We start from the raw sequence: 57,671 nt of genomic DNA on the forward strand, positions 1-57,671 counted from the left end.
GACACTGAACTTTCAAACAATCTCATGATTGCCAGAAACGCACTCAGAAAGGCTCAGGTTAACTACGACAACGCCTCAGCCACCTACCGGAGGAACAAACTTATTTTCGACAAGGGAGCAGTATCCAGCCAGTACCTTGAAACACTGGCTGCCCTTCCGCTTGCTTTTATAGGTGCCCTGCTCGGACTTATTCTGTGTCACAGCAATTTCAGCATGATATCCGGCATAGGAATACTTCTGCTGATGGGACTGGTTACCAAAAATGCAATTCTGCTGATAGATTTTGCAAAAAAGAGAATTGAGGAGGGAGAAGACTGCTACGAAGCTCTGGTTGATGCGGGAAAGAGCCGTTTCAGACCAATCATGATGACAACTTTTGCCATGATGTTCGCCATGCTCCCTATAGCCGTCGGTCTTGGGGACGGCGGTGAGGCAAGAGCTCCTATGGCACACGCCATACTCGGAGGTCTGACCACCTCAACACTACTTACGCTTGTTGTTATTCCTTGTCTTTATGCGATAATTAAAGGAAAATTAACAACTGACGGAAAATCAACGGAACAGCAGTCCCGGTAAAGCATATTTGGAGAATACAATGGCTTTTGACAGAGAAGAACTTTTGGAAAAACTCGCAAGGGCAATGCTCCCTAATCCGGGTATAACCATGAACGAACTTGCTTCAAGCACGGGAATCAGCAAGGCAAGTCTTCACCGTATCTACTCTACCAGAGAACATCTGCAGAAAATAATACTGGAAAAAATCATGTGGGTGTTCGACGAGGTGCGCAAGATCACCGGCAGAAACTCAGATGATTTCGGACAGCAGCTACAGGAACTCATAAAATTCCATTGTGACAACAGTACCTACGTGCTTTTTCTCGGGCGTGACGATTTTTTTGAAATGTTCGGAGACGACAGATTCGACTCATACTATGATGAACTGGAACAGTTCTTCAGAGAAGGTCAGAAACGCGGATACATAACTCTCGATCTTGACGCAGGAACCGTTGCGGATGTTTTCATAAGCATGGTAACTGGTATTCTTGAATCATCACTGTGGGGACACATCTCCACCAGAAACATGGAAAAGATTATTCTGAGAGCCCTTCTCGGCGGCATAAAAAACAACTCTTAAAAATCTCTTAAATCCGGCTGTCTTCTGCAGAAGCAGCCGAATGTCTGACATGAAATAACCGTACTGAATAAGTAATTATCAGTTTCATTTTATATCCCGATCTGTAAAAAATTAATAATCAGCTCTCATACAAAATCCATAATGCAAATTAAACCTATGTCAGATATGATAAAATATCTGCGTTTCATTCAGAGAAGGTAACCGGTTGTATATGTTTTTTATATAATTTTTCTAAAAACATCACCGGCTCTGAATAATCTGAACTGTTTAAATAGATGGTAACAAAATGAGTTTTTGGAAATTTCTGGATTTAATTGGGGGCATAATCACGTATGTCCGCAATTTCGTAATAAATGCGTTTTTTCTGCTGTTTATTTTTTTATTTTTCATAATCATTATGGCCGGACTGGCAACCACATCAGATGACTCCGTTCCGGAAACCAACAAGATTGTATTCGTGGATGTTCATTCAACCATTTATGATGCTCCGAGAATGGAATCAAGAATAGAGGTTCTTTTAAATACCATAAACGGAATACATGAAGAACATATTTACACTGAACAGCTTAAAAGAATTTTTGATTATGCAAGCACTGACGATGAGGTGGAAGCAGTGGTTATGGATCTGTCCCACACAGAATCAGTAAGACTTGACGTAATCAAATCACTCGAACCTGCGATTGAAAAATTCCAGAAGGCAGGTAAGAGAATATACGTTTACGCTGACTCATACAGCCAGTCAACCTATGCTCTGGCAAGCTATGCCGATGAAATCTATCTGCCAAAACTCGGTGAGGTTTCCATCGTCGGCGTAAATGCCAGAAACCTTTACTTCAAGGATTTTCTGGATAATGTCGAGCTGACTGTATTCACACCGAAGGCAGGAACACACAAGAGTGCCGTTGAACCGTTCAACCGCAACGACATGAGCCCTCAGGTAAAGGAAGAAATGGGAATTATCACCTCTGATCTCTGGAACCTTTACGCCGACGTCATCAGAAAAAACAGACCGGACCTCAGGCTTGAAAATCTGCTATTCGGTTCCGATAATCTTATCGCTCTTGAGGAAAAGACACCTTTCGACAAGAATATCTATCAGGAATCAGGTGCCGTAGATAAAATCATGAGCAAAAATGGTTTCTATGAACATATTTCCAAAATGTACAAGGTGAACTTCAAATACAGTTCAGACAAGAACGGTTATGATTTCGACAGTACCGATGCGGAACAGTATTTCAACAGCATTGTCAATAATGAAAGGAGTTTAGGGAAAGGTTCAGATAAGATCGGCGTTATTTACGGTCTCGGGGAAATTGGCTATCAGGATCCTAACGATTCCAACCTTACCACCTTTACTCCGGAACATATTCTTCCTCTGATTCAGAAAGCAACAAAGGATGACTACAAGGCTCTGATTCTCTATCTTAATACTCCTGGCGGCAGTGTCACCGCATCTGAAGATATCCGCAGCGCACTGGTAAACTATAAGAACAAGACTAATGGTAAGATTGTGGTTTACATGTCCGGAATGGCTGCTTCAGGCGGTTACTGGATTTCCACGGTTGCTGATACAATCGTTGCCCAGCCTTCCACCATCACCGGTTCAATCGGTGTATTCGGCATGCTGTTCAACGGCTCTGAATTAACTGAAAAAATCGGTATACACGAAGACGGTATCGGAACAAATCCTGACGCCAATCTGAGCTTTACCGCTCCTATTACCGAAAATCAGAAAAAGCTCATTCAGCTGGAAATAAACAAAACCTACGCCAACTTCATCAGACTGGTTTCAGACAGCAGAAAACTGGAAAGAACCAAAGTTGAAGAACTTGCTCAGGGCCGTATATACACCGGTAATCAGGCTCTTGAAATCAATCTCGTTGATAAGATTGGTTCTTTTGACACTGCTCTTGATGAAGCCAGAAAACTAGCCGAAAGCAAGAATGCCCGCGTGGTTCAGCTTCTGCCTAAAGATGATAACAGGGTCAACGCCGTATCAAACGTTATCGTAAAGGCTGTTGCCCGCTATGACAGACCTATGGCTCTCAAGCTTGTTGATGATTTCGTCAGAGAACATCCTGTCGTCAAGGCTGCTGTAAGCAGAGAATCACAGATTATGATTCAGCCGTACACCATCAGTTACTGATAAACAGACGTAACTGAAACAGAAGAGGCAACCTTATGGTTGCCTCTTTAATTATGGATGAATCCAAATGAAACAGCCGAACGGAATAATCCGGCTGTATTCATATCAGATTACTTATTCTTGTTTGTTCTGGACAGTGAGGAGAGTATCCCCTTAGGAAGAACAATACCGATTTCCTTCTGGTGATCCGCCACGGTACGTGCCACGCATTCAATCATGCGGGTATTTACGGAAACACCGAGTGAACCTGGTAATTCACTTTCATCATTAACGCGAACAGCAGGTGATAACTGCTTGTATGAATACTTCACAAGTTTCTTGTCAACCTGCTTGAGCAGCTTCATGCAGAGAGAACAGCATACAGGAATAAGCCCCTTCTCATCGCCGTAACGATCAGGAATACCGTTTTCTTCAGATGTATCCATGATTACACTCCAGGCCATGTCTTCATCAGCATCAGGAAGATGGAAACAGATATCATAACGGCTGGCATTGAACAGGATAATGTATCTTTCACCGTTTTCTCTGTGTTCACCTATATCCAGCATGAAAGCCTGAGAAACCGGAGATGCCCAGTCTCCGTCTTCAAGAAGAGAACCGTTCGGATGATACCAGTCCACATCATGCTGAACACCGGCCTGATGTCTGAAATTATCTCCCTTGAGCTGCAGATCGGTGAATACCTTGGATCCTGTACGGATTCTGGTCAGCAGACTTACGAAATCACGAAGATTCTTCTGAGACTGATTAAGATCCCAGTGTACGTAGCTGATCTCATTATCCTGACAGTAGGCGTTATTGTTACCGTTCTGAGTTCTTCCGATTTCATCACCTGCGACAAAATGAGGAATACCCTGAGAAAGCATCAGTGAGGCCAGCATGTTACGCTTAACCTGTGCACGCTTTCTTAAGATGGAAGGATTCTTGGTAGGACCTTCTTCACCCCAGTTATAGGAAATATTGTTACTCGTACCGTCTCGATTGTGTTCCCCGTTGGCTTCATTATGACGATCATTGTATGAAACCACGTCTTCAAGAGTAAACCCGTCATGATAGCTGACAAAATTTACTGAGGAATTGATGGAACGAATATTCTTAGGATACAGATCCCTTGAGCCGAGAAGTCTTGTTGCAAAGTCCCCCATCTTTCCCTGATCACCGCGCCAGAACGATCTTACGGTATCTCTGTACCTGTCGTTCTGTTCACTCCACTGAGAAGGGAACTGACCTACACGATAACCGAATCCGCCGATATCCCATGGTTCACCGATAAGAATACACTTGTTGATTACCGGGTCGGCATGACAGGCTTTGAAGAAAGTACCGTGGGTTTCAAATGAATTGAATACATACGGAGTGGTTTCTCTGGCGACGGTAACCGCAAGGTCAAATCTGAAACCGTCGACCTGCATTTCAGTAAGCCAGTAACGCATAGAATCAAGAATTATGCGTAAACCGGGTTCACTTGATGCATTAAAGCTGTTGCCGCATCCGGTTACGTTGGTTGTGGCAAGATAATTTACGCTCTTGTCCTGATTCAGTTCATACACGTAATAGTTACGGCAGTCAAAACCTCTGAAAGAAACATTAGGACCTCCGTGACCGCCTTCAGCAGTGTGATTGTATACAACATCCATAATCACTCCGATGCCTGCACGGTGGAGTTCTCTTACCATGGTCTTGAATTCGGTTACGGCATCATGAAGAGCATAGCTTGGTTCAGGAGCCATGAAGCTTATAGGGTTGTACCCCCAGTAGTTGGAAAGCCCCATGTCAACGAGACGAGACTCACTCATCTTTGCAAATACAGGCATAACCTGAACAGCTGTTATTCCCAGATCCTTGAGATACTTGATAACATTCGGATGACTAAGTCCCAGATATGTTCCACGGAATTCTTCAGGAATATCATCACGTAACTTGGTAAGCCTTTAACGTGAGTTTCGTAAAGAATGGTACGGTCCTTGGTCAGGCCGGGCTTCTTTACTCCCTGCCAGTCAAACGCATTGTCGTCAACAACAACGGACTTGCTGATAAAGCGACCTGAATCATTAAGATACAGATCGTAGTTCCAGTCAACAGGTCTGTTAAGCTTCTTTGCATACGGATCGATCAGAATTTTTGAGGCATCAAAAGACAAACCGTTCTTAGGATCATTAACACCGTCAACACTATAGGCGTATAACTGTCCCGGTCTGACGTTTTTTACAAAACCAAACCAGAGACCATCATGTTTTTCAGGAAGTTCATAACGAACAATTTCCTGTTCATTATCGGTGTACAGAATAAGCGTAACCTTGGTTGCTTCTGGCGCCCATACACTAAAATTACAGCCCCCATCACGGACAAAGGCCCCTAATGGGGCCTCATTTCCGGACATGAGCACAAAATGCTCATTACTCATAAGATAAATTAATCTCCTATACGCTTAATAAAGACAGTAGCAAGTGGAGGGAGATTTAATACGATTGAGTGATACTGACCATGCCATGAAACATCAGATGCTTCAAATTCAAGGCCGCCGAGATCGTAATCACTACCCCAGTAGTACTTACTGTCTGTATTTAAGATAACCTTATATTTACCGGTAGTTGGAACACCCAGACGATACTGTTCATGAGTTGTAGGAGTGAAATTACTTACAACAATAATAGGATTTTCACCGTTGGCATCTCTGCGCATTAAAGCGAAAATACTGTTCTGGTAATCGCTGTGATCCAGCCACATGAAACCACTCTTGTCATAATCAGCGTTATACAGAGCAGGTTCAGACTTATACATAGCGTTTAAGTCCTGGATAAGCTTCTTCTGGCCCTTATGCTTATCGAACTGGAGTAACCACCACTGCAGCTGGCTGTCATGGTTCCATTCTGCTGTCTGTGCAAATTCTGTACCCATGAAGTTAAGCTTCTTACCAGGGTGAGCATACATATAGCCCATATAAGCTCTTAAGTTGGCTGCCTGCTGCCATTCATCACCAGGCATCTTGTAGAGCATAGAAAGCTTACCGTGTACAACTTCATCATGAGAAATTGAAAGGATGAAGTTTTCATCATAAGCATAAATCATGGAGAAGGTCATTTCGCTGTGATGATACTTACGATAGATAGGATCCTTCTTCATGTATTCAATGGTATCGTGCATCCAGCCCATGTTCCACTTGAAGCCGAAACCGAGACCTCCGGTATAGGTAGGACGTGAAACACCAGCGAATGCGGTAGATTCTTCAGCGATGGTCATGCACTGAGGATAGTTCTTGTAAACTTCTTCGTTGAACCATCTTAACAGGCTGATTGCTTCATAGTTGTGGTTACCGCCGTCTACGTTAGGAACCCATTCGCCTGCCTTACGTGAGTAGTCCCAGTAAAGCATTGAAGCTACTGCGTCAACGCGTAAACCATCTACATGGTAGTAATCAAGCCATACGAGAGCACTTGCTACAAGGAACTGACGAACGGTGTCACGACCGAAGTCATAAATGTATGAGTTCCAGTCAGGATGCCAGCCGCGGCGAGGATCTTCGTATTCATATAACGGAGTACCGTCGAAACGTGCAAGACCGTGTGAATCTGAAGGGAAGTGAGCAGGAACCCAGTCAAGAATAACACCGATGCCGTTCTGGTGACACTGATCAACAAAGTACTTGAAATCATCGGCAGTACCGAATCTGCTGGTTGGAGAGAACAGACCTACAGGCTGATAACCCCATGAACCTGAGAACGGATGTTCCATGATAGGAAGGAGTTCGATGTGGGTATACCCCATTTCCTTAACATATGGAATCAGTTCATCAGCCATTTCACGATAGCTTAAGCTGTCACCGTTTTCGTGTCGCTTCCATGATGCAAAATGAAGTTCATAAATACTGATAGCCTGCTTGAGCTTGTCATTCTTCTGACTTTCAACCCATGCTGCGTCATTCCACTTGTAACGGGTCTGATCATAAACAACAGATGCAAATGAAGGATACTGTTCAGCATAGAAACCAACAGGGTCAGCCTTGTGAGGCAGGCGATTACCGAACGGATCCTTGAGCTCATACTTGTAACGTTCACCTTCACCGAGACCTGGAACGAACAGAACCCATTCACCCATTAAGCTTCTCTGCATAGGATGACGACGGCCATCCCAGAAGTTAAAGTCACCGATTACGCTGACGTTACTTGCAGAAGGTGCATAAACAGCGAAACGAACACCCTTGATCTTTACGCCTTCAACTTCGATTTCAACCAGCTGTGCACCCATTGTACGATACAGGTTCGCAGCTTCATTGCGCATGGTAGAAAGACCTGCGTAGGCTTCGTTACGGAACTGATACGGATCAATTACCTGAATCTTTGAATCCTGATACTGAACATCAAACAAATAATTGAATTCCTTGTCTGCGTTAGGGAAGTTCAGCTCAAAAAGACCGTCTTCTTCCACTCTGGCCATAGTACCAAGTTTCTTCTTGCCATCGATTGACTTAACGTCTACGCTGATGGCACCTGGAAGCCAGGTGCGAAGAAAGAAGCCATTCTGACCTTCAGGATTCTTTTGTAAACCAAAAGTTTCAAAAGGTCTTGCCAAGCTGGCATTATTCAAATCATCAATAAGCATTAGTGTTCCTTAGTTTCTTAGCAATATTGCTTTATAGTTTTAAAATCAGATATCAAAAACCCTGCATAATACCAGAGCGGTTTTCCAGTAAAAACCGAAAGACCTGCCGTCGTATTATAAAAATCAGTATTTATAGTATTAATAACCTTTTTCTGATTATTACATTTTTAAAAAAAATTATGTTGTAAATTATCTAATAATGTCGGATAGATCATTTAATTTACAATAATAATTTGAACATTTTTTAATGAAAACGATTTTCAGTTAATCGCATTTAATGCAACATATCCGGACTCGATTAAAAATACGATTTTTACATAAAAAAAACGGGAATGCTTTTACACTCCCGTTTATTTTCATTCAGACTTCAGACAGAATTACATTCTGTTGCTTGCCTTGAGTCTTGCTTCAGTCATCTTCTTCAGGAGAGACTTGATTTCACGGTTGTTGAACACGTCGCTGATGTTCTTGGAAATCTTACGTCTCCAGTTTGGATATTCGTTAGAAGTACCAGGAACGTTTACAGGCTTGTCCATGCCTAACCAGTCTTCAATCTGAGTACTGAACAGTGCGCAGTTGCCGAGACACATGTGAACCTGCATGCCGTCACGTAATTCCTTAGTCATCGGGCAGTTGTGAGCATCTCTTGAAACCTTGTCAGAGATAACACCATGCCAGTGCAGACTGTCAAGAATACGCTGCTGGTCTTCAGTACGTGCATTACCGATAGCCTGAACAGCGGCATCGTCATAAAGACCGAGCTGCTTGCCGAGAGTAAGGTCACTGTGACTCCACCAGCCTTCAATGGTTGGCATATCATGGGTAGACAGAGCACTCATAGCCTGTTCAACGTAATCCTTTGGAGAAATGAAGCCGCCGTCGGTTTCACTCTTTTCCCAGAAGAAGATCTTGTATGAGTGAATACCTGCATCACGGAGAATAGCCTTCATTTCGTATGGTACGGTACCTAAGTCTTCACCGATGATGAGACACTTGTTACGCTGAGATTCAAGAGCAAGAATACCAACGAGATCATGTACGCGATAGTACACGTAAACACCCTGCTTGGCTGATGCTGCAGGCGGTACCCACCAGAGGCGGAGTAATGACATGGCATGGTCAATACGTAATGAACCGCAGTGCTGCATGTTTGATCTGAACAGATCAATGATTGGCTGGTAGCGGTTTTCAACCAGCTTCTTAGGATCCATTGGAGGTAAACCCCAGTTCTGTCCTAAAGGTCCTAAAGGATCAGGTGGAGCACCAACAGAAGCCTTCACGCAGTAAAGATTACCGTTAGCCCAGATTTCTTCTGAACCTTCAGAAACACCTACAGCGAGGTCACGATAGATACCTACTGCCATGTTGCTGTCCTTTGCAGCCTGATGAGCAGCTTCGAGCTGTTCGTCAGCAAGGAACTGGAGGTAAATGTAGAATTCCAGGTCTACGTCATGTAAGTTTGCCCATTCCTGAGCGATTGGATCACTGTATCTTCTGAATCCGTCTCTCCATACCGGCCATCCCCAAGCGTTCTCGCCGTTAGAGTAGAAGTGAGCCATGATTGCATCGTAGAGAGCCATTGCTCTTAATGATTCACCGCCATTTTCCTTGAACTTGGCATAAGCCTTACCTCTGATGGTACGGTTGTCGAACAGAGCCTTCTGTTCTTCAAAGAGCTTACGCAGAACTTCAAGCTTAAGCTTCATAACTTCAGTATAGTTAACGTAGTCTACCTTACGTAATTCACTGAGCTTCTTCTGGAATTCTGAAGAATGAACAAGCTTCTGAGCAGATTCGTTGTTCTTGAATTCGAAGGTATTTTCAGGATTGATGTAGATTACGTTGAGCCATCTGCGTGATGAAGGGCTGTATGGGCTTGCTGATTCCGGATTTGACGGATAAGCAGCATGAATTGGGTTAACACCTACGAAACCAGCACCGTTTTCAGCAAGATTGATAATGAGATCCTTGAGGTCACCGAAGTCACCGATACCCCAGTTCTTTTCAGATCTTAATGCGTATAACTGTACACTTGGACCCCATACCTTGTTACCGGCAAGAATTTCTTCAGGCTTGTAGCATGAACGAGGGCAAATAATAAGACGCATTGGTTCAAATGTTCTTTCGCAGGTCTTGAAAGTTACATCATGATAACCTAATGGTAAAGCAACGATTAAGTTAGTCTTATATTCAACGTACTCAACACCGTTAACAGTGCGAGAATAAGCACGGGTACCCTTATCAATGTAGAATTTACCCTGACACTTAACGCCATCTTCCTGAACAACAAGATACTCAATCTCATTGTTTGATTCATTATCTGTAAGTCTTACAGTGATTTCAATTGCTTTGTTTTCAGTAGTAACGAATACAGGTTCAGTACCGCTTACGAATAAAGCATCCTGTTCTGCATTGTACTGTTCAGCAAGAGCTTCCTGGTCATCAACATTGTAACCGAGAGCCTTGAGACACTGAAGTTTGCACTCATCAGAGATAATTACTTTCTGACCGCTTGCGTCAATGTATTCACTGGCGATACCGCGAGCATAAGCAATTTGTTCAATTAGATTAGCCATATAATATTCCCAACTAAAATAGGTTATCATTTGTTAATGGGTAATATTTTATCAGAAAAGAGAAAAATTGTTAGTTAAATTTTAATATTTACTTTCATTTTTTAGCAAAAATTCATAAATAAATACAATATAATTATTACTGATATATATACTATACTATGTAATTTGAAATTTTTATTTTTTAAGAAACCGTTACCAGATAAAGTTAATTAATATTTATTTAGATACAAAACATCTTTTTGAATAAGAATTTAATACAATAAAAATATGAAAATCCTTCAAAATCACAAAGTTACGAATTTTCAAAAATTCTGAATTTTTCCTAAATTATTTTTCAAACTTTTTGAATACAGTCACGTTTTTAACATTTTTGATGAAAATTCAACCAAAAACCTCCGGTTTAATCCGGTAAAAATTTGCAGGTAAGACATCGGAAATGAATAAATTTTATCAATTTCAGTAAAAACCAAAGGATAAAAACAATCAATATAAAATATAGTCTTTTATATTATAATATCTGACATTTCAGATGATTATCTTGTATTTCTTTACAACATCACACTACATAGGTATATAAAGAAATTAAAATCAGGCTGAGTCCTAAATTATGAAAATCGTTTTCCTGTCTCGTTTCCGGTAAACAGATCTTATTTTTCGTTTGTGAAAAAGAGGTTCAACCGGTTATGTCATCCAACAATAACAAACATTTTTCGTTAGAATGTTTTTATTTATAATAATTGTATTTTCATTAATTATTGACGTACCTGCCAGTCAATCAGTGTCAGAAAGTTCAGACATCATTATTGAATAATAAATTCCGCACCTCTCTTCATTATTCTTTAGTAAAACAAAAACTTCCTCATTTTAATTATGTTCTCGTCTCCAAAATGAGAATCCAGTTAGAACGAAACAATCTTCCTGTCAGGAATATGACGCCTGGGTTATGACTGCCTCACAGACATGACAGAAAAGGATGAATCCGTACATTAATATAGGAATCAGATTCCCGGAAGATTAAAACAGCAAAAACAATTCTCAGCCGTGCAAGTATTCTGAAAATTGATAATATTTTTTATTTTCCGGTATGAGCAGAATCATTTGATCAATTTTTAACCATCAAACTCTTCAACTATTTGTACAAAAACGTACGATAATTTAAATATCCAACCTTTATTATTAGACAATACTCACATACATCGCAAAAGTTTGAAAAATGTTGTCTAAAATTAAGAATTAATCTATAATACTGACAACTTAAGCGGTAAGCTTTTTTTCAGTCTTTGATAATGTTTACGTGCTTCTTAACGTATGACGTTATCAGGATTATTTCATTAAACACATTTTAGGTATTAAATAATATGACTATCAAAGTTGGTATTAACGGTTTTGGCCGTATCGGTCGTTTCGTTTTCCGCGCTGCTCAGACTCGTGATGACATCGAAATTGTTGCAATCAACGATCTTTGCCCAGTTGACTACTTAGCTTACATGTTAAAGTACGACACCATGCACGGTGCTTTCAATGGTACTATCGAAGCTGACGTAGAAAACAATCTCCTTATCGTTAACGGTAAGAAGGTTCGCGTTACTGCTGAAAAGGACCCTAACAACTTAAAGTGGGACGAAGTTGGTGCTGAATACGTTGTTGAATCAACTGGTATCTTCTTAACTAAGGAAAAGGCTCAGGCTCACATCAACGCTGGTGCTAAGTACGTAGTTATGTCTGCTCCTTCAAAGGACGACACCCCAATGTTCGTATGTGGCGTAAACTTCGACAAGTACGTAAAGGGTACTCAGTTCGTATCTAACGCTTCATGTACTACTAACTGTTTAGCTCCTATCGCTAAGGTTTTAAACGACAAGTGGGGCATCAAGGATGGTTTAATGACCACCGTTCACTCTACCACTGCTACTCAGAAGACTGTTGACGGTCCATCATTAAAGGACTGGAGAGGTGGTCGTGCTGCTGCTGGTAACATCATCCCTTCATCTACCGGTGCTGCTAAGGCTGTAGGTAAGGTTATCCCTGAACTCAACGGTAAGTTAACCGGTATGTCAATGCGTGTTCCTACCCTTGACGTTTCTGTAGTTGACTTAACTGTTAACCTCGCTAAGCCAGCTAAGTACGACGAAATCGTTGCTGCTATGAAGGCTGCTTCTGAAGGCGAATTAAAGGGCGTTTTAGGTTTCACTGATGAAGCTGTTGTATCTTCAGACTTCTTAGGCGACACCCGTACCTCTATTTTCGACGCTAAGGCTGGTATCGCTTTAACTGATACTTTCGTTAAGGTTGTATCTTGGTACGATAACGAAATCGGTTACTCTAACAAGGTTCTCGAATTAATCGCTCACATGAAGAAGGTTAACGGTTAATTTGAACTTTTAGTTAGTAACTAAAATTCATTATGAAAAGGGAGTTTTTTAAACTCCCTTTTTTTGTCCCGATTATTCTTATCCCTCCCCTGCTGTTCAAACTGAAACAGGATAAATGGTACCAGCCCTGCCTGCTTTCACCACATTCTGTAACCTCGTAATGAATCATGCCGAACACCTTAAGCTCCACAACTGAGCAATGTACTGTCATGCATATATTAGAAAAGGTTATGGTCATGGCTGACCAGCACTACGTGTATTTAAATAAGTCTTTTATATAACTGTTATGAAACGACCTTTGTCAAGCAGAAATTTAGGCAAGACATTTTCCTCAGTGTAAGCACGGCATTGGCCACTCTGTTATACGTGGATTGGATACCTCAGGTCAATGGTTCGCCGCGAATTCTATTTGTCTGTCGTCGAGGATCACTGTTCATAGTGCCATCATAGTTACATCGTAGATAATTCAAACCTTCTTGATGAAAAACGTCTTATCTAAATCACTGTCAGTTTCAGATGTTTAAGTAATCACATCCGGCTATAAATTTACTCTAATTAAACAGTTATCAGGCATTAGCTCTCTAACTTCGTTATTACTATATTCATAGTTGGAAGTCATCATACCCCAGATGAAGCAGCAGAACTCCCTTGCTACGGCAGTAACGGCAATGTTCGGATTCTTCCCCTTATTTACCATTCTGTAATATTTTCTCTGGCACCTGGCTGAAGCTTTATCTGCATAGTTGATTACTTCCGATGGTGCATTCTTCTGGCGTTTTTTCAGTTCAACAGATTTCTGCCCAACAAGTCCTCTTCTGAAAGAATTGCAGCACTCGACGGCAAGCCTTCGCAGATGGGTATTTCCGGATTTTGTAATTCTGGTTCTGCAGACCTTATCTCCACTTGACTGTTCTCCAGGAACCAGACCAATATAACCTGCAAATTGTTCGGCAGTTCGGAAGCGTTTAAAATCTCCAACCTCGGATATGAATGACATTGCAGTATTGGTTTTGATGCCTTTGATGCATACCAGCTTATTTACTTTTTCAGCTTCTTTCCGCCTTTCTGTACGGCCATGGTGCTTGGAGCTATAATCTTACAGTTGATGCCTGATCTGGTTAATTCTCTGTAAGGAACATAACCGAGACATCCAGCTTCGTAACCACAGACAATATCAATGTCCTTTCTCTGTGATTTCAGATTACAGATATACTTCGCGGTATTTTTAATCAGGTCATCCTTAAACTGCACCTGACCGAATATTTTATCTTCAGACATGCCATAACCTGGTTCAAAAGAGCACAAAGTAAAGTTAGAAGAGTGGACATCCATTCCAATATATATTATCTTATTCATAACGACCTTCATTCAATGTATGTAGTAAATTCATTCAATGTATGCGGTAAATCCGTTTCTGTTTTTTCAACATCTACAGTTTACACGGTAAATCCACGATTTGCATTCATTCGTGGAGGTCGTTTCATATTGTCTATTGATTTGATGAGAGGTTCACTGTATTGAAATATCAGGCTGCGCACAACAGATAGTGACAGCTCCATTATGGTTTTAACCGTTTATCATCCAGCCTGAAGAATGTTGATTTACCTGAAAATCATATATGCCGTATATTGTATATGCTTTATGCTAAGTCTGAGTTTATTATTCATGGAAACAAAAAAGCGTTCACCTGCATTCTCGCTGACTCATTATTGTTTCAACATTACAACAATGGAATACTTGGGTAAGATATACAGGTGAACACTTTTAAGGATAGCTGATACTATCAGTTATAGTTAAATACCTTGTCAGCCAGAAGAGTTGTCAGAGCCGTCGGGAGCTCAGACGCTTCCTGAATGTCCACGCTTTCTTCAAACAGATCTCTTAACTTTTCACGCTGAGGTGACACTCTCAGAGCATATACCTCTATACTCTGTTCCTTAGCCTTCTCCAGCATCTGTCTTGCGAAACTGAAATTATCAGGCTCACCGTCCGTAATAACTATTATGATGTTACGATGATATTTATCCACACTAGGCATCTGGCTCATGGAATACATCAGAGCCTGAGCCAGCGGAGTACATCCTCTCGGTGCGAGATCGAAGTATGTTGCCCTTTCCACCAGAGGCTGTCCGCTGCGATAAACTTCTTCATATTCACAATAGTTACCTGGGAAATAAATCACCCTGTTATCAACATTACGCACGCTTTCAAGAGACATTGCCATAGACAGAGCCAGATGATTTGCAACCTGAGAACGGGTTGTTGAACTCCCCTCCTGACAGGGACGGTTCATGGAGCCTGAAATATCCACCAGCAGATGTACGCTGGTGTTTAAGGCTTTTTTAGGCATCTTCTTTTTAAAGACATTGTCACTTAGTTTTCCTCCTAAAGTGTACTGATAACGTCTTATATCAAGCGTCTTACCGCTTGATGTTGCACCGAAATGCCAGTCCTCATACCCTTTCACAAGCTGAGATATGTTTGAACGCAGAGAATTGTCGGAAAGCACCTTCTTATACAGCGAAAGAGTTTTTGCAGGCTCTGAATTGCGTGAAACCAGTGAACCTATATCCACGGCAGATTTTGAACCCGCAGAACAATCCTCGATTACTGATGCCAGAGACGGCTGTCTGCTGTCAGCTCTCGAATATTCATTTATGGTAACGGGCTCCTTCATTTTGGAGATTATCTTCACCATGTCCTTCTGTGCCTTCAGCCTTGTTTTGCCTGACATCTGTCTGCCGTTTTCACCATTGATGCTGCTGATAATCTTCTCGTATTCGTTCATACCGGCCGCACTGATATCCTCATCGTTGGGTACACTGCCTGCAACAAGCTCGTTTACGGAAATTCTTCTGAGTCCTGAAATCATCAGATCAAGTGAATCCTCCTGACGGTCTCCCCTAAGGAATTTATCAGCATCCATATCATCAGCAAGGTCATCACTGCCGGCAAATTTCTTTTCCTCGGATTTGCGTTCATATTCCTTATTGAGAAGCTCAAAACTCTTGATAAGAACACTCATGATGTCCCTGCTTAAACTGAATACTTCCTCGGAATTTCTGCAGTTAACGGATGACCAGGCCTTTTCCTCCAGTGCGGTAATAAGAGCTTCAGGAAGTATTTTTTTCAGCTTCATTCTGGCGGCTTTGAGACTGTTTCCGGAAGGCTGATGCAGACAGTGAAATCTGTTTGAACAGTCAAAGAATGTGGTAATCAGACTCACCTTATTTCTGCATCTTTTAAGATAACTGCAGAGAGTACTGTCCAGTTTGGAAATGATATGATTGAAAGTTTTCTGAAGTCCCGGCCAGTTTTTCATCTGCAGAGCCTCAATTCTGGAATCCTCAAGTGCATTAAACAGAAGAGCCAGAGCGGTAGACCTGTCATATGCTGAATGAATAACATTAAAATCACTGTATCTTACGTGACCGCATTCATGTGCAACATAACCGAATGCCATATCCATCTCATCGGCATCGTCAAGGTTAAGTCTTGGAATGGTAATGTTCTTTCCGTCAGTGTATGCGGAAGAACCGTACATATATAGATTGATTCCGAAGTTACTTGCATAATTTCCCATAATCAGAGGGAGTGCACCTTTATTCACCTTCATGATGTTACCTTTCTACTAAATTACTGCCTATCAAACACTTCTTTCTAAATTACATGTCACCGGATTATATTCCAGGTATTTTGTAACCTGAACATGTCAGGTCACGAAAGATATAATACATCTATTTTTTAGATATACAATATCTTAATTATAGTTTTTACACTGTTTGTACAGTAATTAGACAATTTAAAATTTTTTGATTAAAAAAGATCATGTATAGTGAAAAATTTATTATTCCTTTTAATCATCTATTACTTCAAATGAACTGATACCGGACTTCATTACCATCTTTCTTAAAAAAGCTCCCATAATAAAATGCCGTTTAATCATTTTAAGAGTTAATCTGAACCGCAGTGTCCTTACCGACTTACGGTAATCTCTCGCCGTGAATTACTTTCTTTCGTTAAACAGCCTGCTTAACTTGTATGCACTTTCAAAAGCATAGCTCAATCCTTCAAGAGAAGACGGACTTATGAATCCCGCCGCCTCACCTATCATCATGCAGTGTCCGTCTCCAGGACACAGCTGCCGGGGAGAAGACGGAGACAAAACCATGCATGCTTCGGTTTTAACCGGATTATCCAGAATGAATCCGTAATCACGAAGCTTTTCCTTCATTTTTTCAAAACGCTCGCGTGAATTCCTGACCGGATAGGCACCTCCGAAAATAAAGTACTCATTCTTGGATAATCCCCATGCATAGCAGTCAGTAAGTTCTTCATCAAAGATACACGCATAAAAGGGTCGGCTGTGTCTGTCGTGAAACCACTGCTGTACAGAAGTATAGGTATCTATTTTATGATTAGGAAACAGGCTCCTTCTTACCAGAGAGTTTGCACCGTCAGCACCCACTATGTATTTCGCTCTGTAAATGTTTTTCACTTTGTTTTCGGTGACGGTAATTTCATAAACATTACCTGCTTTTACAACAGAGGAACAGGTAACTGAATCATGAACTTCAACATTTTCAGGAATCAGGGATTTCAGCCACAAATCAAAACGATGACGATCCATATTGACGTATGGCCTCTGGTAATGCCTCAGAATACCTGTTTTAAGGTCTATGGTTTTTACGGAGAAAATCTGAGGATCGACAAGTATATCCTTTGGAAGAGTCATTCCGAACATGGCAAAATTCTTCTGAGCATCAGGAGCCAGCAATCCTCCGCATGGTTTTTTAAAGCTGTCATCTCTGTCATTCTTTTTATCAAAAGCAATGACTTTTACATCCTTGTTAAGCATTCTGGCCAGAGTAGATCCCGCAGGCCCCAGCCCTACTATAGCAACATCATAAACCATACTGTCCATTATTTTCCTCCGTTAAACACGCGTATGATAAACCAGACAGAAACGTCATAATACTGATACGTCACAGTCTGTACCTAAAACGTAACGATCTTTACAGAGGGCAACAAAAAAGGTGCTCCGAATTTACGGAGCACCCTTTCCATATCAGAACAGAACTGCAGTCTAATTAGGTCTTTCCTGCAGTGCCTTGATTCTCTTATCCAACGGAGGATGAGTCATAAACAGCTCACCGAAATCACGTGAATTAATGCAGAGGGCTTTAACTACACGGCTCTTTTTAACAACCGGACTGGAATCACCTTTAAGTGCCTCCAGTGCTGAAATCATGCTGTCCTTCCCCAGGACGTCTGCAGAACCGGCATCAGCTCTGTATTCTCTGTATCTGGAGAACCACATAACCACTGCAGTACCCAGGAATCCGAAGAGAGTCTGCATAACATAGAACAGTGCATTATTGGCCATACCTGAACTTACGGAACCTCTGCTCTGACTTTTTCCCTGATTCATTACGGCTGTAATAATTGAGGCCGCAATACTTGAAAAAGTAAGTACAAAAGTGTTTACCACACCCTGAACAAGAGTAAGTGTTACCATATCACCATTGTCAACATGAGACAGCTCATGACCCAGTACTGCCTCAACCTGTTTCGGATTCATGGCTTTCAAAAGTCCTGTGGAAACGGCAACAAGAGCTGAATCCCTGTTCCATCCGGTGGCAAAAGCATTCATTTCAGGAGCATCATAAATACCGACGTCCGGCATTTTCAGTCCTTTCTTGTCAGCAATCTTGCGAATGGTATCCACAAGCCACTTTTCGCCTTCATTCTCAGGCTGGGAGATAAGCTGCACTCTCATACTGCGCATTACCGAACTTTTTGAAGCAAAAAGATTTACAAGAGAACCGCCTATACCGTAGACAGCCATTGATCCGATGCATACCATCAGATCCTGAGTATTTAAAGGATAACCGAGTGCACTGCATATAATGCTGATGGTTATAGCCCCGACAATCAGTATCGCAATGACCGTCAGGAAATAAAAAAACAATCTGACTCCCATTTTTCCTCCGATAACTATAAATCCACAGAATCAAACATCACTTTCAGATTATACAAAATTTATCCAGATGTTTGATTACACAATCTTCATTTCTGATATTAATAGCAGACATAGTCTGCATTTATAACAGAGAGGTCGATGGTCTCAGACGCTTTGCTGAAATCATGCTCCTCATTGTAGAACACCTCGCCTATAAATGGACAAGGCATAATCTGTTTAAGTGTTTCAAGATTTTCCTGATAAAACGGCATCTTTTCCGGTCCGGTGGTATTGGCTATGAAACCAACAACCCTGAAACCTTCATTATCAAGAAGAGTTGCAGTCATCAGAGCATGATTCAGGCAGCCCAGCTTCATCCCCACCACAATGATGATTTCCATTTTTTTAAGAGCATCCCACTGAGGAAGAACAGCAGTGCTGCTCACAGGAAGGAACCAGCCCCCTGCTCCTTCCGTAATCACCACATCAGCCCCGGAATTGACAGCCTTGTGCAGATCAAGGTCGAGCTGCTTGAAATCTATAGGATTGTTTTCATGTTCCGCAGCGATATGCGGAGCTATAGCCTCCTGATAAGCAAAGGTTGTAATATCATGAGGTTTGAGAGGCAGACCGCATGCTCTGATATGACTGTCAAGATCAGCGTTATGACCATTTTCAAAACCTGCCACTATCGGTTTATAAGGTCTTACCTGCAATCCTGCTTCCCTGAATTTTTTAGCAAGCACGCAGGCACAGAATGTTTTTCCCGCATCAGTATCGGTACCGGTAATAAAAAACTGTTTGGCCATATTTTAATTTTCCTGAAGGTTGTTTTTTAAAAGTCTGCCTATAATAATTCTGAATCTGCTTTTTTTAAAGCATAATCAGCTTTCAATAATGCGTAAAAATAAAACTGTATGATTTTTATACAACATTAACAGGTAATAAAATTCGGTTATTACTCATACAGATCACAACAAAACACAATAATTCGGCTTTTATTTTATGTTTTGTCTCATTATCCCTTATTATAGATAAAGTGAGGTTTCCGTTTTACAGATTCATCCGGAAATACTCAAAGGTACTTTGAATAGGCGGTCGTTATATGCTTGGCATAATAGTAAAAATTCCAAATGATAAAAAAAAGGAAGGAATGATCATCAGTTACGATGACAAGCGATATTACTTCACGGTGGAAGATTACGACCCGCGTCTTAAGCTTTCGGTATCCGACGATGTTGATTTCACTCCCTGTGACGACGATACAAACAGTGAACGGGGATTATTCAAAAAATACGCACACGTTGACGGTATTGTCAGAAATCAGATTCCAACCGAGCGTAACGGCTTTTATCTCAGCAAATCTTCTGATATTCAGAAATTAAAAATCACGGAACTTTCAAAAAGTTACGTACTGGTGGGAGAAAGCACCAACAAGGAACACGCTCTTGACATGATGATTGATACCGCCGTAAAAGCAGGCTGTACAGCCCTGACTGATATCAGGGTTAGTACACACATACCGAAATTCAACAACAGTATTATCTTCATCATCAAAGGCATACCAGCCATCGGAACGAAGGTGGATCTCAACAAATATATAGAACAGGAAAATCAGGCCAGATCAACCAGGAATCCTAAGACTGTTTCTGCAGGTATTAAGGCAGAGATGCCGGAAACACCTGATGCATCTCATCCGGAAAAGACCAAGATAGTGGAAAAAGAACGTATCTGCATTCCAAAAGAAAAAATCAGAAAATTTTCACCAAACATAGCAAGACGCATTCTTCAGAGAACCATATTTTCCGTTGTCATGCTTCTGCTGCTCCCTGTTCTGGCAAGTGTTGCTTTTGAGTTCGATGACATTTACGAATCATATCTCACTCTTATTTTTATAATGCTGGTTGAAATGGGACTGGTGGTATTCTATTACAACGTAAATCCCAATAAATCATGCTGTTATTTTAGGATTAAACATAACTAAACATACACACGAGGAAATCAATGAACGCCAATATTCTTAAAAACATCAGCCACGGGGTATACGTTATCGGGGTAATTGACGAAAACGGAAGGAAATGCGGCTGCATAGTCGATGCACTAATGCAGGTTACCGTAACTCCTCTCGGCGTTGAAGTCTGTACCAACAAGAAATCATACACCACCAGATGCATCCGCAATGCCAGAGAATTTACCGTATCCATTCTGCCAAAGCATGCAGCTCCTGCTCTCATTGCCAATTTCGGTTACCAGAGTGCCGCTGCGGCAGACAAATGGGAAAATGTTGAACATGACCTGATTGACGGTATTCCGGTGGTAAAAAACTCTCTCGGCTCCTTTAAGGTAAAAGTGTTCCACGAACTTGAACTTTCAACCCACATTCTATGGAGCTGTGAGGTGGTGGATACCTGCGAAGGTACCGGAAATGAAGAACCTATGACCTACAGGTACTACCAGACGGATTTGGTCGAAGCCACACAGAAAGCCTTCGCCTCAGGTCTCTCAGGACAAAGCATGTCCGCTTCCGGAGACAGCTATACCTGCGGTGTATGCGGATACCACTATGACGGAGACACTCCTTTCGAAGAACTTCCTGACGACTGGGTATGTCCTCAGTGCGGCATGAGCAAGGAATGCTTTGTTAAGGACTGATAACATTCATTCCGGATAATCTTTTCATTAAATAACTCCATACCTTATGGAGTTATTTTTTTATTACTCAATCACTTTCCTGACAGAAACTCCCCTGCCTGAACCGAAAGAAACAAGTGTATGGACTGTATTCGGTTTATCCGCGGGAATCGCTTCAATGATATCCGGCATTTTTACCTGTTATGCCGTTATTCTGGCCGGTGCCGCACTGTTCATGTCAGATATCGGCTTCGCCAGAGACAGAGCCGGCACACTCGGTATCGCGTCAATAATATGCAGCACAGCAGGCATGATTCTGTCAATCGTTATGGAAGCAGTCAGAAACATTTTTTTCGAAAACATCAGTCTGACCTCCTTAATCGAATTTCTTCACCTCTAGAACATTTAAATCCTGTAAGTTTGATATCTTCCGCTGGAATCTGCAGCTGTATCCTTTTACGGACAGGCTGTGATTTCACACGTACATCGATTTCTTATTATGTCCTGATGTACTTAACCGTTCTCCATAAAAAATGCCATGATACATCAGCATCATGGCATTCTGAGCCTAATCAGAAATCAGACAAATAAATCTGATTTCAGGTATGGTTAATAAAATTCAACCTTCTTGCCGTTGGCAAATACATCAAAACTGTCTTTTGAGGTAAGAGTGGTTGAATATATACCGTCCTTTAACGTCATATAACCGTCTTCAACCCACTTATCGAAATAAGGAGACAGCTCATCATTCTTAACACTCTTGAGTAATTTCTGGCTTACTGAATAATTGATTACGATATCGTGCTTATACATTACCATATCAAGATTAGAAGTCTTCAGATCCGCATTAAGAACGGAATCTCCCAGCTCTGTTAAGATATTGTACTTAATATTTGCATTGATGAACTGATCCTTCAGGGCTGAATCCAGCTGATTTCCGCCTTCACCGAAAAGCTTATCCAGATTCTGCTTCTTCAAATCAGAAAAAGTCAAAACAACATCAGTACTCTTAACCTGTATCTTGTCACGAACAGGTTTCTTCTGACCGGCTTCATCCTTTAAAACAGTATCATCGGCAGCAGCGGAATCTGCTTTTTCGCCTGATTCGTCTGTTTCAGTTTCCTCACTTAAATTTCCTGAGGCAGGCTCGGCCATTTCAAAGTCCATATTATTAACTTTATAGCCTAAAGCAAAAGAATTGTCATCCTCTCCCTTGCCGGAATTCTTCAGTGAAAAACCGATTTCCGCATTGTCTGCATTTATAACAATGTAATCATCCAGATTAACATCCACCTTATTAAATCTGAAATTCAGCTCGGTAGGAATTGAGAATACAGTCTGCGAATTTTCAAATTCAAATCCGCCAATCCTGAAGAACTGCTTGCCGCCGCTGGTACAGTTAACGGAATCAACATTTGATTTCTGTACGATAGGCTCTTCTTTATCAAGCAGATAATCCATAAGCTTGGCCTTTTCGCGTGAAATCTGGGCATTGGAGAACTGCATTGAAGAATTTACCTTACCGATATCGCAGACAAGCTCATTGTCATCACTTGTCAGCTGGAACGGTGAATTTTCAAAGGTTACGATACCGGTCTCGGAAGAATAGGCAAAATCAACTGTTCCCTTGTTCTCCGGAGTTTTGGTAATCTTAAACGCGGTATCAAGCACATTGAAAGAACCGGGTTCATAATTTACGGTAAAATCTGAATGGAAACCTGATAAATCAAACCTGGTCTCCATGACAATCTCATATTCTGGAATAGGTACGTTTGGATTATTCTTCTTTACCGTAATCTTATCTTTACGGGTACTGAAGGTTTTCTCAAGATTCTCGTGAGTAACATTTGAATTTTTTGCGGTCAGCTGTTCAATCTTCTTTTCAAAGACACTGTGACCGATAATTCTGGCTCCCACATAGGAACCTACAGCGGCAGTACCTACGGCCGCAGCTGCAACGATTGCAATTTTAGAAACAACTTTCATTGATTTACCCTTGTTTTTATTGTTATTTTTCAGGGATACAGATTTCTGTATCAGTTTTGCGTCTGAAGATTTCAAGTCGTCCTGACCACTTCAGCGTTCCGGTATTCCGTACAGCCGGATCCCCCCCAACAGTTGTCAGATATTAGCATAAAACTGCTTCTTTTAAAAATATTTTATAAACAAATCATAACCATATTGTTAACACAATTACAAACTTATATATAATATTTGTAGCTTAATAACGATAATAATCAGATATTATGGGACTTTTATAAAATTTCACATCCGACGATAATTCTACAGGTCTTTCCACGTAATCATTAAATCCGAATTCCAGGTAAAAATCCTTTACAAAAAATAAAACCGCATTGAATCAGTTTCCAATGCGGTTCCGTACTTTTCATGTGCTAATGCATGGATTAAACCTTTGCGTCATGCATTTTTGCAATAAGACTCTTGCTTTCCGACATGAAGTAATCTGCCAGCGGACCGAAGAAATCCTTGGTCATTCTGAACTCTTCAATAAAAGCTTCACGATCCCCCTTCTTAAGAAGTTCAATGGCTCGGGAAATCTCACTGCTGTATCTTTCAATGATATCCAGATTTCTCTTGTTTGACAGAATGATGTCGGCATAAAGCACAGGATCCTGGGCAAACAGTCTGCCCACCATCATAAGTTCCATTCTGTAAATTGGAGAACTGAGTTCCATAAGAACGTCAAGATCCGGATTTTCCTTGGCAAGGAACACACCGTAGCTGAATGTGGTGAAATGTCTTAAAGCCTGAATATAACTCATGGCATCATCATGTTCCGCTGCAGAGAACTTCTTGATGCGGGCTCCCCACAGAGTCATCTGATCAAGTACCCATCCGCACTTTTCAGGATAACGGCCTTCCACTGAAATAATCACCTGCTTGGCCATATTGGAAATATCAGGACCGAACATAGGATGAAGTCCCATGACAGGCCCCTGGTGCACGGCCATCATTGATTTCACCGGATTTGTCTTGATTGAAGTAAAATCAGCCAGAACACATTCAGGACTCAGAAGTCCCTGAAGTTTACCGATAACCTCTTCAGTACGATCAATAGGCACACACACAACTACCAGGCCTGCTCCGGCAAAAATTTCACCAGCCCTGTCCCAGTCTCTGTGTCCCATTACTTCAACGGTATAACCTGAACTGCGGAACAGACGGGTAAAAATACTGCCTATACCTCCGCGACCGCCGATAATGACAATTTTTTTAACGGATTCATTAAGACACTTGAACCCCACATCGTTTTCGGCACCGTAGGATTCTCTCATCACGCGTCTTAAAACGTCTTCAGCAAGATCCGGATTCAACCCGAGTTCGGAAGCCTGAGCACGGCGCTTGTCAATAAGACTGCGTTCTCTTTCAGGAACGTATACCGGAGTTCCCTCTTTGCTTTTAATAAGCCCGACCTGCTTCACCAGTTCAAGACGTCTGCGTAAAACCTTTAATAATTCGCTGTCATTCTCATCAATCTGAGTTCTTACCTGATCTAAAGTTAAATTCATATCCAATTATTCGTCTATTTCATCCATGTACTGTTCCAGTTGATCATCGTTTTCTTCTATGGTAGAAGTTGAGTCGGTACCTGAAACAAGTCCTTCATGATACATTAAATAAAAATCTCTTGCCTGACTGTACGGATCCAGTGAGTTTCTTAAAACCTCATCCTGATTCAGAGTTGCCGCACGTTCGTCCACGGCATTGAAGCCCCAGAACACGCCGTCAACCCACCATGGGAAATAGGTAAACGGGAAGTACAGGGTATCTATGGCACTGCCCACATAGCTTCTGTATGTTCCTATTCCGAGCCCCGGTATTACAACATAGGCACCGGAGTCCACTCCCCATTTACCGAGAACGGTATCCATGGTCATACGTTTTCTTTCAAGTCCCATGTATTTCGCCACGTCGATACAGCCGAACAGGCCGATAGTGGAGTTTATACCGAAACGTACCGCGCTTGTACCGCTGTCGAGCGGTCTGGCAACGAGCAGATTGTTTACGGTATTGTTAACCTCTCTTAAATTCTGATATGCGTTTGAGAGACAGACTCGCACCACCTCGGGAACATAATCCACATATGCGACGGAGACCGGTCTTAAGAGATTCTTATCCAGAAAATCATAATTCACTGTCCAGCCGATTTTACGGTTGGGAGTCTCATATACATCGAGGGCATCCCCCGGAAGATACGTGTAACCGTATGTATAGTCTTTATCAATCTTTACTATATTGCGCGGAGTCATAATGCCGACGGATGATCTTGCAGCCTGGGCACTGCCTGAAATAAAACATGCGGCCACTCCCGCTAAAGCTATAAATGAATTCTTTAAAAACCTCATAATAAGGCCTCTGCTTTATTAACAACACATCTGCTATTATACTTTATTTTTTTGCTGTTTAGTCGCATGAACGTCCGGCTGCCGTTAAAAAATATGATACCGCAGCTACAGTTGGCACCTCATATCCGTACTTTGTCACAAACGGTCTGTCAGTCAGAATTACGGCCGGGGCCGGATAAGTGAACCGTCTTTTTCCGAACACCGTAAACTCCCACTCATCAGTCTTATAATTTGTCTAAAAAACAACCAATCTCTCTTTACCTTTTAGCTATAATATTTTAAAATTATAAATATGATTTTTGTGACATGACGCAACAGCACATGCATCTCTTTTGTGTCAGTTCACGATTATTTAAGATTTTGCATTACAGACACTTCACGGTCAGAAAGGATATCAGACCGCTGAATTCCGGGATTAAGGAAAGAAACAGTGTCTCGGTGTATTTCCAAAAAAAAAGGAAAATAATTCAGATTACACCGGTGCATATGATGTTTTGTCTTCATATTTTTAAGGATTAAGTTTATGAAGAGGGTGTTGTACATACTAAAGGACGTTGCCGTAGGGTGCGCCTTTTTTCTGGCCTCTTCCTCAGTAGGCATAGCCGATGAAGGAAGCAGGATCATTACTGATCGTTTCGGAAACGCCATTGGTTCATACCAGACAAACAATGACGGATCCACGGTCTACAAGGATAATCTCGGTCGGGAAATCTCAACGGCGGTACCGAACGAAGACGGAACCTTTACCTTTACTCAGCCGGACAAAGACTCCGATGAGCTGGCATTCAATCATTACCTGACGGAAGATGACCGGAATTCATCCGATTCACGATCCTCCACTGTTTACAGGGATCGCTACGGAAGCCGTGTTGCAAGTTCCAGTACCGATGGAAAAACAGGCAAAACAGTCATCAGAGACCGCTATGGTCAGAAGATCGGTACTTCAACCACCGACAAATCAGGAAAAACAACATACAGAGACAGATACGGAAAGAAAGTCGCAACTTCAACCGTAAACTCCAGCGGACAGACCATTATCAGGGACAGATACGGGAAAAAGATAGGTTCCTCCTCCAAAAACTCCACCGGTCAGACCGTAATAAGAGACAGGTACGGCAACAAGATCGGAACATCAACAACTGATAAAAACGGAAAGACGATCTATCGCGACAAATACGGGAAAAAAGTCGGACAGTCCGAATCCAAAAAATAATTTTTCACCTACAGTCTGAAGTATCCTGCGGCAGATCTGAAAGTTACGGCATCACAGTTTTCAGACTGTCTGTATCTTTCTGACAGGATGTCTGATGACTGTTTTCCATTTTTCCGGAGCTGTTTTTCTCGGATCCGACAGATAAATCTCATGATGCAGTCTCGTATCCGTCATATCATTCACATATCCGTTCTGAGCCAGATATTCATCCATCAGGGCAATGGTGGCAGGTTCATCGTCAAAAGGTCCGAGATGCATCATCTGCACGCACAGTCCTTCGCTTATCGTTATAAATTCAGCTGCGGAACAGTCAGTCTTTTTCCTTTCTGAAGCTGTCCGAACAGCCCATTCAAAATCCTTTTCTGAAACAAAATCAGGAAGTCTTATAACGGAAATCCAGTTGAACGATGATTTGTCGGTAAGATCGACAGCGGCTTTATTATCCTGATACCAGAAGCCTTCAAGCGGCGGAACCGTATATTCAAAAAAACCGTTGATTCTATAGTCTGTTTTGCAGCTCATTCTCAGAGTATAGGCTACGGCATACAGAACACCTATCGCCTGCTGATATGCTCCGTCTTTCTCATTCGGATCGCCTTTTCCTCTGACAGCAATGTAATTTGCCTCAGGCACATTAACAATCTGAGGTTTTTTACCGGGATTGTAGAACTCTTTATATTCCTTCCTGAAATCAAAAACCATAACTACACCGTTAACAATGAAAAAACAGGTAACCCGAACCCGGCACCGTCTGTCCGGTAATGACATGAACATTAAAGTTCAGAAAATGCGGGAGCTGTAAATATCGGAAAAAACACCTGCCGTCAGGATTTTCTGTTACCTTCTTCGGAAAGCTTTATGGCATAGGCAATGGTTTCGGCAATAATGCTGTATACGGCATGATCCCTGCTGCGCTTCTGCTTTTCCTCGGCTCTGTTTATGGGCAGATCAGTATTCGGGTGCATAATGTAACCGAGTTCTGATGACATGGACACGATATCATCGGCTAAACTGTTTTCAGTATTACCTGAACCATTTTCATAATCATCTGCCATAAACCACTCCTGTGTATTACAAATATCCTGAAAAAAACGTGCATATCTTCCATGATACACGGACCTAGACTGACGGCGGATACACCGTTCCCATTCGGCTGTTTACGGAACTAACATTCAGTCCGTGTTTTTCAATACCATCCTTCAGCTGCTGACTGGTACTGTTTATCAGCTGCAGAGTTTCAAACTTTTCTGAAACAAGATTGACTCTTACATCCCTGTCATACAGTTCGATGAGAATCTGAACGGCGCCGAGTTTTTCCAGCTCGAAAAAGAAGTTTATTTTCCAGGTTACTCCTGATTCTCCGCTGAAATGAGAAACATTCATGCCGCCTTCCCTGCCTGACCTGTACAGTGGCGGCAGAGGTATGAATGCGGGAAGTCCGAGTTCATTGCTGAAACCGCTGAGAAGCTGCATCCTTTCTATCTGCTGCAGAGTCAGGAACAGATTTTCCTCAATCCAGTCGCAGTCGCCGCTGAAATCAAGATCTGCATAAGGTTCCGTTGATTTAAACTGAGACACGTCCCTGCCCAGCATTCTGAATCTTATGGAAAGAATCATTGCCGCCCACTGCTGAATAATCCGGCCTCTGCGGCCTTCCGTGGTCAGAGGATTGCCTACAAATCCCAGCCATTCCATCACGTCATTGACGTCACGCAGAGGCTCGGTAATGGTCTGACTCATTGCCCTGGTCATGTTGTGAATTTCCGGAGAAACCATTTTGTTGTCAAGAACCGCATTGAGGGAACTTACCAGTCTGGCCATAGGCACGCTGCGATGATTGATTTCATTAAAATCCGGAGTCTCTTTTCTGCGGGATCTGTTTTTAACCTTCCGGCCTGAAGCAAAAAGATTTCTGATTCTGGCAAAGAATGACTTCCCTGCAGGTTTTTCACTCTCTTTCGCATCATGCTCAGAATATTCATCTGATTCACTCAGGGTATAACCATCATTCTGCTCGAAAGATGATGACGCCGTCGCTCCGGCATCTGAGAATGAAACACTGTCTGATGTCTCTGAATCTTTATTATCGGAAACATAGTCCGTCGTCACATCGGCTGAGACAGTTTCCTCATGCACTGCTTCCTCAATCTGATTTGAGGTAACATGTTCATATTCAGGCATGAAATCATCAGCACCGGCATCCACGATCTCAATTCTGTCGGTAACCTTCTCAGCTTCAACAGGTTCCCTGTTATTCTTTACCCAGGAATAACCGCCTGTCCCGCCGGTTCCCCAGCTGCCGCTTACGTCGTTCCTTCTGCCGTCGTTTCTTTCCGGCTCGATTCTTTCCTGTCCGGCCGCAGTCATCAGGCCGTCAGTTTCAGCTGCACCGTACCTGTCTTCCGCAACGGTTTCAGCAACCTTAAATTCCTCTCCGGAAGACATTTCATTACCGCTGTTATCGTTCAGGATGAAATCAGCCCCGTCATGAGACTGCTCCTCTGCGGTTACCGTTGCTTCATCACGATCATTACAGGCTTCACTCACAAGGCTGTCCGATGCATCAGAAGCATCGGTTTCTTCAGGAGTGCTGAAACCTGACTCAGGTTCTTCAGCAGGCTTTTCCTGTTCACCCGCAACTGTCTCCTGATCAGGATAAACTGTTATATTATCCTGACGGACGGACTCAGCCATTCTTATAAGAACCTGCTGTTCCCTGTTAAGCTCATCAAGATATTCATCCGCTTCATCGTTTTCATCCTGAAAAACAGCAGAAACCGGAGATGTAATGCCGTCAGTGTTTTCCTTAACGACAGACTCTTCAGACGTTTCTGTTTCTCCTGCAGAATCATTCCCCGCCTCTTCGGCCTTCTGAACCGGCTCATCACAGGCTGCGGATTCCTTATCTTCAGAATTTTCATTTTCGGTATTCTCCCTGGCGATGGCTTCACTTAATGAATTCTCGTCAGAAAAAATTCTCATTTCGTCCGTAGTTATGCCGGTACCGGTTAAATCAAGTCCTGACTCGCCGTCGGATACCGGGGTATCGGTCAGGTGACGTTCAGGATTTTCTGATGAGTCATCTGGTTCTGAACCTGCAGCCGGCTGAGAAGCCGTATTTTCGGAATTTATGTATTCAACGTCATTTGCCACCTTCTGAATCAGCTCGTTAACCCTGCGGCTGAGACTTGCATTCTGAGGTGTATCCTGTGATCTGTCTTTCTCGTTACCGCTCAGCTTTTCGCACTGAGCCCTGAATGAATTGAATTCTCCGATGAGATCGATATTCATCTGCGGACGCTGCGCATCGGTGCCATCACCGGCCTGTGAAGCTTCACCGTTTCCGGGAAACAGAACCTTTCTGGAAACATCATCCGCCATGCTTCTTGAAAAATCGTATCTTGACAGGAGTTCTTCATCGTACAGACCGGACATGCCTGTATGTGAATTCTCGCGGAAGAATTTTCTTATTTCATCTTCCGTCAGTCTGTCGGCATCAAAAGTGTCATCCTTTCCGGGAAGATCGGCATCAACTATTTCCCCGTTACCTTCACCGTTTATCAGATTGGCCGACTGAGCGATGGAGGCGGCCCTGCGGATAAGATTATCCACTCTTCTGGCTATGGCCTCGCTTTCCTCATCCTGATATTTTTCCTCTGACGCAAAAAGACCTAGCTTTCCGGTATCTTCAGGTATTTCATCCACGGCATCACGAATGAAATTACGGAGTTCCTGTTCTCTTGCAGCCTGATAAAGAGCGGCTCTGTTATGTGAAATAAGATAGAGAACATTGGGCTGATGTGCCATGATGAATTCAATAACCGCTATGAACAGTCCGCTGAATATCACCTTTCCCTTCACGGTGAGAGAATCATGAGGAACGGAGATATGAAGTTTTTCCAGTCTCTTGACCAGAGCCGGGGTTATGTTGTCAGCAGTAAGAATATTGGCTACGAGTTCACAGAGATAATGCATCAGAGCCATGCCGGGAGCATTGTTTTCCCTGAAAACTCTTGGCAGTGTGGTGCACAGGCTGAAAAACTCATCAGTTGCCGCGTAGCTTTTAACCACATGAAAACGGCTGGTCAGGGTATTTGAAAGGATCTCCACCAGTTCAGAATCGGTGCCTATCAGATCCTTTATCAGGGTAATATAGGTAAAATCATCCGTTCCCGCCGCGGCAGCAAGAGCCGAAACAGGATCTGCAGCCAGAGCGGCAACATAACGCTGAACGCTTTCCTGAGATGCAGCAAGTTCTGCAGGAAGCAGCGGATAATCCTTGGTAAGCGAACTTAAAAAAGCATAAGAGGCGCTTACGTTAATCACCTTTCTGCTGTTTTCAGACAGAACGTCGTATACCTCTTTTTCGCTGAGACTTCCCTGCCCGGAATCACCGGAACCGGCAACTGTTTCCGCCCTGTCCTCCGTAATTTCTGTACTGTTCTTTTTTAAATCTTCTCTCAACATAACCGGCCGTTACGAATTTATATTATTTCCATAACACACTCATGACCAGCAGGTCACGGATTCATATTCTGGTTTTATGGCTTATTTTATTATCTTTTTATGGCAGGCAGCCCTCTGTGAAAAAAACGGACTGCCGAAAAATACTGTACCGTATTTCCGCATTTGTCTGCGGACCGTGTCGGAGGCCGCACCGTTTTACCGTCCCGGACACACAATCGGCTGCTCAGATTTTAACATCACTCTGAAAACAAACATCTTTTTAAATGTTTATTGTGAGGTAATTTAAGACTGACCGCACACTCTCATCAATCATGCCTAGAAGAGAGACCTGATGAAATCCCCCATTCTGTCATCGCTTTCCGTTTCAGTGTTGCAGTATCTTACGTCCTCTTCGTTTATCATATCCTCTCTTACAGGAAGCAGTACGAATCTGGAAACGTCGGTGCAGGTTTCAGGATCCATTATGTAGCTGTCGGCTCCCTCCAGACTGAAGTACGCGTCTGCAATGCCTTCAGGAATGGCAGTTACCAGAGAATGAACTCCTCTGATGCTTAAGAATCTGTCATAAACCGGAAGAGCACCTGTGGCTCCCGTAAGATTGGTTTTGGTGTTGTCATCATTACCTACCCATACGGTTACCAGCTCATCATTATCAAAACCGCTGAACCATGAATCGATGCCGTCATTTGAAGTACCAGTCTTCCCTGCTATAACCGCATTGTACTTTTTCAGGGATCTGGCGGTACCGAATGAGGTTACATTGGTCATACCGTAGATGGTCAGATAAGCGTCGCGGGGATCCAGCACCTGAACCTTGTCGGCCTGACTCTCGCGGTCGTATATGATGTCACTGCCGCGACGAACCACTCTGATCGCCGACAGCTGTCTGTAGGCACCTTCGGTCGCAATGGTGGCGTACATCTGGTTCACCTCTATCGGAGTCAGGGCGAAACTGCCCAGCAGAGTACTCGGAACGGCGTCTATTTCCTGTTCGATTCCTAGCCTGTGAATGGTATCGACCACCTTCTGTACTCCGACATTCATACCCACTCTTACCATTGGCACGTTAAGCGACTTGGCGAAGCCCTGATAAAGAGGAATCCACCCGCTGTAGGTACCGCTGAAGTTCTTCGGGCTCCAGTTCTGACCGTTGCGCATTTTTACGGTTACCGGAGCATCATGAACCATACTGCCGAGATGCCAGCCGTTACTGAACGCCGTCAGATAGGCGGCGGGCTTGACCAGGGAACCGACCTGACGGCGGGCCTTGGTTACACGGTTCATCCCCTGGAACTGCGGATCACTGCTGCCTACCACGGCAAGAATGTCACCGGTTCTCCAGTTGGAAACCACTACCGCACTTTCAAGCTTTTTGGTTCTCTTGGCATTGAGTCTGCCAAGTTCTTCCTTAACAGCGGTGTTGGCGGCAAGCTGCACCTGTGGATCAAGACTGGTAAAAATCACCAGTCCGTTGCTGTCGAGATAGTCATCACCGAGCTTTTTCTTCAGCTCATCCTTAAGAATACTGATGTATCCGGGTACCTTGATGATGGAAAAATTCTTGTCCTTGTCAACAATTCCCAGCGGTTTGGCGACGTAGTACTCATACTGTTTGTCAGTAAGCTTTCCAGCCTGCTTCATCAGGCTGAGCACCAGATTTCTTCTTTTTAGTGCGGCTTCAGGATGTCTGCGCGGATCATACTGGGAAGGACCTTTAACCATGCCTACAAGCAGAGCTACCTGATGCCAGTCCAGTTCGCTTACGGGAATCCCGAAATAGAAGTATGAGGCCAGACCGAAGCCGTAGATGTCCTTATTGGAATGCCCGAGATAGATTTCATTCAGATACATTTCCAGAATCTGGGATTTTTCATATCTGGCATCAACGATAATGGACATGAAAAGCTCTCTTACCTTTCGGTCAAGAGTCTTGTTGCTGCTTAAAAAGTAATTCTTAACCAGCTGCTGTGAGATGGTACTGCCGCCCTGAACCTTGCGACCGGCCCTGATGTTCACGAATATCGCTCTGAGAATCCCCTTGACGCTGATGCCGTGGTGACTGTAGAAATCCCTGTCTTCCACGTATATAAGAGTATCAATGAGTTTCTGCGGCACGTCATCGATGCTTATCAGCAGACGATCTTCCTCTCCGCTTGAGGAAAGACGTTCCAGAAGCACCGGATCCAGCTGAATGATATCAATGTTCTCACCTGTTGCCGCATCGGAAATGGAACTGATTCTGCTGTTTTTGAAAACTATGTGAATGGGACGGGATTCTTCCGGTCCGTAGGAGAAATTGAACGGTCTTCTGATAATGACCATATGCTCCTTGTTTCTGCTGGTTCCGTATTCCCCCGGATTTGCAGGATTGCTCACCTTGCGGTATTTCAAAAGGGTAAGTTCGTGTTCAAGCTGATCGAAGGTAATCTTCTGCTCCACAGTGAGCTCCAGCGGTCTGCTGTATACCACTGCGGGAGTTTTCCATTTCTGTTCCGCATCCAGACTGCTGCTTGAAATCACGACATAATAGTATGCACAGAGAATTGCGAAAATTACAGCAAGTACAAGTCCGAGCTTAAAACCCAGAGCTATCAGTTTACCGATAAATGATTTACTCATGTTTCCTTACACCACTGTTTCGGGAAAGTGCCATCCGCACCGTTCCGAAATTGCTGCTGAAACCCGGCCGTTCCATCCGTTGTCAGATTTCAGAAGTTCTGTTTCGTAAAATCATACTTCCATGTAAATGCTTTGCTTCAGCAGAAACCTATCCCGCCGCACGCGTCCGGGAACCTTCCGAATATCTGCAGTCCGGACACCGTGACTGCAGTGCTGAACCGGGTAAAAATCAATCCTTAATCATTACCCGAAAAATCCTTACAGGTCTCCCCGGCGGAACTGAACTCCGCCGGGGATAAAAAATCAGGTCACATTATATCATTTATGTAAAATTTGTTTACAAAATTAACAGGCTCGCCTCCGGTCGTCCTCGAACCGTCATAAATGATGAATCACTGCCGAAAGACGATGCAGAATGACAATATCCGGCAGATAAAAATTTTTCTAAAACATAACCTGCGTTCAAGTAATAAACATCTGTTTATGCAACATTTGACAAAGATCTATTTTTTTATAAAAAAACATTCAGATATGCATCAAAATGAAAAAAAATAAAGTAATGGTTACCTGCTTTTCCTATAATACGGGATTTGAAAATTACGTTTATGTTGCTTTAAGTGACTGAAAAAACGCCTGTATCATATTTATGGAAAATAAATTGACATAAATCTTTGAATATATCCGACGAGTAATGTATATTCTAAAGAATTTATGTTGGTATGACTTGGGTACATTTATATCCGTGCTGTTTTCCATACGGTTAATTAAAAAGACGGACAATTCAGCACTGATACATCTGCCTTGTGCCTGGAGCAAAGGTATATACATTTTAGGAGAAAGACTATGAGCGACAACAAGAATGATTTAATTGAGCTGAGTCCTCTGGCCATTGCCGGCTTAAAGCCTTATGAAGTGCAGCCCGGCGAAGAATATATGAACGATAAGCAAAAAGCTCATTTCCGCAAGATTCTGGAAAGCTGGCGCGATCAATTGATGAATGAGGTTTCAAACACCGTTGATCACATGAACGATGAAACCACCAACTTCCCTGACGATATCGACCGTGCTGCCCAGGAAGAAGAATTCTCTCTTGAATTAAGAATCAGAGACAGAGAAAGAAAGCTTATCAAGAAGATTGAAAAGACTATCCGCAAGCTTGACTCTGACGATTACGGTTACTGCGACGACTGTGGCGAAGAAATCGGCATTAAGCGTCTTGAAGCCCGCCCTACCGCCGATCTCTGCATCAACTGCAAGCACATCGCTGAAATCAAGGAAAAGCAGGGCGCAAAATAATATATGTCCCCTTATCACGGGCGTTTTGCTCCTTCACCGAGTGGCAGGCTGCACTTTGGTTCACTGGTTGCCGCCACCGGTAGTTATCTTCGTGCCAGAAGCCTTAACGGCTTCTGGCATCTTCGTATTGAAGACATCGACACCACCAGATGCAGACAGGAACACAGTGACAGCATCCTGAGGGATCTTGAACTCCTGGGCTTTGAACATGACGGTCCCGTACTGTATCAGACCGAAAGACTTGATTTTTACAGGGAATGTCTCGACAGGCTCACGGAAAATCATCAGACCTATTACTGCAACTGCACCAGAGCCGACATCCGCAGAATGGGAGGAGTCTACAACGGTCACTGCAGAAATCTGAACCTTCCCGATGCCGTGAACCACAGCGTGCGTCTCAAAAACACCACCTATGTTTCCGAATACCGTGATGAAATCCGGGGAACTGTAAAAAATCCGACATCAGACATTCCCGACATTGTCCTCCGCCGCCGTGACGGTCTCTATGCCTACAATCTTGTCTGCATACTTGATGATCTTGATACCGGCATAACGGAAGTGGTCAGAGGCTCGGATCTGCTCTATGACACCTTCGCCCAGATATCCTTCATAAAGGAGCTGAAGGGAAATGTGCCTGCATACGCGCATCTTCCTCTGGCCATGGAAGATCCTGAACACAAATACTCCAAACAGAATCATGCCGCTCCGATTGACATGGCACATGCGTCAGAGCTTCTGGTAAAGGCCGTAAAATTCTTGGGACAGGACATTCCTGATGAATTTGTGCATGAAAAACCGGCCGACATTTTAAAATATGCCGTAAGCACCTTCTCTCTTGAAAAAATCTCTCCGGACAGCCGAATAGTCTGAACAGTCCTCTAACCGTCAGTAATCAGTTCCATTACACCAAAAAAAAGCCCCGGAATTTCATGCCGAAACTCCGGGGGCGTGCCTGTCATGACAGGCACATGCATGCGTCGGTAATTACTTTTTAACGTTGAAGAGGAAGGTAATTACGTCACCGTCCTGAACAACATAGTCCTTACCTTCAGCTCTCATCTTGCCTGCTTCCTTGGCACCGGCTTCACCGTTGTAGGTGATATAGTCGTCATAGCTGATGGTATTGGCTCTGATGAAGCCCTTTTCAAAGTCGGTGTGAATCTTACCTGCCGCCTTAGGAGCGGTAGCACCTACAGGAATTGTCCATGCACGTACTTCCTTTTCACCAGCGGTGAAGTAGGTATGAAGCTTGAGAAGCTTGTAGCCTGCTCTGATTACACGGTTAAGACCAGGTTCTTCAAGGCCGAGGCTTTCAAGGAATTCCTGACGTTCATCGTCTTCCATTGAAGCGAGGTCTGATTCAACAGCCGCACATACAGGAACAACAACAGCGCCTTCCTTGTCTGCGATAGCCTGAACTTCGTCAAGGTACTTGTTGTTGGTAAAGCCGTCTTCAGCTACGTTTGCAATGTACATTGTAGGCTTCAGGGTAAGGAAGTTGCATTCACGGATTAAGGCCTTTTCCTCATCGGTAAGGTCAAGGGTCAGCAGCTTCTTGCAGTCATTGAGTACAGGAAGACATTTTTCGAGAACCTTTAAGGAAGCCTGGGCATCCTTGTCACCGCCCTTTGCCTTCTTCTCAAGACGATGAATTGCCTTTTCACAGGTATCAAGGTCAGCAAGGGCAAGTTCGGTATTGATGACTTCAATATCTTCTGAAGGATTAATCTTACCGCTTACGTGAATGATGTTCGGATCTTCAAAGCAGCGGACAACATGAGCAATGGCGTCGGTTTCCTTGATGTTCATAAGGAACTTGTTACCTAAACCTTCACCGTTTGACGCACCCTTTACCAGACCGGCGATATCAACGAATTCCATTGCTGTCGGAACAATCTTTAAAGGCTTGTCGATTTTTGCCAGTGCATTGAGTCTCGGATCCGGTACAGGAACTACACCGGTATTTGGTTCAATTGTACAGAACGGAAAATTTGCAGCTTCAATACCAGCCTTGGTTAATGCATTAAACAGTGTTGATTTACCAACGTTAGGTAAACCTACAATACCACAATTAAACCCCATTTATATATACTCCTAAAATTAACGAACTGCCTTGAAGCCATTCAGCTGATTGGTGGCTTTGGCAATATTCTGGGTAAACAGCACACCGATTGAATCCAGAGCAGCCTTCTGAGCCTGTTCTATCAGCTCAGCCTCTGCCTTCGGCGGTTTGCCCAGTACAAAATTAATCATTTCCGCTCTGGTGGCGGGCTTGCCTATACCAATGCGTAATCTGTGAAAATTCTGACAGTTTCCCAGACAGGCGATAATGCTCTTGAGACCGTTGTGACCTCCAGGACCGCCGCCCAGTTTGAACTTTGCCACTCCCGGAGGAATATCCAGCTCATCATGAATAACCAGAATCTCTTCAGGCTTGATTTTGAAGAAATTGGCCAGAGGACCGATACAGTCCCCGCTTTTATTCATGTAGGTAGTCGGGAAAACCAGTCTTACTTCCTGACCTTCAATCATTCCGCGGCCGATTTCACCGTTATACTTGCTGTCAGGTCTGATGCTTATACCGTATTTATCGGCAATCATATTCAGCACGTCAACACCCATGTTGTGTCTGCTGTGCGCATATTCATTGCCCGGATTACCAAGTCCGGCAATCAATCTAATAGTCATGGAATCCTCTGAAAAAACAGGCATAGTCAGTTAATGATCATGCCTGTAAACAAATGAAAAAGCCGAATTATCAGCCTAACTGTACCGGAATGTCCTTACTGGTACGAACGATATCATTCTTTTCGTTAAGGTATACGAGACTTGGCTTGTGATCCTTAACTTCACTCTCATCAAAAATACCGTAGGCACAGATAATAACCTTATCACCGACGGCTGCCATTCTGGCTGCAGCGCCGTTTAAGGAAATCACCTTTGAGCCTCTTTCGGCAGCGATTGCATAGGTATGAAATCTGGCGCCGTTTTCTACAACATAGATATCAATCTGTTCATGCTCTGCAATGCCGGCAGCATCTAAAAGATCCAAATCAATGCCGCAGGAACCTTCGTAGTTTAATACGGAGTGAGTAACCCTGGCCTGATGAAGCTTACCTCTGAGTAAAATCCTTTGCATTTTGTTACCTTACCTTATGCATGGAAAAATGATATTTTTACTAAATAGACTCCCTGCTGATACAGCATCAAATCATTTAATAAAAACATCACACTTCAATATTTATCGATTATAAAAAAAGCACATTCATGGAAAACACCTGTTTTTCCGCCTTAACCTGAGCGTTTTAAGGTTATCTGTCCCCTGAAAACAAAACGGAATTTTCCAAAATTGTGCACATTATATATTAATCGACACTTATAAACAGCTAAAAATTGATTTTTTGACAAATTAAAAAATCATTTTTCCCCTGTTCACGGATATGACAGTCAAAACCGGCCGGAGGTTCATGCTCTTTAAGAACTTCAGCGGGACTCCGATATAAAAATTTTCTAATTCTCATGATAAACTTAAAAGTTTTTATTACCAATTCTTGAAAATAAACTGAGATATAAGCCAAAATGACCATGTCTGTATTATTAACTATTTTCAGACCGGTTTACATGCATAAAACCTGCAGTGAAAGATCAGACTTTTTTAATTCAATGTTAAGAGGACTAATATGGGCAAGTTTGTTATCAGGGAAACCAAAACAGGTGTCAAATTTGATTTGAAAGCCACCAACGGTGAAGTTATTCTTACATCTGAAGTTTATTCAGGAGAAGCAGCCTGCAAAAAGGGCATCGAAAGCGTAAAGAAGAACGCTCCTGCGGCCGCCGTTGAAAATCAGACCGTTGAAGGTTATACCGTTCAGAAGCATCCTAAATTTGAAATCTATGCCGACAAAGCCGGTGAATTCCGTTTCAGACTGAAGGCAACCAACGGTGAAATCATCGGGGTAAGTGAAGGCTACAAAGCCCTTAAGAGTGCGGAAAACGGCATTGCCAGTGTTCAGAAGAACGCACCTGATGCCGAAGTCGTTAAAGAATAATAAAGCTGAGTAATCTCAAAACTCACAATACTGATTATCATTTATTATGAACAGAAAAGCCGGAACCTGAAAAACAGGTACCGGCTTTTTCAGTTACGATATCCAACCGTTAGATCTGTCTGTCTACAACCAGATTGTCAATCAGACGAACCTTGCCGAGATATGCGGAAGCAAGAATAACCACCTTCTTTGAACCGGCGATTTCCGGATTAAGAGTCAGAGCGTCAACAACTGTAATGTCATCGGTTCTGAATCCCTTGTTGTCCAGAAGGTTGCAGGTTTCGTCAACCAGCCTGTTAACTTCATCGAGTGTTTTGGCGGTAACCAGCTTTTCAGCCAGAGCCTTAAGAGACTTGTTAAGAAGCGGAGCAATGGATCTTTCTGCCTGATTGAGAAGATTGTTGCGTGATGAATAGGCGAGACCGTCTTCGTAACGAACGATAGGTACTTCCACAATCTTCAGCTGGAAATTGAGATCCCTTACCATTTCCTTGATTAAGGCAACCTGCTGATAGTCCTTGAGACCGAAACATGCGAAATCAGGCTGAACAATATTGAAGAGCTTGCTCACAACTGTGGCAACACCTCTGAAATGACCTGGTCTTAAAGCACCTTCGAGACTGTTGCATAAATCAGGTACTTCAATATATGACTGGAAGTTAAGTCCCTGAGGATACATGATTTCGGGAGTTGGAGTGAATACGGCGTCAACACCCGCCTTTTCCAGAAGAGCAAGGTCGTTTTCAAGGGTACGCGGATAGCTTTTCAGATCCTCAGCCCTGTCGAACTGCATAGGGTTAACGAATACGCTTACCACTACCCTGTCAGCAACTTTTTTGGCTTCTTCAACAAGAGCGAGATGCCCGCAGTGAAGATTACCCATGGTAGGAACCAGAGCAATGGTCTTAAGTTCCTTCTTAAAGCCTACAACTATATCTCTTATTTCTGTAATACTGTTAGCAACTTTCATAAAGCACTTCTTTTTTTGTATTTTCCGTTCAACAAAAATTTACGGGGCTTTTGACCTGATGTCCCGTCTTATTTAAAACTCTGTTCGTCTGCAGGATACTGACCTGATTCAACCATTGAAATATAAAGTTTTACCGCATCGGTTACATTACCGGTTTCCTTAAGGAAGTTAAAGGCAAACTTAGGAGTGTGTCCCACGGTAAATCCAAGAGCGTCATGCATTACCAGAACCTGACCGTCCGTCTGGTTACCGGCACCGATGCCGATTACCGGAATGCTGAGTTCTGAAGTGATTCTGGCTGCAAGATCCTTTGGCACGCATTCAAGTACAATCATTGAAGCACCTGCATCAGCCACGGCAAAACAGTCATCAATCAGACGCTGCGCCGCATCACCTCTTCCCTGAACCTTGTATCCGCCGAAGACATTCACTGACTGCGGGGTAAGACCGAGGTGACCGCATACGGGAACACCGTTATTGACTAATGTGCGGATGCCGTCCTTAAGGAAAGCGCCGCCTTCAATCTTCACCACATTGGCACCGGCACGCATAAGTTTTGCGGCATTGGCGCACATTGAGGCGGTATCACAGCAGGTCATGAAAGGCATGTCCGCAAGTATAAGGGCATTTGTAACACCGCGTCTTACGCAGGCGGTGTGATAGGCCATGTCATCAATGGTAACGGCCACTGTACTGTCACGTCCCTGAATGGTCATTCCCAGTGAATCACCGATAAGAATCGCACTGATACCGGCCTCATCAAATATACGAGCAAAAGTTGCATCATATGCAGTGATGGTTGCGAATTTCTTGTGTTCATCCTTGAGCTTCTTCAAGGTTGAAACCGTAATACTCATAAAAGCCTCCGTATCAGTTTTTCATTTAGAAACAACTGCAGAACATATACGATTCTGAAAATATTGAACAATAACCGACCCGTGCCGGTTAACGACGCTAAATTATAGCACAGCTGACCGCACAAAAAATCACAGAATTACGCAGAAAACTTTTTAATCGTCAAAGATTATAGCAGGTTATAGTCCCATCCTATATTTGAACCAGGCCTTCAGGGCTCTCTGTTCAGGATGAAGATTCCTGCCGTATCTCTTGTTTTCCATATGAGACAGGCGTCTGATGGCCTTCATGTCAATTTCCGGCAGTTCAGGTACGGTATCCTTAAGCCTTCTGTTTTCGGAATGAGTAAACTCAGGATCAATTTCCAGCAGAGGAATAACCACGAAAGCCCTGTTCAGAATTTCAGGATGAGGGACCTTCAGCTCGTCATCATTAAAGCTCCGATCTCCGTAATAGAGAATATCCAGATCCATGGTTCTCTCGCCCCAGTGACGCAGTCTGAGTCTGTGATGCCTGTTTTCAATATCAAACAGCATGTGCAGCAGCTCATGCGCCTCTCTGGTTGTTTCCAGCTCAACAACGGCATTTATGAAATAATTCTGATCCTGAGGACCTACAGGTCTGGTACTGTACAGAGAACTGCAGGCAGTCACCCTGGTATCAGGAAGTTCATTCAGCTCTTTCAGAGCATCAACCATATGCTGCTTGGAATTACCGAGATTTGATCCCATTCCGACATAAACTTTTACTGCTTCACTCATGTATACGTTATACCCCGTTTTTTGCTGTTATCACCTGCCGGCATCTCATGAGGCCGAAGTGAAATTTTTAATAAGGTTCATGACCTGAGTGAAGTCATGAACGCGTGCGTTTCAGTATACTCTACAACGTGTTCCATATAACAAAACTGATTTGTATTTTCTCAACCTCAGTCAAATTATTCAACAATTGGAACAGGAAAGTACCTGATCGTTAAACATTCAGGATTCTACATCCAGTCTATTGCAGACGGTTTTCTTCCTTTTGATTTTTCAGCTTTTTTCTTGGAGCTTCTTGTTCTGGCCTTCTCACCTTTGGATTTTCTGCGGGATTTCTTCTGTTCCTTTTTAAGGGCCTTTTCCCTTTCAACGGCTTTGGCCATTTCCTTGGCTCGTCTGCTGTTTTTGATTTCCATTTCCTCTATGGCCCGATCAATGTCGGCTTCAGCATTCCTGCCGCCGGATCCGGATTTTCCCCTGCTCCTGCGACGCAGAACGGCCAGTGCGCTCTGAACCTCATAATCCTCCTGCCAGCTGTCACAGGCCTCCTGCAGAGAGTCATCCATGAATGCACGCAGACGCATGAAATCCACGGCGGCTCTGAAGAACTTGTTGGCCAGAACATGATCCGCATTGTCGGCCCCGTCAAGACCACTGTCAAGGTCAGCCTGAAGTCTCCATATTTCCATAATGATTTCCTGAACCATGTTAGGGAAATTGGTAATGGACATCTGTGATGCGATAACCTTTGCTCCAATCAGATCGATCAGAGAACGTTCGGATGAATGCACGAAACCAGGTGCGGTACGCAGCTTGTTCAGCATGCTGTTTACCAGAGGCCAGAGAAGCACTGCATAAAGGAATGCCGGCATGTTCGGTTTACCCTGTCGGTGACGCATGTCGGAACGCTTGAGTGATTCACCGATGAAACCGTTGAAATAATCACTGTTGAACACCACGCCGTGTTCGGTAAGGAACAGCTTCATGATTCCGCTTTCCATCAGAATCTTAAAACTCCTGTAACCATAGCCGGACAGGAAAAACTTGTTCACTTCTTCAAACAGTCTGCTGCTGTTAATATTTCTGATAAGAGAGAAATTTCCCTCAAACCCCTTCATGGTGCGATCGGTAATTCTGAATCCGAGCTTGGCGGCAAAACGGTAGGCTCTGATGATTCTCGCGGGATCCTCATGAATGCGAACCTGCGGATCCCCTATCATATCTATGTTTCCCTTGAGAATATCGTAGTATCCGCCATGGAAATCGTAAATCACGTGGCTCTTCGGAGAATAGTACAGGGCGTTTATACTGTAATCCCTGCGCTTTGAATCTTCTTCAATGCTGTCACCGTAGCTGTTGTCCCTGGTGAGCATACCGGTATCTCCGGCGCTTACCCTGCCGGAATCATTTTCCTCGTTGGATCTGAAGGTGGCCACTTCAATGATGACCTGGGAATCCCTCTGGCCGAACACGCAGTGAACAATCTTGAAACGTCTGCCGATGATTCTTCTCTGACAGTTTTTCACAACCTTGCAGATCTGATTCGGTGTGGCGTTGGTGGTAACGTCAAAATCCTTCGGTTCCTCACCGATAATGAGATCTCTTACTCCGCCGCCTACTATATAAGCCTTGAAGCCGGCCCTGTTCAGCTGGGAAACCACGCTGATGGCTTCAGGAAGAATGGCATTGTTGTCAATAAAATGAGCCTGAATCTGATACAGACATGAACCATCCCTTAAAGCCACATCCTTTCTCTTTTTTGATTCGGCAACAACATCATAGGCATCAGCAACTAAAGACTGACTGACTTTGATTTTACTCAAAATAAACCCCTGCAAATAATTCAAAAAAAAAACAAAAAGACGGAATTTAAGTGACGCGATTACGTAATCACGAAGAATAGAGACAGACAGCTGAACCGCCGGTTACCGCGGTCTGTGAATAACAGACGTGGCTGTTCACAGATAAAAAACGAGGCTTTTACGGCACCTGCTGTTCAGATTTATATCAGACTCATAAAAAAGCAGACAAAGGACAGATGATTCCATCCACCGAAACCGCGGGGACGATACCATTCTGAAAAAGCCGTTATTCCCGTCACCGCCCCGGAACATCTTCCGAAACATGAAAGTCTGCTCACGTTTTAGGCATATACACATGCACAGCGGTACAGAGCTTTCATCAAGACGGGAAAAAAGAGTCTGTTAAGGCCGGATTTAACAACAGCCGTAGGATTCGCATAAGCAAACTTGATAATGTCAGAACATTAACTTTTATATTCTCGTGAAAGTATAAAAGTTAACTTTCTTTTATCCTGCCTGCTGAATGTTTTACTGCGGCTGCAGCCAATCAGTCACCATCTGACTAAAATTCCGTCCGAACGGACAATACCCGTTCGCAAAAAACACGCTCATTCTATCACAATTATTCAAAAAGTAACCTTATTCATACCTTATACATGCAGGTCACAGTCATGTCACTGCCGGATACTTTTGACAAAACATCCGACACCGTCGGCATTTTCGGGACTGTTCATGATAAAAAAAATAATTTTGTTAATCAGGCCGCCCCGGAATTCCGACGTACGCCATTAAGGTTCAGCTCATAATTTATCCAGTCAGAAATATGTCAGTATCGACTTCACGGAACACAAAATAATCAATATTTAAAAAAAACACCTAAAATCAGACAAAAAACAACCAAACTAACCTATTTTGTAAAAATTTAACAAAAAAGTATTGACGAACTGAGAATAAACTTGCATAATGCACCCACTTTTTAGTTAGGTGCTGACAGGCACAGCGAAGGATTAAATGGCTATGTAGCTCAGTTGGTTAGAGCATCGCACTCATAATGCGGGGGTCACCAGTTCGAATCTAGTCATAGCCACCACAATCAGTGATAGGGGTATCGTCAAGCGGTAAGACCCAGGGTTTTGATCCCTGTATGCGCTGGTTCGAATCCAGCTACCCCTGCCACCACAAAACTAAAAATGCATTAAGTTGGGGTATCGCCAAGTGGTAAGGCAGCGGATTCTGATTCCGCCATCCCAAGGTTCGAATCCTTGTACCCCAGCCATAATGGCTACGTAGCTCAGTTGGTTAGAGCATCGCACTCATAATGCGGGGGTCACTAGTTCGATTCTAGTCGTAGCTACCATCTCTTAAGTTGGGGTATCGCCAAGTGGTAAGGCAGCGGATTCTGATTCCGCCATCCCAAGGTTCGAATCCTTGTACCCCAGCCATTCACTTAAAATCCCTTTTATACAGACACGGACTCACCTTAATCGGTTTTACTGTTTATTCCATCAGCTTTATCGGCATTACACTGCCTCTCACTACCGTTTTAAATCTCTACCGTTCTCTGACAGCCGATAATCGTGAATCATCATTATCCTGCCGTTTAATCTTCCCGATACGGAATCACGGTGAACAGAGGAGGTCTTAAACACCCGCCATTAATATCAACGCTTTGACAATAAAGTATGGTAAAATACCCCCTCAAAAATGTTAGCCGGCGAATATTTCCGACTAACCATACCAATTTAGTAGTAATACTTTGATTTCCGGACCATCCATAACTGACATGAATAAATTTTTTATCCAGACCTGGGGCTGTCAGATGAATGAATACGATTCATCACGCCTTATAGACCTAATGATTAACACCGGCTACGAACAGACCGAGGACATCACCGAAGCTGACGTGGTGATTCTGGTTACCTGCGCCATTCGTGAAAAGGCTCAGGACAAGGTGTTTAACCAGCTGTTCAGCTGGCAGCACAAAAAACAGTATAAGGAAGGCGCCGTCATCTGTGTCGGCGGCTGTGTAGCCTCCCAGGAGGGCGAAGCCGTTCTGAAGCGTGCTCCGATGGTAAGCGTCGTATTCGGACCGCAGACCATTCACCGTGTTCCGAACATGGTGGAAAAAGTTGTAAGCACCGGAGAAAGACTGGTGGATGTTTCCTTCCCTGAAGTGGAAAAGTTTGATTTTCTGCCCAGTCCGAAATCCCGCGGTCATGCCACTGCCTTCGTTACCATCATGGAAGGATGTTCAAACTTCTGCAGCTACTGCGTGGTTCCATACACCAGAGGTGCTGAATTCAGCAGAAATCTCAGGGAGATACTGGATGAAATCAGAACCCTTACAGCTCAGGGCGTAAAGGAAATTAATCTCATCGGACAGAACGTAAACTCGTACAACGGCAAAGATGAAGACGGAAACACCGTAACCTTTGCAGAGCTTCTGTACCACGTTGCCGGAATTGAAGGTGTGGAACGAATCAGATTCACCACCTCCAATCCTCATGATTTCACCGATGAGATAATTCAGGCCTTTGCAGATCTGCCTCAGATTGCCAATGCCATCCATCTTCCGGTTCAGAACGGTTCTGACAGAATACTCAAGGCCATGAACCGCAAGTATGACAGAAACAGATACATTGACGTGGTTACCCGTCTCAGACAGGTAAGACCCGATATCTACATCAGCACCGATTTTATCGTAGGTTTTCCGGGAGAAACCGATGAAGACTTCGAACAGACAATGGATCTGATTGAAACCGTAAAATTCGATCAGAGCTTTAGCTTCATCTATTCTCCAAGACCTAACACTCCTGCCGCCAAAATGGAAGACAAGACTCCGCTGATGACCAAAAAGGAAAGACTGTACCGTCTTCAGGCAGCCATCAACAACCAGGCCCAGCAGTACAGCCGCGAAATGCTCGGTTCAGTACAGAAAGTGCTGGTAGACGGTCTATCAGTGCGCGATGCCGAGGAATTAAGCGGCAGAACCGACAACAACCGTACGGTAAACTTCAAGGGCAGTCCTGAACTTATCGGCAGTTTTGTTTACGTAAAGATAACGGATGTTCTCACCCACACCCTGCGCGGTGAGTTAATTGAAGAACAGCAATAATCAGAAAAATGAAAACATCATCTAACAACATGATTACTCTGAAGACCATTCTTGAACCGGTCAGCAGAGATCGTCTGGCAAGTCTGTGCGGACCGCTTGACGATAATTTAAAGCATATTGAACGCCGTCTCGGTGTGCAGATAAGTTACAGAAATGAGAATTTCAGCATTACCGGCACCGAACCGCGCGCCAAAGCCGCAACCAGACTCATTAATGAGCTGTACATTGAAACAGCCCCGGTAAGAGGCAGTAAGGTTCATGATCTTACTCCCGACGAAGTGCATCTTGCCATTTCCGAAGCCAGGGTTCTTGATGATGACTCGGAAGAAAACCAGTCTGCAATCTCAGAAGAGCTAAACGAACTCTACCAGAAGGCTGTTACCATCAAGACCAAGCGCGGTATCGTAAAGCCCCGTTCAGGCAACCAGACTGAATACATCTCCAATATTCTGTCTCATGACATCAGCTTCGGCATCGGACCTGCCGGTACCGGTAAAACCTACCTTGCCGTTGCAGCCGCCGTTGATGCTCTTGAAAAACAGGAAGTAAGACGTATTCTTCTCACCAGACCTGCCGTTGAGGCTGGCGAAAAACTCGGCTTCCTTCCTGGAGATCTGAATCAGAAGGTTGATCCGTATTTAAGACCTTTATATGACGCCCTTTTCGAAATGCTCGGTTTTGAAAAGGTGGAAAAGCTGATGGAGCATCAGATCATTGAAGTTGCCCCTCTCGCATACATGCGCGGACGTACACTCAATGACTCCTTCATCATTCTTGATGAAAGCCAGAACACCACCATCGAACAGATGAAGATGTTCCTGACACGTATCGGTTTCAATTCCAGAGCGGTAATCACCGGGGACATCACCCAGATCGACCTGCCCCGCAACGTCAAGTCCGGTCTCAAGCACGCCATTGAGGTTTTAAGCGAAGTTGATGAAATCAGCTTCAACTTTTTCACCTCAAATGATGTTGTAAGACACCCTATCGTGGCTAAAATAGTCAGAGCCTACGAAAAGTTCGACATGATGCAGAAATCGGAAAAGACTGACAGAAGCGAAAAGGCCGCAAAGAATCCGGCCGGACAGTCTGCCGAAGCCGTAAATGAAACGGCCTCACAGACCGCAGACAATGACAGATAACGCATAAGCGGAGTTATTATGAGTACTGAAACCAATAAAGACGAAGAATATATCGAAGGTCCAATTTCCATAGATCTTCAGTATGCGGTGGATGATCGCAGCAATCTTCCATCAATTGACAGTCTGCTTAAGTATGCGACTGCAGCCATTACCGGATTCAGACCGGAGGCGGAAATCACCATCCGCATCGTTGAACCTGATGAAAGCCATCAGCTGAATCTTGAATACCGCGGCAAGGATCGCCCTACCAACGTACTGTCATTCCCTGCAACCGAAGATGATGACGTATTCTTCTTCGATGATGAGGATGAGGAAGACGGAGACTTTGACGAGAGTCTTCAGGAAGATGAAACCGAAGCTGACGAATCCGCGGAAGAGGAATTCACCACTGACGTGGATCCTGAAGAACTGAAAAACGCCGAAGAGGACGACGAGGATGAACAGAATCCTTTCGACAGCCTTTACATCGGTGACCTGGTTATCTGCCGAGACGTGGTGGAAAGAGAAGCCAGAGAACAGAACAAGCCTCTTGAAGCCCACTGGGCCCATATGGTGGTACACGGATGTCTGCACCTTCTCGGCTTCGACCACATAGATGATGAGGAAGCTGAAGAAATGGAAGGTCATGAAACTGAAATCATGCTTTCCCTGGGTTTTGCAGATCCTTATCAGGAAGATGAATACTAACCTGTTCCTTTTCTGAAAAAATCGGCCGGCGCGACTTGACTGAATCGGCCGTTTTTTTACGCATAAAGTATTCTCAGATCCGTCTTTTCCGCAGAATATCGGGAATTACGGATATAAAAGATAATATTTAAATCAAAACTTTTGAAAAAAATATTAAACGCTGCCCCCATGCTGTTATATAATGGCGGAAGCTTTATATTTCATACTACATGGAGCGGTTCAACCGAAATATATTTATATGAGTAGCGACGATAGCTATCCGCATTCGAAAAACAATCATCACAGACCGGAAAACTGGATAAACCGTATAGGACACATCATCAAGGGTGATCCTGCAGACAAGGAAGATCTGGCAGAAATCATTACCGATGCCGGCGAAAGAGAAATCATTGACGAAGATACCGAAGACATGCTCAAGGGCGTGTTTGAAATATCAGAACTCCGCGTAAGGGACATCATGATTCCGAGATCCCAGATGGTAACCATCAGCGCAGAATATTCAATTGACCGCGCGGCTTCAGAAATCATCAAATCAGGACATTCAAGATACCCGGTCATTCACGAGGACAAGGATCATATTGAAGGAATTCTTCTGGCAAAGGATCTTCTGAAATTCGTTGTCAATCAGGATAAGAATGCCAAGCTGACCGACATCATCCGTCCTGCCGTGGTGGTTCCGGAAAGCAAGCATGTTGACCGCCTGCTCAAGGAATTTCAGCAGTGCCGCTACCACATGGCCATTGTTGTTGATGAATACGGCGGAGTATCAGGACTTGTAACCATCGAGGACATACTTGAACTTATCGTCGGTGAAATCGAGGACGAATACGACAACGACGATGATGAACAGGATGAAATCGTACAGGTGAACGACAACACCTATCATATCGCCAGTCTGACTTCCATTGAAAACTTCAACAGAAAATTCAATACCTCCTACACTGATGACGAATATGACACCATAGGAGGCATGGTGATGCATGCCATCGGTCATCTCCCGGTCAAGGGTGAAACCGTGCACATTGACAATTTCGAATTCAAGATTCTGTCAACCGTAAGACATTCGACAAGTCTGCTGCAGCTCACCATTCATCCTGAAGAGGAAATCTGACGCACCTCCACTTTACATGACAGGATATCACCGGACAGCTGTGATATCCTGTTTTTTATCAGAACGGAATCAGCCGGCAGACTTTTTCCGTCTTGTACTAAACGCCCCCTGTCTATATAATACCGGAATACAGTAATGATAAAGATATATACAGATTTTTAGCGTTTTCAATATGTTTCACATAAACAGCAAATACAAGTTACTCACCGGATGCATTATCAGTGCCCTGGCCGGCTTTGTCACCACTCTGGGTTTTGCACCTGCAGACATGTGGTATTTAAGTCTTGCGGGGATTTTCAGTTTCGGATTTGTCTACGCAGGCAACACCACCCCCCGCCGTTCGGCACTGACTACCCTGATATTCTTCTTTGTCATGCACATGTGCGCAGTATCATGGCTCACCTCAGTCATGACCGGCTATGGAGAAATGTCATACGCGCTGGCTATTGGAGTTCTCATACTCTTCAGTCTCTACCTCTCCCTGTTTCCTACTCTTGCAGGTTATGCGGCCCACAGACTCTGCACCGGCATGCCGACCGTCCGCAATCTGGTTCTTTTCCCTTCCCTTATTGTCCTTGCTGAAATAATCAACAGCGTGCTGTTCACAGGCTTCGGATGGGATCTTCTCGGTTACACCCAGATTGATTCCTTCTTCAGTGCCTACGCTCCTCTAATCGGGGTTCAGGGCATGTCTCTGATTATGCTTATCGTAATCATGGGGGTCGTTTATGCATGCAGACGCAGATATATAGGTCATGCAGTCATCCCTACCGTTCTCATTATATTCGGGCTCAGCATGCAGAACTTTGAATATACCAGAGTGGGCAATCCCGTAAAGGCTGCTCTGATACAGGGAAACGTCAGCACTTCTGTTCACTGGAATCAGGATTCAGTATGGGAAGAACTGGAAATCTACATTCAGGAAATGCGTTCCAATCTCGATACCGAAATCATGGTATGGCCGGAATCAGCCATTCCGGATCTGGAAAACAACATGGAAAAGCTCAAGGTACTGAGCATGCTTGATTATGAAGCCAAATACAATAATATCGGGCTGATTACCGGCATTCAGTACTACGATGTGGCCAAACAGCAGTTTTTCAACAGCATGCTCGGTATTGGAGTCATTGATAAAAAGAAGGAACGTCAGTATACCTTCGGTGAAGGCAACAGATACTATAAACGCCATCTGGTTCCTATCGGCGAATTCGTGCCTTTTGAATGGCTCCTGAGACAGATGGGACCTATTTTCAACATGCCGATGAGCTCTTTTACCAGGGGCAGCGACGTTCAGGAAAACATTATGGTGCAGGATCTCAACGTGGCGTCCGCCATCTGTTATGAAATGGTATATAACAACGAGCTCAGGGATCAGGTGAATGAAAAGTCAAATCTCATCGTTACCGTAAGTAATGACGGATGGTTCAATTATACCGACGCGCCGATGCAGCACCTGTACATTGCAAGACTCAGAGCAAAGGAATTCGGCAAACCGGTTCTCAGAGCCACAAACAACGGTATCACTGCGGTTATTGATCATCAGGGAAACATCGTAAAAACCATCCCGGCAAATATCACTGCAACCCTGAGAGCTGAATTCAGACCTACATACGGTGAAACTCCGTTCTCACGCTTCGGTTCGTCATTCGTATATTTCTACATCGGACTGACACTGCTGCACACCGTTATTGCCAGACTGAGATACAGAAACATGATATCAAACAGACCTTCTCAGCAGATCTAGGCATTCCGGGCATCGTAAAAAAAGGCTGCATATCATAATGATACGCAGCCTTCCGTTTATCGGGAATAAGGGACGTAACCGTCCCTTATTTTTTCTTTAGAATTCAATCGGATTCAGCAGCTGAGGCATACCGTTACGGGTATTGAAATACTCGTCCAGAAGACTCTTGTTTACCTTATGATTATTCAGAAAAGCGGCGATGGCCGGTTTTACGTGAATAGGAGAATAACCTGTTGAATTCAGATCAGATTCATTAGTGGACAGCGGCTGATGAACTTCAATGTAGATACCGCCGTTAGGTTCCTCGGTTACCTTTACCGGTTCATTGATGAACTGAACTCTGGTATTAACCGGAACATTGTTGAACAGATATTCAATATCAGGATCACGCAGACGGATACATCCGTGGCTTACACGCAGACCGATACCGAAATCGGCATTGGTACCGTGAATGGCATACAGGCGTCCCACGTAAAGAGCGTAAAGTCCCATAGGATTGTCCTTGCCGGCAGGAACAACAGCAGGCAGAGGTTCACCCATGGCTGCATATTCGGCTCTGGTCTGAGCAGTCGGAGTCCAGGTAGGTCCGGCCTTCTTGCGTTCAACCTTGGTAATCCAGTCAACAGGAGTATCCTTGCCGAGCTGCCCGATACCTACCGGAAGCACGTCAACCACGCCGTCATGATAGTAATACAGTCTCATTTCAGCCGTGTTGACCACAATGCCTTCGTGCACGGTGTCTGGCAGAATAAGCTGCTGAGGAATAATAATGGTGCTGCCCGGCTTTGGTGAATAAGGATCCACTTTTGGATTGGCTTCAAGCATATTGCTGAAGCCCTGCTGATACTGTGCCGCAATGGCTTCAAGAGAGGTGTTGTTTCCGGGAACCCTGGTAACCAGAACTTCACCGACCAGACGACTGCCGTCCGCAGGAACCTTGTAGGTTACAGCCTGTGCATTAACACATGCGGCAGCAACCGCCATACCGATAAGAGATTTTAACAGTTTCATAAAAAACCTTATTTTAAACTGAGTTTTCTGATAATTCCCAGGCAGTTCAATACCACGCCTCTTAAGAAATTATCCATAACAGCAACCAGAGTAAATGATGAATTCTGCCCCTTTAAAGCTCTGATACGGGAGATATAAAGCTTATCTTCCTTCTTACCGAACTTCACCGGAGTGATTTCCTCATCATCCACAATTTCAACTCCCGGAGCAGCCGCGATGAGCTCCTTGAATTCATCCAGAGAGATGTCTTCCCTGAAGGAAATGTTGAGGCTCAGTGTGTGTCCGTAGAATACGGGAACAACCATGGAGGTCAGATTGATGACATCCGCGGTTTCTCCAAGCACCTGCTTCAGTTCGGCAATCACGTTGTTCTCATGAGTGGTGGTATCGTCATAATTGATGTCACCTACGGCTGTATGAACATTGAAGGCCATCTGGCTCGGGAAAATGCGGGGAGCGATATCTCTCATGTTGAACAGGGAAATTGACTCACGTGCAAGCTCGGCGGTACCGCTGTCACCCACTCCTGAAACAGATTCCATCATTACGGCACTGACCGAACTGATGTCAGCTCTTTCGGAAACAGGCTTGAGAATAAGTGAAAGCATGGTAGCTTCGGAACTCATTGGCACGATGTAATCGGCATCATATACGAAGTCGGTATCGGCATCTGCCAGACCGTCCACGAACAGTCTGCCGTCATTGACGTTAACTTCACCGGCATCGACAACCACCAGACCGTTTTTTCTGGCCTGGGCTACCAGCCTGTCGGCTTCACTGTAGTTACCGGCGATCAGCAGAACCGTTGCGGTTTCAGGTTCGAAATCATCAACCCTGCGGATCTGATAATTCTTACCTCGGTAGCTGATGGCATCATAGTCTTCCGCCGTATATGACAGAGGAATGTAATCAGCAAGTTCAATACCTTCATCTTCCATTGACTCAATGAGAGCCTTACCTACATCAGTATCATAGCCTAACAGTGCAAGTTTAATTTCAGCCATTGTTTTTCCTCAAATAAAAACCAAACAAGGAGAATTGTGTGAGCATTATAACAAATCAGACCGTACATGACCTAACTGAGACAATTTAATTTAAAAAAATTAATGCCATTCCGTAATCTGAATGAGGAACATACCGTCATCACAATCACCGTAAAACGTAAAAAAGCAGGTTCTTCACGGGAATTGTTGGGAATGTAAATATTGAAGAAGGGGCAAAAGTATTCCATTATTTAAGTTACCACACAAAAACAAATAGAGATACCTTAAGCCCCTTAAGACGTATGATACACAGATAAACTCAGGCTGCCAACCATTTACTTTTGATTCAACCAGCTCGACTCCAAAAACTTAAAATACGTTCTATCATTTGTAAGCAACCGCCAGACGTCGGACGTGACATGTCCTTTCTGCAGAAAAAAGAATGTATATGCACATGCCGGACACTCCACTGGAATTAAGGATTTTCCGGATCATCCCAAACACCGGCCAAGTCTGGTTTTTCACTATCACGGATACAAGTGTAGAGAATGCGGACAATATTTTACAGAAGACATACCTGAAAAGATTCCGCATGCCAAAATACATTGGAAAACAGTTAAGAAAATCCATCTGGGAATCATGGATGAATTTCTTAAAAAACGGAAAGAGGAGCGCCTGCGTTCCGGATATAAACCGACATACCTTGCGGTTGATGAATTTGCTTACACAAAGCCTCCATTAACTTTTTTTGATAACATTCCTTATCTGTTAACTTTACTCCGCAATTGGATTCTGTGCCTTCCACGATTTTAAATTCATTTCATCATGATTTGCTCTGACGTCTGGTCTTCAGGCAGACGCCGGAGCAAAGATAAAAAAATCATAGTTTCTTTTGAACAATGGCGACATATCTGTCACACACATCCTGAAAACGTTGCTGGGCCAGACTGATATGCTCATTAATTTCATTCATTCTGACTTTTGCTGCATGAATCATTCTTCTGGAATTTTCAATATGAGAAGGCAGGGTTATCAGACTGTCTGACTTCACGACGAATCAATTCAACACCTTCCGGAAACTTTTCAGACAAGAGCAAAGCAAACTGAGGATCCGCATAATGATAATCGCCCAAAATATGACTGATAAGTCTTTCGCTGAGAATCTTACGTTCTTCGCTTCCAGATATGACAGCATCAGGATGTAACAATACATATTCCAAAGGAATTTTTATGCGAAGACGGTCATGTCCAGCCACAATGAAATACCAGACATTATCGCTGTCATAGAAAAATAAAGAATCAACAAACCAGCCGAGCACACCGTCTTCCGAACTGCTGAAAGACAGTAAATTCTGACGGCAGTTCTCAGTCTCCGGCTCAGCATCAGTCTTTCCCAATTCCGTAATACCTTTTTCAGAAAACAGTTCTTCCACGGATTCAGGTGTGTTATATTTTTCCAGAAGGTCTGAGGCGATTTTTCGGCAACCGTCACCATAAGCATCGTAACCATACTGAACAATACCGTTCTCAAGTTTTCTGGCAATTACAATGAATTCCATTATCCGTATTTTTCCTTTTGTCTGTACATCTATCCTGAAATCCGTAAGCCTATAATGTTCTTCAGGAATATTATCAATTTAGCAGAAATAAAGAGTAGGGATTCTAATGAGAAGCGTACACCTTGCCGTTACCTATCTACTATCTTCTTGGAAACTATGGCATCAGCACACAATAATATTAGTCTATCTGTTTTTTATACTTTGTATTCAGAAATGCGACCGTGTTATTTTTACAAATATTCCCACTCTTTTTAGCCAGTCAGTTTGAATTTTCAGATCGTGTCCGCATTTAACATAGTATTCTAAAAAAGGGGGTGTTCTATTGATGACAAAAAAGCCTTCCGCATTTCCGTGCGGAAGGCTGTCAGATTAATAAGAAAGGTTACTTTTTCTTCCCTATGTCAAAAAGAATTGAGGCAACTTCATCATAGGTGTCCACATAGTTGAAGTTCACTCCTTCCCTTACATAGTCAGGAAGTTCGGCCACATCCTCCCTGTTGGCGTTTGGAACAATCAGATTGCTGATGCCGACGCGCTTGGCGGCGATAACCTTTTCCCTGATACCTCCGATGGCCAGGACATTACCGGTAAGAGAAAGCTCTCCGGTCATGGCGAAGTTTACCTTCGGAGCCCTGTTGAGCACCAGAGACAGAAGCGCACTGGCCATGGTGATGCCCGCGCTCGGTCCGTCCTTAGGTGTGGCGCCTTCAGGAACATGCAGGTGAATGTTGGCCTTTTCGAAATAATTGGCAGGCACGTCACTGCACAGACGGGCGAGATTTGACGCCACATAGCTTAAGGCGATCGATGCCGATTCCTTCATGACATTACCGAGATTACCGGTAAGACTGAAGCCCTTGGCATAGTGATCCACCAGTCTTGCCTCTACAGGCAGTGTGGCTCCTCCCACAGAGGTCCATGCCAGACCGGTAACAATGCCTACGCCGCTTAAGGTCTTTTCCCTTGCAAAAGGAGGAACACCCAGATAGCCGCGAACGTCGGAGGCTTTAACCACAATCTTTTCGCTTTCCTTTTCCACCAGTTTTATCACACCCTTGCGGATGATTTTGGCAATGCTCTTTTCCAGATTGCGCACGCCGGATTCACGGGCGTACTCATCAATGATTTTACGGACTGCGGTATCCTGGAATCTTATTTCCCTGTTTCTGATGCCTGATTTTTCAAGAGCCTTGGGTATCAGATGCTTCTTGGCGATTCTGAACTTCTCCTCGGCAAGATACCCTGACAGGGTTATGGCATCCATACGGTCAAGCAGAGCCGGAGGAATGGTGTCCAGGGAATTGGCTGTACAGATGAACAGGCATTTTGACAGATCAATCTTCACGTCAAGATAATGATCCCTGAAGCCGCAGTTCTGTTCCGGATCCAGAGTTTCCAGCAGTGCACTGCCGGGATCCCCCTGAGTGCTTATTCCCAGCTTGTCTATTTCATCCAGCAGAATAACCGGATTCATGGCCTTTGATTCCTTCAGTGCCTGAACCAGCTTGCCAGGAAGAGCGCCGATGTAGGTTCGTCTGTGTCCCTTGATTTCCGCTTCATCACGCATGCCGCCGAGACTGAATCTGAAAAACGGTCTGTTGAGTGCTCTGGCGACTGAACGGCCGATTGAGGTTTTACCCACGCCCGGAGGTCCTACAAGAAGCATTACCGCACCGTTGAATTCCTGTTTGTAGCTGCCTACCGCCAGAAATTCCAGAATTCTTTCCTTCACGTCGTTCAGACCTTCATGATCCTCCTCGAGAATCTTTCTTGCGTGTCTGATATTGAAATTATCCTTTACGTAAACTCCCCACGGCACGTCAGTAAGCCAGTTGAGATAATCACGGCTTACTGCAAATTCAGGACTTTGCGAATCAAGAAGCTTCATGCGGTTGAGTTCCTCATGGAAGCGATCCAGAATCTCCTTAGGCGGATTGAGATTATCCATCTTGTCCGTAAGTCTGTTTATTTCAGATGTCTTGTCGTCAACCAGAACCCCTAGTTCCTTCTGAATTTCCTTTAACTGTTCCTTCAGGAAGAAATTACGCTGCTTGGCGTTAATCTTTTCGGAAACGGTGTTCTTGATGGTTTTTTCAAGCTTGGTGCTGGCAAGTTCCTTCTGAACCAGAGACAGAGACAGTTTCAGTCGCGGAATAAGATCCACGGTTTCAAGCACCTCAAGAAGTTCGGCTGAGCTTGCCGTGGTGATACTTGCGGCACAGTCGGCAAGAAGAGACGGATCGTTCGGATTGAACCTCAGCAGATACTGCTTGAGTTCCTGATAATACAGAGGATTAATCGGAATCATCTCCTGCATGGTGGAAATAATGGCCATGGCATATGCCTTGACCTCGATTTCCTCCTTGGCATCTCTCGGCGGAAGCTCATCCTCAGGATATGTTGCATCCCCTTCTATCACCTTACTGTTCTTTACGTGAATGTTATCCAGTCTGACACGGGTAAGCCCCTGAATCACAATCTGCAGATCCTCACCGATACGTG

44 protein-coding genes and 5 tRNA genes (2 of these 49 cut by a window edge) are annotated in these 57,671 nt (G+C 43.7%); 21 read left to right on the forward strand and 28 right to left on the reverse strand.

Translation table 11 applies throughout. From position 1 onward, the window contains the following. From BMY80_RS00215 to sppA, 3 genes are all read left to right on the forward strand, one after another. Window positions 1-576, forward strand: partial view of an efflux RND transporter permease subunit gene (locus BMY80_RS00215; protein WP_218140297.1) — the 3' portion only. 33 nt of this gene lie to the left of the window's left edge; the window shows 576 of its 609 coding nt (coding positions 34-609); its start codon lies off the left edge, out of view; the stop codon is at window positions 574-576. A gap of 19 nt (window positions 577-595) precedes the next feature. Continuing rightward, a complete protein-coding gene (locus BMY80_RS00220; RefSeq protein ID WP_093139823.1) occupies window positions 596-1,135 on the forward strand; it encodes a TetR/AcrR family transcriptional regulator in 540 nt (179 codons plus the stop codon). Window positions 1,136-1,421: 286 nt separating this feature from the next. Further along, a complete protein-coding gene (gene sppA / locus BMY80_RS00225) occupies window positions 1,422-3,281 on the forward strand; it encodes a signal peptide peptidase SppA (protein ID WP_093139826.1) in 1,860 nt (619 codons plus the stop codon). A 110-nt stretch (window positions 3,282-3,391) separates the two neighbouring features. Here the strand turns inward: sppA and BMY80_RS00230 are convergent, their stop codons facing one another. From BMY80_RS00230 to malQ, 4 genes are all read right to left on the reverse strand, one after another. Further along, window positions 3,392-5,188, reverse strand: a complete 1,797-nt coding sequence (locus BMY80_RS00230) for a glycogen debranching protein (RefSeq protein WP_342741902.1) — start codon at window positions 5,186-5,188, stop codon at window positions 3,392-3,394. Then, complete coding sequence (locus BMY80_RS12480; protein WP_245730010.1) at window positions 5,110-5,685, reverse strand: GlgX family protein; 576 nt, start codon at window positions 5,683-5,685, stop codon at window positions 5,110-5,112. The genes BMY80_RS00230 and BMY80_RS12480 overlap by 79 nt, the downstream gene beginning before the upstream one ends. An 8-nt stretch (window positions 5,686-5,693) precedes the next feature. Continuing rightward, window positions 5,694-7,880 carry a 1,4-alpha-glucan branching protein GlgB gene (gene glgB / locus BMY80_RS00235; RefSeq protein ID WP_031579025.1) on the reverse strand — a complete coding sequence of 729 codons (2,187 nt, stop codon included), beginning with the start codon at window positions 7,878-7,880 and terminating at the stop codon, window positions 5,694-5,696. A gap of 377 nt (window positions 7,881-8,257) precedes the next feature. Continuing rightward, window positions 8,258-10,456: a 4-alpha-glucanotransferase gene (malQ, locus tag BMY80_RS00240; protein ID WP_031579026.1), complete on the reverse strand. Its 2,199-nt coding sequence runs from the start codon at window positions 10,454-10,456 to the stop codon at window positions 8,258-8,260. A gap of 1,358 nt (window positions 10,457-11,814) precedes the next feature. Here malQ and gap point away from each other — a divergent pair. After that, window positions 11,815-12,828 carry a type I glyceraldehyde-3-phosphate dehydrogenase gene (gene gap / locus BMY80_RS00245; protein ID WP_031579027.1) on the forward strand — a complete coding sequence of 338 codons (1,014 nt, stop codon included), beginning with the start codon at window positions 11,815-11,817 and terminating at the stop codon, window positions 12,826-12,828. A 538-nt stretch (window positions 12,829-13,366) separates the two neighbouring features. On the opposite strand, the gene BMY80_RS12325 is transcribed toward gap, so the two are convergent. The 6 genes from BMY80_RS12325 to bioD form a co-directional block, all read right to left on the reverse strand. Further along, window positions 13,367-13,861 carry a transposase gene (locus tag BMY80_RS12325; RefSeq protein WP_342741903.1) on the reverse strand — a complete coding sequence of 165 codons (495 nt, stop codon included), beginning with the start codon at window positions 13,859-13,861 and terminating at the stop codon, window positions 13,367-13,369. 5 nt (window positions 13,862-13,866) lie between these two features. Continuing rightward, a complete protein-coding gene (locus tag BMY80_RS12330) occupies window positions 13,867-14,184 on the reverse strand; it encodes a hypothetical protein (protein WP_218140299.1) in 318 nt (105 codons plus the stop codon). 427 nt (window positions 14,185-14,611) lie between these two features. Continuing rightward, the gene (locus tag BMY80_RS00255) at window positions 14,612-16,444 is read right to left on the reverse strand and encodes a vWA domain-containing protein (protein ID WP_093139828.1); all 1,833 of its coding nucleotides are present in this window, start codon (window positions 16,442-16,444) and stop codon (window positions 14,612-14,614) included. 390 nt (window positions 16,445-16,834) lie between these two features. After that, window positions 16,835-17,752, reverse strand: coding sequence for an FAD-binding protein (locus BMY80_RS00260; protein WP_218140300.1), 918 nt, complete (start codon window positions 17,750-17,752; stop codon window positions 16,835-16,837). Between the two features lie 162 nt (window positions 17,753-17,914). Continuing rightward, window positions 17,915-18,811 carry a protease HtpX gene (gene htpX, locus BMY80_RS00265; RefSeq protein ID WP_093139831.1) on the reverse strand — a complete coding sequence of 299 codons (897 nt, stop codon included), beginning with the start codon at window positions 18,809-18,811 and terminating at the stop codon, window positions 17,915-17,917. Window positions 18,812-18,909: 98 nt separating this feature from the next. After that, window positions 18,910-19,599: a dethiobiotin synthase gene (bioD, locus tag BMY80_RS00270; RefSeq protein WP_093139834.1), complete on the reverse strand. Its 690-nt coding sequence runs from the start codon at window positions 19,597-19,599 to the stop codon at window positions 18,910-18,912. A gap of 296 nt (window positions 19,600-19,895) precedes the next feature. Between bioD and BMY80_RS00275 the strand changes: the two genes are divergently transcribed. The 3 genes from BMY80_RS00275 to BMY80_RS00285 all read left to right on the forward strand — a co-directional run bounded on the left by BMY80_RS00275 (window position 19,896) and on the right by BMY80_RS00285 (window position 21,821). Beyond that, entirely contained in the window at window positions 19,896-20,774 is an 879-nt protein-coding gene (locus tag BMY80_RS00275) for a hypothetical protein (RefSeq protein WP_093139836.1), read from the forward strand. Between the two features lie 20 nt (window positions 20,775-20,794). Continuing rightward, entirely contained in the window at window positions 20,795-21,442 is a 648-nt protein-coding gene (locus tag BMY80_RS00280; protein ID WP_093139839.1) for a flavin reductase, read from the forward strand. Between the two features lie 157 nt (window positions 21,443-21,599). After that, window positions 21,600-21,821, forward strand: coding sequence for a hypothetical protein (locus BMY80_RS00285; RefSeq protein WP_143066419.1), 222 nt, complete (start codon window positions 21,600-21,602; stop codon window positions 21,819-21,821). 209 nt (window positions 21,822-22,030) lie between these two features. Here the strand turns inward: BMY80_RS00285 and BMY80_RS00290 are convergent, their stop codons facing one another. The 3 genes from BMY80_RS00290 to BMY80_RS00300 form a co-directional block, all read right to left on the reverse strand. After that, window positions 22,031-23,407, reverse strand: coding sequence for a DUF945 domain-containing protein (locus BMY80_RS00290; RefSeq protein ID WP_143066420.1), 1,377 nt, complete (start codon window positions 23,405-23,407; stop codon window positions 22,031-22,033). Between the two features lie 419 nt (window positions 23,408-23,826). Continuing rightward, window positions 23,827-24,951: a bifunctional chorismate mutase/prephenate dehydrogenase gene (gene tyrA / locus BMY80_RS00295; RefSeq protein ID WP_031579041.1), complete on the reverse strand. Its 1,125-nt coding sequence runs from the start codon at window positions 24,949-24,951 to the stop codon at window positions 23,827-23,829. Window positions 24,952-24,957: 6 nt separating this feature from the next. Continuing rightward, a complete protein-coding gene (locus tag BMY80_RS00300; protein ID WP_093139846.1) occupies window positions 24,958-25,788 on the reverse strand; it encodes an MlaA family lipoprotein in 831 nt (276 codons plus the stop codon). A gap of 523 nt (window positions 25,789-26,311) precedes the next feature. Between BMY80_RS00300 and BMY80_RS00305 the strand changes: the two genes are divergently transcribed. Beyond that, window positions 26,312-27,001 carry a hypothetical protein gene (locus BMY80_RS00305; protein WP_093139849.1) on the forward strand — a complete coding sequence of 230 codons (690 nt, stop codon included), beginning with the start codon at window positions 26,312-26,314 and terminating at the stop codon, window positions 26,999-27,001. Window positions 27,002-27,061: 60 nt separating this feature from the next. On the opposite strand, the gene BMY80_RS00310 is transcribed toward BMY80_RS00305, so the two are convergent. The 4 genes from BMY80_RS00310 to mrcB form a co-directional block, all read right to left on the reverse strand. Next, window positions 27,062-27,703, reverse strand: a complete 642-nt coding sequence (locus BMY80_RS00310) for a GyrI-like domain-containing protein (protein ID WP_031579044.1) — start codon at window positions 27,701-27,703, stop codon at window positions 27,062-27,064. A gap of 122 nt (window positions 27,704-27,825) precedes the next feature. Beyond that, window positions 27,826-28,056: a hypothetical protein gene (locus BMY80_RS00315; protein ID WP_093139852.1), complete on the reverse strand. Its 231-nt coding sequence runs from the start codon at window positions 28,054-28,056 to the stop codon at window positions 27,826-27,828. A gap of 64 nt (window positions 28,057-28,120) precedes the next feature. Then, window positions 28,121-31,468, reverse strand: coding sequence for a flagellar hook-length control protein FliK (gene fliK / locus BMY80_RS00320; protein WP_093139854.1), 3,348 nt, complete (start codon window positions 31,466-31,468; stop codon window positions 28,121-28,123). Between the two features lie 315 nt (window positions 31,469-31,783). Beyond that, window positions 31,784-34,087, reverse strand: a complete 2,304-nt coding sequence (mrcB, locus tag BMY80_RS00330; RefSeq protein WP_093139859.1) for a penicillin-binding protein 1B — start codon at window positions 34,085-34,087, stop codon at window positions 31,784-31,786. Between the two features lie 843 nt (window positions 34,088-34,930). Between mrcB and dksA the strand changes: the two genes are divergently transcribed. Both dksA and gluQRS read left to right on the forward strand, forming a co-directional pair. After that, complete coding sequence (gene dksA, locus BMY80_RS00340; protein WP_031579051.1) at window positions 34,931-35,383, forward strand: RNA polymerase-binding protein DksA; 453 nt, start codon at window positions 34,931-34,933, stop codon at window positions 35,381-35,383. 3 nt (window positions 35,384-35,386) lie between these two features. Next, the gene (gene gluQRS / locus BMY80_RS00345) at window positions 35,387-36,253 is read left to right on the forward strand and encodes a tRNA glutamyl-Q(34) synthetase GluQRS (protein WP_031579052.1); all 867 of its coding nucleotides are present in this window, start codon (window positions 35,387-35,389) and stop codon (window positions 36,251-36,253) included. A gap of 114 nt (window positions 36,254-36,367) precedes the next feature. On the opposite strand, the gene ychF is transcribed toward gluQRS, so the two are convergent. The 3 genes from ychF to panD form a co-directional block, all read right to left on the reverse strand. Continuing rightward, window positions 36,368-37,465: a redox-regulated ATPase YchF gene (ychF, locus tag BMY80_RS00350; protein ID WP_031579554.1), complete on the reverse strand. Its 1,098-nt coding sequence runs from the start codon at window positions 37,463-37,465 to the stop codon at window positions 36,368-36,370. 18 nt (window positions 37,466-37,483) lie between these two features. Further along, entirely contained in the window at window positions 37,484-38,071 is a 588-nt protein-coding gene (gene pth, locus BMY80_RS00355; protein WP_031579555.1) for an aminoacyl-tRNA hydrolase, read from the reverse strand. A gap of 70 nt (window positions 38,072-38,141) precedes the next feature. Then, the gene (gene panD, locus BMY80_RS00360) at window positions 38,142-38,522 is read right to left on the reverse strand and encodes an aspartate 1-decarboxylase (RefSeq protein ID WP_031579556.1); all 381 of its coding nucleotides are present in this window, start codon (window positions 38,520-38,522) and stop codon (window positions 38,142-38,144) included. 541 nt (window positions 38,523-39,063) lie between these two features. Here panD and BMY80_RS00365 point away from each other — a divergent pair. Continuing rightward, window positions 39,064-39,432: a YegP family protein gene (locus BMY80_RS00365; protein WP_093139865.1), complete on the forward strand. Its 369-nt coding sequence runs from the start codon at window positions 39,064-39,066 to the stop codon at window positions 39,430-39,432. A 109-nt stretch (window positions 39,433-39,541) separates the two neighbouring features. Here the strand turns inward: BMY80_RS00365 and panC are convergent, their stop codons facing one another. The 4 genes from panC to pcnB all read right to left on the reverse strand — a co-directional run bounded on the left by panC (window position 39,542) and on the right by pcnB (window position 43,838). Beyond that, window positions 39,542-40,402 carry a pantoate--beta-alanine ligase gene (panC, locus tag BMY80_RS00370; RefSeq protein WP_031579559.1) on the reverse strand — a complete coding sequence of 287 codons (861 nt, stop codon included), beginning with the start codon at window positions 40,400-40,402 and terminating at the stop codon, window positions 39,542-39,544. A 68-nt stretch (window positions 40,403-40,470) separates the two neighbouring features. Next, window positions 40,471-41,259 carry a 3-methyl-2-oxobutanoate hydroxymethyltransferase gene (gene panB, locus BMY80_RS00375; RefSeq protein ID WP_031579560.1) on the reverse strand — a complete coding sequence of 263 codons (789 nt, stop codon included), beginning with the start codon at window positions 41,257-41,259 and terminating at the stop codon, window positions 40,471-40,473. Between the two features lie 177 nt (window positions 41,260-41,436). Continuing rightward, a complete protein-coding gene (gene folK / locus BMY80_RS00380; protein WP_093139868.1) occupies window positions 41,437-42,018 on the reverse strand; it encodes a 2-amino-4-hydroxy-6-hydroxymethyldihydropteridine diphosphokinase in 582 nt (193 codons plus the stop codon). 227 nt (window positions 42,019-42,245) lie between these two features. Next, a complete protein-coding gene (gene pcnB, locus BMY80_RS00385) occupies window positions 42,246-43,838 on the reverse strand; it encodes a polynucleotide adenylyltransferase PcnB (RefSeq protein ID WP_051621908.1) in 1,593 nt (530 codons plus the stop codon). Between the two features lie 992 nt (window positions 43,839-44,830). On the opposite strand from pcnB, the gene BMY80_RS00390 reads away from it, so the two are divergent. From BMY80_RS00390 to lnt, 10 genes are all read left to right on the forward strand, one after another. Next, a tRNA-Met gene (locus BMY80_RS00390) sits at window positions 44,831-44,907 on the forward strand. An 11-nt stretch (window positions 44,908-44,918) separates the two neighbouring features. Further along, a tRNA-Gln gene (locus BMY80_RS00395) sits at window positions 44,919-44,993 on the forward strand. Between the two features lie 25 nt (window positions 44,994-45,018). After that, window positions 45,019-45,093: transfer RNA gene (locus tag BMY80_RS00400), tRNA-Gln, on the forward strand. 4 nt (window positions 45,094-45,097) lie between these two features. Then, window positions 45,098-45,174: transfer RNA gene (locus BMY80_RS00405), tRNA-Met, on the forward strand. 10 nt (window positions 45,175-45,184) lie between these two features. Next, a tRNA-Gln gene (locus tag BMY80_RS00410) sits at window positions 45,185-45,259 on the forward strand. Window positions 45,260-45,600: 341 nt separating this feature from the next. Next, the gene (miaB, locus tag BMY80_RS00415) at window positions 45,601-46,932 is read left to right on the forward strand and encodes a tRNA (N6-isopentenyl adenosine(37)-C2)-methylthiotransferase MiaB (protein WP_093139873.1); all 1,332 of its coding nucleotides are present in this window, start codon (window positions 45,601-45,603) and stop codon (window positions 46,930-46,932) included. Window positions 46,933-46,940: 8 nt separating this feature from the next. Further along, window positions 46,941-48,074, forward strand: coding sequence for a PhoH family protein (locus tag BMY80_RS00420; protein WP_093139876.1), 1,134 nt, complete (start codon window positions 46,941-46,943; stop codon window positions 48,072-48,074). An 18-nt stretch (window positions 48,075-48,092) separates the two neighbouring features. Beyond that, window positions 48,093-48,761 (forward strand): rRNA maturation RNase YbeY, encoded by a 669-nt coding sequence (gene ybeY, locus BMY80_RS00425; protein WP_093139879.1) that lies wholly within the window; start codon window positions 48,093-48,095, stop codon window positions 48,759-48,761. Between the two features lie 238 nt (window positions 48,762-48,999). Next, entirely contained in the window at window positions 49,000-49,872 is an 873-nt protein-coding gene (locus BMY80_RS00430) for a CorC family transporter (protein ID WP_031579566.1), read from the forward strand. Window positions 49,873-50,044: 172 nt separating this feature from the next. After that, entirely contained in the window at window positions 50,045-51,616 is a 1,572-nt protein-coding gene (gene lnt, locus BMY80_RS00435; RefSeq protein WP_093139881.1) for an apolipoprotein N-acyltransferase, read from the forward strand. Window positions 51,617-51,712: 96 nt separating this feature from the next. Here lnt and BMY80_RS00440 read toward each other — a convergent pair whose 3' ends face one another. The 4 genes from BMY80_RS00440 to lon form a co-directional block, all read right to left on the reverse strand. Beyond that, window positions 51,713-52,627, reverse strand: coding sequence for a L,D-transpeptidase family protein (locus tag BMY80_RS00440; protein WP_093139884.1), 915 nt, complete (start codon window positions 52,625-52,627; stop codon window positions 51,713-51,715). An 8-nt stretch (window positions 52,628-52,635) separates the two neighbouring features. Further along, on the reverse strand, window positions 52,636-53,631 hold the full coding sequence (locus BMY80_RS00445; protein ID WP_031579569.1) for an Asd/ArgC dimerization domain-containing protein: 996 nt from the start codon (window positions 53,629-53,631) through the stop codon (window positions 52,636-52,638). A 989-nt stretch (window positions 53,632-54,620) separates the two neighbouring features. After that, entirely contained in the window at window positions 54,621-55,169 is a 549-nt protein-coding gene (locus BMY80_RS00455; protein WP_093139889.1) for a hypothetical protein, read from the reverse strand. A 382-nt stretch (window positions 55,170-55,551) separates the two neighbouring features. Continuing rightward, on the reverse strand, window positions 55,552-57,671 hold the 3' portion of the coding sequence (gene lon, locus BMY80_RS00460; protein ID WP_037319740.1) for an endopeptidase La. The gene runs 343 nt beyond the window's last position; the window shows 2,120 of its 2,463 coding nt (coding positions 344-2,463); its start codon lies beyond the right edge, outside the window; the stop codon is at window positions 55,552-55,554.

Origin of the sequence: Ruminobacter amylophilus (assembly GCF_900115655.1) — a bacterium.
In the GTDB taxonomy this organism is placed as follows: Bacteria; Pseudomonadota; Gammaproteobacteria; order Enterobacterales; family Succinivibrionaceae; genus Ruminobacter; species Ruminobacter amylophilus.

Excerpts from the sequence above, each read along its gene's own strand:
- BMY80_RS12330 (WP_218140299.1), bottom strand. The coding sequence starts at position 14,184 with ATGAATAAGATAATATATATTGGAATGGATGTCCACTCTTCTAACTTT.
- gap (WP_031579027.1), top strand. The coding sequence starts at position 11,815 with ATGACTATCAAAGTTGGTATTAACGGTTTTGGCCGTATCGGTCGTTTC.
- BMY80_RS00445 (WP_031579569.1), bottom strand. The coding sequence starts at position 53,631 with ATGGCTGAAATTAAACTTGCACTGTTAGGCTATGATACTGATGTAGGT.
- panC (WP_031579559.1), bottom strand. The coding sequence starts at position 40,402 with ATGAAAGTTGCTAACAGTATTACAGAAATAAGAGATATAGTTGTAGGC.
- BMY80_RS00430 (WP_031579566.1), top strand. The coding sequence starts at position 49,000 with ATGAGTAGCGACGATAGCTATCCGCATTCGAAAAACAATCATCACAGA.
- BMY80_RS12480 (WP_245730010.1), bottom strand. The coding sequence starts at position 5,685 with ATGAGTAATGAGCATTTTGTGCTCATGTCCGGAAATGAGGCCCCATTA.
- BMY80_RS00315 (WP_093139852.1), bottom strand. The coding sequence starts at position 28,056 with ATGGCAGATGATTATGAAAATGGTTCAGGTAATACTGAAAACAGTTTA.
- sppA (WP_093139826.1), top strand. The coding sequence starts at position 1,422 with ATGAGTTTTTGGAAATTTCTGGATTTAATTGGGGGCATAATCACGTAT.
- BMY80_RS00300 (WP_093139846.1), bottom strand. The coding sequence starts at position 25,788 with ATGAGGTTTTTAAAGAATTCATTTATAGCTTTAGCGGGAGTGGCCGCA.
- lnt (WP_093139881.1), top strand. The coding sequence starts at position 50,045 with ATGTTTCACATAAACAGCAAATACAAGTTACTCACCGGATGCATTATC.
- BMY80_RS00305 (WP_093139849.1), top strand. The coding sequence starts at position 26,312 with ATGAAGAGGGTGTTGTACATACTAAAGGACGTTGCCGTAGGGTGCGCC.
- bioD (WP_093139834.1), bottom strand. The coding sequence starts at position 19,599 with ATGGCCAAACAGTTTTTTATTACCGGTACCGATACTGATGCGGGAAAA.
- BMY80_RS00260 (WP_218140300.1), bottom strand. The coding sequence starts at position 17,752 with ATGGACAGTATGGTTTATGATGTTGCTATAGTAGGGCTGGGGCCTGCG.
- panD (WP_031579556.1), bottom strand. The coding sequence starts at position 38,522 with ATGCAAAGGATTTTACTCAGAGGTAAGCTTCATCAGGCCAGGGTTACT.
- BMY80_RS00420 (WP_093139876.1), top strand. The coding sequence starts at position 46,941 with ATGAAAACATCATCTAACAACATGATTACTCTGAAGACCATTCTTGAA.
- BMY80_RS00310 (WP_031579044.1), bottom strand. The coding sequence starts at position 27,703 with ATGGTTTTTGATTTCAGGAAGGAATATAAAGAGTTCTACAATCCCGGT.
- htpX (WP_093139831.1), bottom strand. The coding sequence starts at position 18,811 with ATGGGAGTCAGATTGTTTTTTTATTTCCTGACGGTCATTGCGATACTG.
- folK (WP_093139868.1), bottom strand. The coding sequence starts at position 42,018 with ATGAGTGAAGCAGTAAAAGTTTATGTCGGAATGGGATCAAATCTCGGT.
- fliK (WP_093139854.1), bottom strand. The coding sequence starts at position 31,468 with ATGTTGAGAGAAGATTTAAAAAAGAACAGTACAGAAATTACGGAGGAC.
- BMY80_RS00285 (WP_143066419.1), top strand. The coding sequence starts at position 21,600 with ATGATATCCGGCATTTTTACCTGTTATGCCGTTATTCTGGCCGGTGCC.
- malQ (WP_031579026.1), bottom strand. The coding sequence starts at position 10,456 with ATGGCTAATCTAATTGAACAAATTGCTTATGCTCGCGGTATCGCCAGT.
- ybeY (WP_093139879.1), top strand. The coding sequence starts at position 48,093 with ATGAGTACTGAAACCAATAAAGACGAAGAATATATCGAAGGTCCAATT.
- dksA (WP_031579051.1), top strand. The coding sequence starts at position 34,931 with ATGAGCGACAACAAGAATGATTTAATTGAGCTGAGTCCTCTGGCCATT.
- BMY80_RS00255 (WP_093139828.1), bottom strand. The coding sequence starts at position 16,444 with ATGAAGGTGAATAAAGGTGCACTCCCTCTGATTATGGGAAATTATGCA.
- miaB (WP_093139873.1), top strand. The coding sequence starts at position 45,601 with ATGAATAAATTTTTTATCCAGACCTGGGGCTGTCAGATGAATGAATAC.
- BMY80_RS00440 (WP_093139884.1), bottom strand. The coding sequence starts at position 52,627 with ATGAAACTGTTAAAATCTCTTATCGGTATGGCGGTTGCTGCCGCATGT.
- gluQRS (WP_031579052.1), top strand. The coding sequence starts at position 35,387 with ATGTCCCCTTATCACGGGCGTTTTGCTCCTTCACCGAGTGGCAGGCTG.
- pth (WP_031579555.1), bottom strand. The coding sequence starts at position 38,071 with ATGACTATTAGATTGATTGCCGGACTTGGTAATCCGGGCAATGAATAT.
- BMY80_RS00220 (WP_093139823.1), top strand. The coding sequence starts at position 596 with ATGGCTTTTGACAGAGAAGAACTTTTGGAAAAACTCGCAAGGGCAATG.
- glgB (WP_031579025.1), bottom strand. The coding sequence starts at position 7,880 with ATGCTTATTGATGATTTGAATAATGCCAGCTTGGCAAGACCTTTTGAA.
- ychF (WP_031579554.1), bottom strand. The coding sequence starts at position 37,465 with ATGGGGTTTAATTGTGGTATTGTAGGTTTACCTAACGTTGGTAAATCA.
- BMY80_RS00365 (WP_093139865.1), top strand. The coding sequence starts at position 39,064 with ATGGGCAAGTTTGTTATCAGGGAAACCAAAACAGGTGTCAAATTTGAT.
- mrcB (WP_093139859.1), bottom strand. The coding sequence starts at position 34,087 with ATGAGTAAATCATTTATCGGTAAACTGATAGCTCTGGGTTTTAAGCTC.
- BMY80_RS00290 (WP_143066420.1), bottom strand. The coding sequence starts at position 23,407 with ATGAAAGTTGTTTCTAAAATTGCAATCGTTGCAGCTGCGGCCGTAGGT.
- tyrA (WP_031579041.1), bottom strand. The coding sequence starts at position 24,951 with ATGAATTTAACTTTAGATCAGGTAAGAACTCAGATTGATGAGAATGAC.
- panB (WP_031579560.1), bottom strand. The coding sequence starts at position 41,259 with ATGAGTATTACGGTTTCAACCTTGAAGAAGCTCAAGGATGAACACAAG.
- BMY80_RS00275 (WP_093139836.1), top strand. The coding sequence starts at position 19,896 with ATGCTTGGCATAATAGTAAAAATTCCAAATGATAAAAAAAAGGAAGGA.
- BMY80_RS00280 (WP_093139839.1), top strand. The coding sequence starts at position 20,795 with ATGAACGCCAATATTCTTAAAAACATCAGCCACGGGGTATACGTTATC.
- BMY80_RS00455 (WP_093139889.1), bottom strand. The coding sequence starts at position 55,169 with ATGGAATTCATTGTAATTGCCAGAAAACTTGAGAACGGTATTGTTCAG.